This window comes from Pseudomonas sp. 9.1(2019), from assembly GCF_009910445.1.
Lineage (GTDB): Bacteria > Pseudomonadota > Gammaproteobacteria > Pseudomonadales > Pseudomonadaceae > Aquipseudomonas > Aquipseudomonas paraversuta.
In genome coordinates this window covers 173,015-230,685 of record NZ_VBWF01000010.1, presented here as the reverse complement: position 1 = coordinate 230,685, position 57,671 = coordinate 173,015, and the positions used below count along the sequence as shown (strand labels likewise).

Genomic DNA, 57,671 nt, shown 5'->3' with positions numbered 1-57,671 from the left:
GGTTTCGCCATTTATAGCGGCAGCATGCGCTTGAATCTGGGCCTGTTCTTCCGCTGGACCGGACTGTTCATTCTGCTGGTTGCCGCAGGCATTCTGGCCAACTCGGTACAGGCCCTGCACGAAGCCGGCTTGTGGAACCACCTGCAAGGCGTGGTGTTTGATATCAGTGCCGCACTGCCAATGGATGGACCGGCAGGTTCTGTGCTGGCCGGCATGTTCGGGTATCAGGATGCGCCCACAGTGAGCGTGCTAGGCGCCTATGTGATTTACCTGCTGCTGACGCTGGCGATGTTCTTTCGCCCTGCCGCCAGCCCCAAAAACGCCCCCGCTTCTTCAGTGACAAACCCATAAGGTCCTGCATGCCTACCCCTGCAAGCGGTACACCCCCTCGCGCCATGCGCTGGGCGGTGGCCGGCTCGGTGATCGTGATGATCGCGGCCGGCGCTTTGTTCTATTACGCCTCGCAGCTGGCTGCGGCCAAACGCAAGGCTCACAGCTCTGAAATCACCGTGACCATTCACCCCCACAGTTGCGAGCCCGACTCGCTGTCGGTACCCGCAGGCTTCAATAGCTTTCGCATCGTCAACGCCTCCGAGCGGGCTGTGGAGTGGGAAATTCTGGATGGCGTACTGGTGGTCGAGGAGCGTGAAAACATCGCTCCCGGCCTTAGTCAGGTGATCAATGCCACACTGGCACCCGGGGATTACGCCATCACCTGCGGCTTGCTCAGCAACCCGCGCGGCACCTTGCACGTCACGCCTACAGCCCAATCCCAAGCCAGCGCCAAAGCGCGACCGTCCCTGGTGGCATTTATCGGTCCGCTGTCTGAGTTCCGGGTCTATCTGAACAGCCAGGGCAACGCTTTGATCACGGCGGTGGATGCCTTGTCGCAAGCCATTGCCACGGGCGACCTCGCACAGGCCCGGGCGCTTTACCTGCCCGCCCGCGAGGCTTATCAGCGACTGGCCCCGGCAGCGCAACGCCTGGCCGAACTGGACAACGCCATCAACGCCCGCGCGGACTACTTCGAAAAACGTGAACAGGACCCCGGCTTCGGCGGCTTCCACCGCATCGAGTACGGGCTGTTTTCCCAGAGCAGCACCCAGGGCCTGGGTGTCTTTGCCCAGCAACTGCATGCCAATGCGGTGTTGCTCAAGCAGCAGTTGCTGGCCCAGTCACTGCCTCCCGGGCAATTAGTCAGCATTGTCGCCCGGACCCTGCATAACCTGGCCGATACCCGCGCCGGTAGCGGCGAAGAAGAGCGTTACAGTCATATCGACCTCAGTGGTTTTGCCGCCAACCTGCAGACCACACGCAAGGTCGTTGATCTGTTGCGTCCTTTACTGGCCAAGAACAATGCCGAGCTCCTGCAGCGTATCGATACTGCCAGTACCGCGCTCGAGGCTGAGATCAACAGCCTCAAAACACCCCAGGGTTACATCACTTACGACACCGTGAGCGACCTGCGGCGTCAAGCTATCAGTAACAAGGCCAAGGCTCTGGCCGATGCACTCGATGGAATCGATCCCGCCCTTGGCCTTTGAGGCCTGTAATTGCAGACGAGATGCACATGAGCGACTCAGAAAACAGTCTTGATCCATTCAATCTGCAGCGCCGTCGTGTGCTGCTGGGCATGGGAGTCGCCGGGGCGGCACTGGCAGGCGGCGCTTTGAGCTGCCCGGCCATGGCCGCCAGTGGCGGGCAAAACGTTCAGGTGACCCAGGCCCCGAGCAGCGATAAAACCCGGGACCGGCATGATTATTACGGCCAGCATCAAAACGGTATTCTCACCCCGCGCCCCGCAGCGGGCATGCTGGTGGCTTTTGATGTGCTGGCCAGCGACCGGCAAGACCTGGAACGCCTGTTTCGCACCCTCAATCAACGCATTGCGTTCCTGGTCAAGGGCGGCCCGGCCCCTCAGGCCGACCCAAGACTGCCGCCTCCTGACTCAGGGATTCTCGGCCCGCAGGTGACACCGGACAACCTGACGGTGACGGTCTCGGTGGGGGCGTCGCTGTTCGATGAGCGCTTTGGCCTGGCGACCGCCAAGCCCAAGCGCTTGAGCCGCATGCAAGGTTTCCCCAACGATGCGCTCGAGCCTGCACAGTGCCATGGCGATCTGAGCCTGCAGTTTTGCGCCAACACTGCGGACACCAATATTCACGCCCTGCGCGACATTGTGAAAAACCTGCCGGATTTGTTGCTGGTGCGCTGGAAGCAGGAAGGTACAGTGCCGCCACAAGCGCCGACCAAGCCCGGCGAGCCGGCGCAAAGCGCGCGCAACTTTCTGGGCTTTCGCGATGGCTCGGCCAACCCGGACTCCACCGACAACAGCCTGATGAACAGCATTGTCTGGGTCGGGCCCGAAACTGACGAACCGCACTGGGCGGTCAACGGCAGTTACCAGGCGGTACGCATCATCCGCAACTTCGTGGAGCGCTGGGACCGCACACCGCTGCAAGAGCAGCAAAGTATTTTCGGTCGCAACAAAGCCAGTGGCGCCCCCATGGATGGCGCCCATGAAACCGATGTCCCGGACTACAGCAACGATCCCGATGGCAAAGTGACCAGGCTTGATGCACACATCCGCCTGGCCAACCCGCGCACGGCAAAAACCCGCAACAACCTGATACTGCGTCGACCGTTCAACTACTCCAACGGGGTTAACAAAAACGGCCAGCTGGACATGGGACTGCTGTTCATCTGCTACCAGAGCGATCTGGAACAAGGCTTTATCGCGGTGCAAACCAGACTCAATGGCGAACCCCTGGAGGAATACCTCAAGCCGGTCGGCGGCGGTTACTTCTTCACGCTGCCCGGGGTGCGCGACGAACAGGATTTCGTTGGGCGTTCCTTGCTCAATGCCGCCGCACCTGTTGCCAACGCCTGACCCAATCATCTGAACCCAACCGGAAAAGCCCCATGAAGAAGACGCCATTCGCACTGCTCATCACACTTGGCTTGCTCCATACCCCGCTCTCGGCCCTGGCAGCGACTGCACCGCTGGATCTGGTGGGCCCGGTCTCGGACTACAAGATTTACGTCACCGAGCAGCTGGATCTACTGGCCGACAATACGCAGCAATTTACCGATGCGGTAAAAAAGGGTGATTTGGCCGCAGCCAAAAAGCTCTACGCTCCGACTCGCGTCCATTACGAGTCCATTGAGCCTATTGCCGAACTGTTCAGCGACCTGGACGCGTCGATCGACTCCCGGGTCGACGATCATGAACAAGGGGTAAAAGCCCCGGACTTCACCGGTTTTCACCGCATCGAATACAGCCTGTTTTCCGAGAACAGCACCCAGGGTCTGAATGAACTGGCAGACGGGCTGAACAAAGACGTCCAGGACCTGCAAAAGCGTGTCGCCGGGCTGACGTTCCCGCCTGAGAAAGTTGTCGGTGGCGCCGCTTCGCTGATGGAAGAAGTGGCTGCTACCAAGATTTCCGGCGAAGAAGACCGCTACAGCCACACCGATCTGTACGACTTCCAGGGGAACGTTGACGGCGCGAAAAAAATCTTCGACCTGTTTCGCAGCCAGATCCAGCAGAGCGACCAGGCGTTTGCAGCCAAGGTGGACAAGAACTTCGCCACTGTTGACAGGATTCTGGCCAAATACCGTACCCAGGACGGCGGCTTTGAAACCTATGACAAGGTCAAGGACAACGACCGCAAGGCGTTGATTGGCCCCGTCAACACCCTGGCCGAAGACTTGTCGACCTTGCGTGGCAAGCTCGGCCTGAACTAATAGCCTGTTTGAATGCGCCAACCGATGTGACTCGCATCACATGCCCGCAGGTTGGCGCATTAATTACTGAATATTTATATGTGCCCTATCCCGACCTGCATCACTGTTTTATTAGCGCAACAAGCGCTAAAAGATAATGCGTTACTGAAAAGCCTCTAAACGCTGGATGTTTGGACGCGAGAAATGCTTTCCTGAATAACAGCTGTCTAGCCCTTAAAAGCATGGGACCTTGATCGAACTTTCATAGGTTTTTCACAACTCTGCGTTTAACGTATGCTCATTCCTGCGACGGAAGTACGCAAAAGTCTGCAACAAAATCATGCAGATATCGTAGTCCGATGACTTTACCTTTAGACGTAATAGTCTTTACTCCACGTGCACGCGAGCCTTGGCCTGCGCGCAAGTAGATCGACTTTTACCGAGTCGTCTTGTGCCATTGAAACTGACTGGAACGAATAATTTGAAACCCTACCCTATCCAGTGCGTGTCGATCGTCATACCGGTCTACAACGAAGAGCAGAGTCTTCCTGAGCTATTGCGCCGTACTGAAGCAGCCTGTGCACAGTTGACGCAGGCCTATGAAATCGTTCTGGTCGATGACGGCAGCCGGGATCAATCGGCGCAAATCCTCGAGGACGCGGCTGCACGCGAAGGCAGCCCGGTAGTTGCGGTAATTCTCAATCGTAACTATGGGCAACATGCTGCGATCATGGCGGGCTTCGAGCATTCCAAAGGCGATGTTGTCATCACTCTGGACGCCGACCTGCAAAATCCGCCGGAAGAAATCCCGCGCCTGGTCGCCCAGGCAGCCCTGGGCTACGACGTGGTCGGCACAGTGCGCAACAATCGGCAGGACTCCGCCTGGCGCCGCTGGCCGTCACGGCTGATCAACCTGGCCGTGCAACGCTCGACAGGTGTTGCCATGAGCGATTACGGCTGCATGCTGCGCTGCTATCGCCGCTCCATCGTTGAGGCCATGCTCGCCTGTCGCGAACGCAGTACGTTTATCCCGATTCTCGCCAACAGTTTTGCCCGGCACACCACTGAAGTGCTGGTCGAACATGCCGAGCGCGAACACGGTGATTCCAAGTACAGCCCCATGCGCCTGATCAACCTGATGTTCGACCTGATCACCTGCATGACCACCACACCTTTGCGTCTGCTGAGCATCATCGGTTTCAGCATGGCGGTACTGGGCGTGCTCTTCGCCATTGCATTGATCATGCTGCGTCTGATCTTCGGCGCCTCGTGGGCCGGACACGGCACCTTCGTACTGTTTGCGGTGCTGTTCGTGTTTACCGGCGGCCAATTTATCGGCATGGGGCTACTGGGCGAATACCTGGGCCGCATGTACAGCGATGTGCGGGCCCGGCCACGGTTTTTCATTGAAAAAATCGTTCGCGCCGAACCTGCAACTTCTACCGTTTCAACTTGCACCCCGACTTCTTCAACTTCGACACAGGTTCAATCATGAGTTTGAAAGCCGTTGTTTTCGCCTATCACGATATTGGCTGCACAGGCATTGAAGCCTTGCTCAATGCAGGCTACGAAATTGCTGCTGTGTTTACCCATGCCGATGACCCGAAAGAAAATAACTTTTATGGTTCAGTCGCCCAGCTGTGTGCCCGCAAAGGCATTCCGGTACATGCACCGGAAGACGCCAACCATCCGCTGTGGATCGAACGTATCCGCAAGCTGAACGCCGACTACATTTTCTCGTTTTACTACCGCAACCTGTTGGGCGAAGAGTTGCTGGCCAGCGTCAGCCAGGGTGCTTTCAACCTGCACGGCTCGTTGCTGCCGCGCTACCGCGGCCGCGCTCCGGCGAACTGGGTACTGGTCAAGGGCGAAACCGAAACCGGCGTGACCCTGCACCGTATGGTCAAACGAGCCGACGCAGGCGACATTCTGGCGCAACAACGGATCAGCATCGAACGCACCGACACCGCACTGACCCTGCACGGCAAATTGCGCGAAACCGCTGCCCAGTTGCTGGCCGAAGCCCTGCCGCTGCTGCCCCAGGGCAAGCTCAAGGAAACCCCGCAAGACGAATCCAAAGCCACCTACTTTGGTCGTCGCACGCCAGCTGATGGCCTGCTGCAGTGGGCACGCCCTGCAGAAGAGCTGTTCAATCTGGTTCGGGCTGTTACTCAACCTTATCCGGGGGCCTTCTGTGCAGTGGGCGAGCACAAACTGATCGTCTGGGGCGCCGAAGTGGTTGCCGGTAACCAGGGCCACGCACCGGGCCAGGTCATCAGTTGCGATCCGCTACGCATCGCATGTGGTCAGGACTCGCTGGTAGTGACTGCCGGTCAGCGCAATGAAAACGGCCTGTACCTGAGCGGCCCGCAACTGGCCCGGGAACTGGGTCTGGTAGAAGGTTCGCGTCTGCGCGGTAGCGAGTCGGGTCGCAAGGCCCGCCGTACCCGCGTCCTGATCCTGGGGGTTAACGGCTTTATCGGTAACCACCTGTCCGAGCGCCTGCTGCAGGACGACCAGTACGAAGTTTACGGTCTGGATATCGGTTCTGACGCCATTGAGCGTCTGCGCAGCCACCCGAACTTCCACTTTGTGGAAGGTGATATCAGCATCCACACCGAGTGGATCGAGTACCACATCAAAAAATGCGACGTGGTTCTGCCGCTGGTGGCCATCGCCACGCCAATCGAATACACCCGCAACCCGTTGCGTGTATTCGAACTGGACTTCGAGGAAAACCTCAAGCTGGTGCGCTACTGCGTCAAATACAACAAGCGTGTGATCTTCCCGTCCACGTCCGAAGTGTATGGCATGTGCCAGGACAAGAACTTCGACGAAGACACGTCCAACCTGATTGTTGGCCCGATCAACAAACAGCGCTGGATCTACTCGGTCTCCAAGCAACTGCTGGACCGCGTGATCTGGGCCTACGGCCAGAAAGGCCTGAAGTTCACCCTGTTCCGTCCATTTAACTGGATGGGCCCGCGTCTCGACCGTCTGGACTCGGCACGGGTTGGCAGCTCGCGCGCCATCACTCAGCTGATCCTGCACCTCGTGGAAGGCACCCCGATTCGTCTGGTAGACGGTGGCGAACAAAAACGCTGCTTCACCGACGTGGCCGATGGTATCGAAGCTCTGGCGCGCATCATCGACAACAAAGGCGGCAAGTGCGACGGCCAGATCATCAACATTGGCAACCCGGAAAACGAAGCCAGTATCCGTGAACTGGGTGAAGAGTTGCTGCGTCAGTTCGAAGCGCATCCGCTGCGTGACAACTTCCCGCCATTTGCCGGTTTCCGCGATGTTGAAAGCCAGTCGTTCTACGGCACCGGCTATCAGGACGTGAGCCACCGCAAGCCAAGCGTCGAGAACGCCCGTCGCCTGATCGACTGGACCCCGACGACCGAACTCAGCGAAACCATTGGCAAGACCCTGGATTTCTTCCTGCGTGAAGCCATGGTTGAAATCGCGGAAAAACGCTAATGCAAGCTGGACTGCGCATAGATGTCGATACCTACCGTGGAACCCGAGAAGGGGTTCCGCGGTTGCTCGAACTGCTCGATGAAGCCCACATCAAGGCCACGTTTTTTTTCAGCGTGGGGCCTGACAACATGGGCCGCCATTTATGGCGGCTGATCAAGCCCCAGTTTTTCTGGAAGATGATGCGTTCCAAGGCCGCCAGCCTCTATGGCTGGGATATTTTGCTGGCCGGCACTGCCTGGCCAGGAAAGCCCATCGGCCAGGATCTGGGGCATTTAATGCGCCAGACCCTGGCTGCGGGCCATGAGGTCGGCTTGCATGCCTGGGATCACCATGGCTGGCAAGCCAACACCGGGCGCTGGAGCGAGGCGCAACTGATCGAGCAGATCCGGCGCGGCGTCGACACCTTGAGCGACATTACCGGCCAGGCGGTCGAATGTTCGGCCGCCGCCGGCTGGCGTGCAGACGAGCGCGTAGTCCAGGCCAAGGAAACCTTTGGCTTTCGTTACAACAGTGATTGCCGCGGGCACAGTCTGTTTCGGCCAAGGTTGGCCGACGGCAGCCTGGGCGCGCCGCAAATCCCTGTGGATCTACCCACTTTCGATGAAGTGGTCGGGCCAGAGCTGAGTGCCGCCGACTTCAATTCATACATTCTTGATCGCTTCAGCCCACAAAAGCTGAATGCGTACACTATCCACGCTGAAGTAGAAGGGATTCTGATGGCTAACGACTTCCGTCAATTACTGGCGCAGGCCCGTACCCGTGACATTCATTTCCAGCCCTTGCGGGATTTGCTGCCCGCCGATCCCGACAGTATTGCAGCCGGACAATTGAGCCGGGGCGTACTGGACGGGCGTGAAGGCTGGCTGGGAGTGCAGAAACCATGACTCAGCGCTGGACGATACCGCTTCTGGTTCTGGCTTTTATCGCGTTTTATCTGTTGCCGCTGGGCACCCACGGTTTGTGGATCCCGGACGAAACACGCTACGCGCAAATCGGCCAGCAAATTCTGGTCGACGGCAACTGGATCACCCCGCACTTCATGGACTTGCGTTACTTCGAGAAGCCGATTGCGGGCTACTGGATGATCGCCATAGGCCAGGCCATTTTTGGCGAAAACCTGTTCGGCGTGCGCATAGCCTCCGCCGTTGCCACCGGCCTCAGTGTGTTCCTGGCCTATGTCGTGGCCCGCCGTTTGTGGAATGACCCGCGCAAGAGCTTTGCCTGCGCCCTGGTCTACATGACATTCGGCCTGATCGCCGGCCAGGCGGGTTACTCGAACCTCGACCCGCAGTTCACTCTGTGGGTTAACTTGAGTCTGGTCGCGTTGTGGTTTGCGGTTGACAGCAGCACCCGGCGCGATCGCCTGATCAGTTGGGCTGTACTGGGTTTTGCCTGTGGCATGGGCTTTATGACCAAAGGCTTTCTGGCCCTGCTGTTGCCGGTGTTGATTGCCCTGCCCTACATGATCTGGCAAAAGCGCTTTGTCGAGCTGGTCAAATACGGTCTGGTGGCCATGCTGGTTGCCGCCCTTGTATCGCTGCCCTGGGTCCTCGCCGTTCACGCCCAGGAGCCTGACTACTGGCGCTTCTTCTTTTGGCACGAGCATATTCGCCGTTTTGCCGGTGACGATGCCCAGCACGGGCGCCCGTGGTGGTTCTATCTGCCGCTGCTGGTGGTTTCCAGCCTGCCCTGGGCAGCCCTGTTGCCCGTTACGTTCAAGGATGCGTGGCAGAACAAGCGCCATGCCAGCGTAGTTTTCGTGTCGCTATGGTTTCTGCTGCCGCTGGCCTTGTTCAGTCTGAGCAAAGGCAAGTTACCGACCTACATCATGCCCTGCATGTTGCCGCTGGCTCTGTTGCTGGGCCACGGGATGATCCAGCGGGTAGAACAGGCCAAAACCGGTGCCTTGCGCTTTAACGGCCTGGTCAACTTGCTGGTGGGCAGTGCGGGACTGGCGGCCCTGATCTACTTCCAGATCAAGAAACCGTTCTATGACAACGAGCCGCAACACATGGCGTTGCTGGTCGGCGTGCTGCTGACGTGGATCGTCACCGGCCTGCTGACACTTTCCCGGCCGCTGAAGATGTGGGCGGCGCCTGCCCTGGCTATGGGGGTTCTGGTGCTTGCGTTACCAGCGAGCATGCCCAGCAGCGTTGTGCACAACAAAATGCCCGATCAGTTCATTCTTGAGCATATCCAGGAGCTGTCCCAGGCCAAAACCTTGCTCAGCAACGATCTGGGTGCAGCCTCTGCCTTGTCCTGGCGCCTGCGCCGCCCCGATGTGACGCTGTACAACACCCAGGGTGAAGTCAAATACGGCCTGACCTATGACGATGCCAAAGGCAAAAGCATTGCGTTGGCCGACATTGGCCCGTGGATGACTGAAGCGCGACGCCAGGGTCCGGTGGGCGTGGTAATGCGGGTCAAGGACAGCGATGAAAGCCATGAAATGGACATGCTGCCTGAAGATGGCCAGCGTTATGACGACGGCAACATGGTGATTCTGATCTTCCCGCAGAGCGCCCAATGACATTTGCACTTCTGTTGCTGGCCTGCCTGCTGACCTGCGCAGGCCAGATTGCCCAAAAATACGCAGTCGAAAGCTGGCGCGGCCCCGAGTCCGGGGTTGCGCAAAAGCTGCAATCGCCCTGGCTGTGGCTGGCACTGCTGTGCCTGGGCTTCGGTTTGCTGGTATGGCTGCTGGTACTGCAACGGCTTGAAGTCGGGGTTGCCTACCCGATGCTCAGCTTGAATTTTGTGCTGATCACCCTGGTAGCCCGCTATCTGTTCAAAGAACACATCGATCGGCGTCACTGGATAGGTGTAGGGCTGGTAATTGCCGGTGTGGTCCTGTTAGGACAGCACACATGAGCCTGCGCCGTGGATTTGTCTTTGCCTCGGCCAGCGTGTTGCTGGTCAGCACGGCCCAACTGGGCATGCGCTGGAGCATGACCCGCCTGCCGGAACCTGCTCAATGGCTGAGCGCGATCAGTCAGGGGGAGGTATCAGTGCCGGCGCTGGGTGTGGTTTTTGCGGCCATCATGGCCTACGCGCTATCGATGCTCTGCTGGCTGCTGGCCTTGCGGGACTTGCCCCTGGGCCGCGCCTATTCGCTGTTAAGCATCAGTTACGCCCTGGTGTACCTGCTGGCCGCCAGCCTGCCGGTGTTCCATGAAAGCTTCACCCTTTCGAAAACCCTTGGTGTGACCTTGGTCATTCTGGGGGTACTAACGATCAACTCTCGACGTACCCCAAGTTCCAGGAACTGCGCATGAAAATCAGTGTATTTGGTAGTGGTTATGTAGGCCTGGTGCAGGCGACGGTATTGGCGGAAGTCGGCCACGATGTGATCTGCATGGACATCGACCAGAAGAAGGTCGAACTGCTGCAACAAGGTCATGTCAGTATTTTTGAACCGGGACTCTCCAGCCTCGTGCGGGATAACCTTGAAAGCAAGCGCCTGCGATTTACCAGCGATGAGAAACTCGCGGTTGAGCACGGCCAGGTGCTGTTTATCGCCGTGGGCACCCCGCCCAGCGAAGACGGTTCGGCAGACCTGGGCGCAGTATTCTCGGTCGGAGACGCAGTCGCCCGCCATCGCGTTGAACCGTTGATCCTGGTAGAAAAATCCACCGTTCCAGTAGGCACCGGCGACGCCCTGACGATCCATATCAATAAAGCGCTGAGCCAGACCGGGCGCTCGTTGCAATTCGACGTCGTGTCCAACCCCGAATTCCTCAAGGAAGGCTCGGCAGTGACGGACTGCCGCCGTCCGGATCGCATCATCATCGGCTGCGCCCGTGAAGAAGTGCGCGAAGTGATGCGCGACCTTTACGCCCCGTTCAACCGCAACCATGACCGTATTATTTTCATGGACCTGCGCAGCGCCGAGCTGACCAAATACGCCGCCAACTGCATGCTCGCCACCAAGATCAGCTTTATCAACCAGATTGCCGAACTGGCAGAGCACCTGGGGGCCGACATTGAAGCAGTACGCCTGGGCATCGGTGCCGATACCCGCATCGGCTACCACTTTATTTACCCTGGCTGCGGCTATGGCGGCTCGTGTTTCCCCAAAGACATGCGCGCGCTGATCCACAGTGCCCATCAAGTCAATTGCTCCAGCGACCTGCTGCAGGCGGTTGAAGCCATCAACGAACGCCAGAAGCACAAGCTGTTCGATCGCATCAACGGGTTCTTCAAAGGTGATCTGAAAGGTAAAACCTTCGCCCTGTGGGGCCTGGCGTTCAAACCCAATACCGACGACATGCGCGATGCACCGAGCCGCGTATTGATGCAGGCACTGTGGGATGCCGGCGCCGACGTTCGCGCATTCGACCCTGAAGCCATGCAGGAAACCCAGCGTTTGTACGGTGACGAACCGCGCCTGAGCCTGATGGGGACTCCGGAATCGACCCTCAACGGAGCCGACGCACTGATCGTGTGTACCGAGTGGCAACAATTCAAGGCGCCGGACTTTGATCTGATCAAGGCCCGCCTCAAAACCCCGGTGATCTTCGACGGACGCAACCTGTATGACGGCGAGCGTCTGGCGCGTGCAGGGTTGCAGTACTACCCGATGGGGCGTGGCGAGTCCTGCAACTTGCCAGTGTCCCAAGGTTCAACGACCGTTTGATGAAATGACAGCGCCGCCATTGGCAACAATGGCGGCGCTTTTTTTTTGTACTGTTTTGAGGCAGGGAAACTCGAGATGCAGGCCAATTATTCTTCCAGCAGTTTACGTGCACTGCACCGTCAGTCATTGATTTTAGGCGCACTGGTACTGGTGCTGTTCATCTTGGGTGAACCGCAACTGGCGGCGATCGGTTTTGATTCGCGCTTTGTAATGTTTGCCAAGGAAATGCTGCGTCACGGCCCGGGCTTTTTTCCGACCACCTACGGCCAGCCATATGCTGACTACAGCGCCACTTCGACTCTGTTCACCTGGTTATTGTCCTTGCCGTCTGGACAGGTGACCAGCCTCACCGCATGGCTGCCCACAGCCATTGCCGGTGCGCTGATTGTTACTTTGATGTATCGCCTGGTCGCGCCGCAGTCCAGGACCTGGGCGCTGGTCAGTGTGGCGCTGTTGCTGCTTAGCATGACCTTTGTCACCGAAACCCGTGCCGTCTCCCTGGATCAAATGCTTGCAGCCGTCAGCCTGGCAGCGTTTTATCTGGCCTATGCACACGACCATTTTTCTGCACCGCGCCGGCATCACTGGCTACTGCTTCTGCTGGTACTGGGGTTTGCCATACGCGGCCCGATTGGCCTGGTCATTCCCACCGGCATGCTCTGCAGTTACTACCTGCTCAGTGGTCAATGGCGCCGGCTGATCAGCGTTGGCCTGCAAGCGCTGGTTCTGCTGGCTGCGTGCATAGGTACCCTGTTGTTGCTGGCCTGGATCAGCGGCGGTGAGGCCTTCGTCCATGAAGTGATCCGCATGCAAGTGACTGGCCGCATGGACGGTACGGAAGGTGCGAGCAGCACCCTGTATTACTTCACCAGTTCCATGGGCAACTACGCACTGGCGTACCCGCTGGCGGTGCTGGTACTGGTGGCGACCCTGATCGTCGGGCGCAAGCAATCGGGCCCGGGGCTGCAGCTGGTCAAATACTGCGTGGGCGCCGGCTTGATCGTAATGATCGGGCTGTCGATCCCGCAAGCGAAAAAAGCCCGTTACTTGCTGCCCATGTTGCCGATGGCGGCGATCATTGCGGCGTATCCGTTTCAAGGTTTGCAGGGACGGGTCTATGCCGGGCTGCGCGGTTTGATTCAGGGGCTTTTCCTGCTATTGCCCGCGTTGTTGATGGTGGGCCTGAGCATTGTGCGCAAACGCTTTGACGACCAGCTGCCTTCATTGACTGCGATCTTTATGGTGCTGGGCGTGCTGCAAGTGGCGGCGCTGGCCCTGCTGTTCAAGGCGCAATGGCGAACGGGCGGTTTGGCGGCATGCGCCGTTCTGGCGTTGTGGGCCTGCTTCATCATGGTGTTCGAACCGGTGGAGCGCGAACTGTATGACACCCGTAACTTTACCGAAAACGCCATGCGCATGATCGACCGCGAGCCTGCCCCGCTAGTACTGCACGGCATGGGCAAAGACGCCAAGGCCATCAAGTTCATGGTCAATGTCAATCGCGACCTGCTGCCGCTGTTCACCCGGGCCGACGCCGAACTGGAGGCCCTGCCAGCCCCGGTATGGATCGTTATGGACCGCAAGGATTATCAGGGGCTGCAAGGCACAGCCTTGGGCAATGTAGTACCGGCGTTGAGTGGTCGCTTCGACAAGAATGACTACGTGTTGCTGCACATCCCTTGAACCTGTAGTCGCTGACGAGGCACCAAGGCTGCGATCGCTTTGCGCAGCCTTCGGTCCTCATCAGCGACGATGTGAATCCTGCTAGAGCTGCCACCTGCCTGCAGGTACAATCCCCGCCCTTCTTCACTCATCCCGGAAATGCCAATGTCAGGGCTCGAACTGTTTGCCGCCGCGCTTGGCGTCATCGCCGTCTGGTTAACAGTCAAACAAAACCCCTGGTGCTGGCCCATCGGCCTGGTGATGGTGCTGCTGTATAGCTGGATATTCTTCGGCATGAAGCTGTACTCGGGCATGCTCCTGCAAGTCTTCTTTGCCCTGCTGCAAGTTTATGGCTGGTGGCAGTGGACCCGCGCCGGGACACAGCACGAGGGCCGTGTGGTTACCTGGTTAAGCCCTTTGCAAGTCCTCGCGGGCCTCAGCGCCGGCGCTGTTGGCAGTCTGGTTCTGGGCGCGGCAATGGCCCGCTGGACTGACTCCGGCGTCCCTTGGCAAGATGCAGCGCTGACCGCATTCAGCCTGGTCGCGCAATTGTGGATGGCACAAAAGCGCCTGCAATGCTGGGCCCTGTGGTTTGTCATCGACGTGCTCTACATCCTGTTCTTTGCCTGGCAAGAGCTGTACCTGACAGCAGGCCTGTATGCACTGTTCACGGTTATTGCCATTCAGGGCTGGCGTGACTGGCGCCGCGATCCGGCGCTGCGCACATGAAGGTGGTCGTACTGGCGGGGCCGGAGTCGAGTGGCAAAAGCTGGCTGGCGGCGCTCTTGCAGCAGCGATTTGGCGGCGTACTGGTGGGCGAATACGTTCGTTATTTTATCGAGCAAAACCCCCGGGACACCTGCCTGGCCGATATTCCGGCGATTGCTGCAGGTCAACTGCAATGGGAGGATCAAGCCCGTGCCCAACAGCCAGAACTGCTGATTCTGGACACCCATTTGTTGAGCAACATACTGTGGAGCCAGACCCTGTTTGGCGACTGCCCGGCATGGCTTGAACCCGAACTTCTCAGCCGGCATTACGACCTGCACTTGCTGCTGTCACCCGACGATGTGGAATGGATACCCGACGGCCAGCGTTGCCAGCCATCTCTGGCTGAACGCCAAAGGTTTTTCGCTGCCAGCCTTCAGTGGCTGGAGCACCACCATCAACCCCTGCAAATCATCAGAGGTGACTGGCAGGCCCGTCAGCAACAAGCTTGTGCCGCGGTCGAACACTTGCTGGCGCAATAAGAATTTTTAGGAAAATTCTTAACAAATTCAGAGCATTCCTAGATCCAGCAGCAACTGGAAGTTTTACCTTGAGGCCCGTCGTCAAACATTTGACGACGGGCTACCTCAACCTCAAGGAAAATAATGAAATCAATATTCTTTGTCTCGGGTGTCTTTGGCGCCATGTCCCTGGCCTTTGCGGCCAACGCCCTGGCTCAAGCTGACAGCCGTCCTGCACCGTTGGCCAATAGCAGCCAATGCTCACCAAGCAACCCGACCGGCCCTGGCTGCCCTCCGTTTGGCGGCCCCGGCGACATTGGCGCCGAGTGCTGCCCGTTCAGCGATGAAAGCCTGAAAACCAAAGTCGTGCCGCTGACATCGGCTACCGAGAATCTGCTGAAGATTCAGGGCGTCACCTTCGAATGGAAAGATGGCGGGCGCAAGGACATCGGGGTTATCGCCCAGGAAGTGGCCAAGGTGTATCCAGAGCTGACACGCACCAAGGATGGTTTGATGCAGGTCGACTACGACAAACTGGTGGCTCCACTGATCGAATCGATCCGCGAACTTAACCAGCGCATTGAAACCCTGGAAAAAGCCCAAGCCAAGTAAATAGCCGGGTGCATGACCGCTGCCTCCCCCCTTCTGGTCGGTGGTCTGCACCCTGCATGGCTTATATGTGTAGGAAAGCTCATAAAAAGCCGCCTGTTTGTGAATCAAATTAAAGATACGCAGCAGACGATATTGGCTTGTTTGAACAACGACTGATCGCCAGCCTGGGTAGTGCTCAATTAATAAATCCTCCAAGCCAAGGCAACTTATTCAGCAATCTCCAGTCTGTTAATCAGGACACCGGGAGTTTGCAATGGGCACTGGAAAAGTTAGCGCTTCGAGCCGCCAATATGTCCATTCATGAAACACCGAGTTAGCCTGCAAGCCGATTATTGGCGGCGCCCTAAAATATCCTGAATAAATGTAACGTTTCTGAAACACCCCCTCTCGTATCAAGTGCAACGTAAATCCCTTGTTTCCCTCCGCAATAATAGCCTCGCGCTGTCTCATATTTGAAACATCGACGCCATGCACTGACTCATCACGCTCTGTGAGCGCTTGTTTTTAATCACTTAATTTAAAGTGGCACAACTACTGCTCTTCCCTTCGTAGCGCCGACCAGGGCCAGCTCCAATAAAGAAGGAACACAATCATGGGGAATATATATCGTGGCAAACACCGCCTGCTGACAGCGTGCAGCCTGACTGTTCTGTTCGGTATCTACAGCACTGCTCAAGCAGGTGGTAATGGCGTGATTGTACTTACCCGCGATGTTCAACCTTTTGCAGTCGGCAACCCGGCCATGCATCCGGACCCTAACCCCACGACTGTAAACGCGAACCCCGCAGTGCGTATCACCAGTGCTTCCAGTGAGCTCAGTGATGGTGATTTCGCCAGTGTCAGCAGCGGTGCCTCAATTACCCACTCGATGATGCCCAACGGCAACGCTCTGCCAGGTTTGAATACAGCCAATGGCCTGCCAGGTATGGCCAGCGGTCATGGTGGTGGCAGCGGCGGTTCGATCAGCAACACCATCAATCGAAGCATCGAGCAGGGCATGAGCCCGCTCACCGCTCTGAGTCAGGGGAAATAACATCATGAACATTGCCCTGCCCTTGCTGGTTGCTGTGCTGCTTGCCAGTGCTCAGGTTCACGCAGCCTCCGATAACAACGCCGAAATCAACAATTCCGGCCTCAGCTACCGCGGCAACATTACGGTAAACCAGGCTGCGGGCGATCAACAGCAGCAGGTAAATAGCCGGGCAATTGCCATCGGCACCCAGGGCCTTGCCTCAACCCGGATCAGTCAGAAACTCAACACTGCGGCCGACCCTTCGCTCAATGCCAAGGCCGCGATACAGGGCAAATCATTCAGTAATGGCAGCGGTGTGCTGGGGGTCAACCAATCCTCCGGTGCCAACAATCAAATGATCAATGCAGTGCGGATCGGCATTAGTGCCCAGCCACAAGGCATCGATGACAGCGCTTTGTCACAGCAAAACGTGGCGCTGTTACCAGGCTCCGGAACCGTACTCCCCGTAAGTGGCAGCCGCCAGGTCGTTACCAGCGACCAGGCCTTCACCGGCAGCCGCGGGGTCGTGCAGTTGAACCAGAGTGCAGGGGTGGGGAACCGCATGGCTAACACCCTGAACGTCCGGGTTGCCGACTGACCCGATTACAACGCAGTGCAATTAGAAAGTGCCAACACGTAACTCAACTAATAAAGCACGGAGAATCACCATGAAACCTGTAATGGCTCTTAAACCGCTGGTTTTCGCTATTGCTGCACTTATGGCTGTTGCTGCCCAGGCGGGCGGAGGCGGAAATGGCAATGGCGGTGGAAACAATAACAACAATGATCAGTTGCTGACCCAGCTGCAATTAAGCGCAGGTGCAGCGGCCATGGTCCAGGATGGTCAAACCAGTGCAAACAACAAGGCACTCAACCAGGGCACACACAACCTCGCCAATGTGAACGGCTCGATCAACAACTCCAGCGGCAACATGGGCGCCAACGTCGCGGCAGGTGATGGCAACCAGCAGGATAATGCGGCGGCGCTGGCAACTGCGGATCAAAGCTTCATTTTTGGCAGTGCAGTGGCCGCGACGACGGCTGATCAGGGCAACTATGGCAACACCGTTAGAAACTACTCCGCGGTGAATGTCTCAAGCCTTAACAATTCGGCCAACAATGGCTCCGGCAATGTCGGTGTCAACGTCACCACAGGCAGTTTCAACCAGCAGAAAAACAACCTGGCAATTGCCGTTTCAGGCGGTCGGGTTGCGGTTGCGGCAGCCTCGGCAGATCAAACCTCTACCAGCCTGAATGTGTCTAACAAGGCCGTTCAGACATACGACACCAAAAACCTGACGGCCAGTATCAATCTGCACGGCGCTTATCATGGCCAGGGTCAAGGTACTGTCGGGGGCAACAGTGGCGGTGGTGGCGGTAATCACAACAGTAGTGTTCAGGGCGGTAACGGCGGTGGTAACGGGGGCGGCAACAACGGTCCACAACCGCTCAAGTTTCATGAAGAAGGCACTTTCAGCCTCAGTGGCGTGGCGACTTATCAAGTGCTGACTCCAAGCGGCTGGACCAGCCCGACAATCAACCACGCATCGATGACCAATTCGATGAACAACTTCTCGGGTAACGGTGGCGCCAACGTGTCCTCGGGTGTGGGCAACCAACAAAGCAACTCGCTGTCAATCGCAGCAGGCTGCCGCGCCTGCATGTAACCGGGGCCTTCACAAGGGCCTCGATCCCGAGGCCCTTGTTTCAATTTTCAAGGCGTATCCATCATGCGCACGACCTCTCTCTTGCTGTTGCTCTGTATGGCCGGCATCACACAGGCCGCGCAGATGCCGGTTGCGGCCATGCCCGGCGGCAATCTGGTTTTCAAGCATGTACAGAGTATTCGCGAGCGTCGCTTTGCAGACATTGTTGAGCAAAAAACCGACTTCAGTTGTGGCGCAGCAGCTCTGGCAACTGTGCTGCGGCAGGCCTACTGGATGGACGTCAATGAAGACGAAATCATTAAAGGCATGTTGATCAATGCGGATCAAAAACTGGTACGTACCCAGGGGTTCTCAATGCTCGACATGAAGCGTTATCTCGAAAGTATCGGCATGCGGGCAAGGGGTTACCGGATCCCGGCGCAAAGCCTGGAAAGCGTCAATATTCCTGTCGTCGTCCTGCTGGAAATTCGAGGTTACAAGCATTTTGTAGTCATGCAGCGTGCACAAAAAGACTGGGTGTATATCGCCGACCCGGTGCTGGGACATAAACGCTTCTCACATGAAGACTTCGCCAAAGGCTGGAATGGCATTGTATTCGCCATTATTGGCCCCGGTTACGACAAGACCAACGCTTTGCTGAGTCCCCCTGCCCCACTGACCGTCAAGAACAAGCTCGATATGTTCAGCCCGGTCAAGGATGCAGAGCTAATGGATTTCGGGTTTATCCAGAGCGACTTTTTTTAAGTGCGCCAAAGATGACTATGGAGCCGCCCGCTCCTGGAGCAGCACATGAAAACGCCCTATTGGCTGATAGCCGCCTGTCTTGCCCTCAGCCTGCCAGCCCACGCAGCCTCGATATTCAAACCGGTGGAGCTCAAAGACAATGAAATGGCTGAATTGCGCGGGCGTTTTGTCATGCCCGGCCGGATCATCAGCTTCGGGATCGTCATGAGCAGTACCTGGGTCAGCAGCAAAGGGGATGTGGTCGGTGCAACCACGTCAATGCAACTGCAAAATACGGTCAAACCACAGTTTTATGTATCGACCTACAGCGCCGCAGGGAACGGTACGCCAGCGGCCAAGGGTACCGGGATCGTCACGGGGGGCGCGGGGCTGAGTACGGGACAGGGGGTCACACAAAGCGTAAGGGCCGCCGGCGACAATAACAGCGCCTACAACAATGTTGACATCACTATCTCCCATGCCGGTCAAGCACCGGCGGTTAATCAGCAAGGCACATTATTAACGGAAAATAATTCCGTCTCAGTCGCCAGCGGTGCAGGTAATTTGACGGTATCGGCCTCGGGGGGCGGTATTCAAATGGCAATTGAGGCCAATAATAATCAAGGCGCCTCATTGCAACAAATCGCTCAAGGTGGTGTGTTACAGAGCACAACTCTATTGGGCGCTGGTAATGCGATTACGAATATGACGCAACTTAATGTCGTCATGGGCGCTAATAGTCAGACCACCGCCGCTTCAAATTGCAATATTAATCAATTAATAGGCCTGCGCAACTTGGGATATTGAACTAGGCTCCCCCCTTACAATTAGAACCACTGGACGGCTTATTTCATGCACCGATTGTTTACCTTTCGCGCAGTTGTATGCATAAGCACTCTGTTTCCATCAGCCCTGCTTTATGCAGCCCCTGATGTTGATGTAGAGCAATTAAAACAAGAATTATTGGAGCTCCGTCAGCGTTACGATCTACAACAAAAGGCCTTGGCCGTACTCGAACAGCGTGTACGACAAGTAGAAGATCAACCGACAACACCGGTTCCTAAACGATTGGCCAAGTCGCCTGCAGACTTGACCGGCAACCAGAAAGTGGCCACGACCGGTAGCAGTGCAGCAGGCGGAAGTTCTTACGGAGAGTCACTGAAAGATGATTCCGCACCCGCCAAAAGTGTGGTCAACCTTTACGACGAAGCCAGTGGCTTTTTTGGCGGTGGCAAGTTCAGTTTTGAATCCGGACTCACTTACTCCCATTACGATACCCGGCAGTTGATTCTCAATGGTTTTTTGGCCCTGGACTCAATATTCCTGGGCAATCTCAACCTGGATCGCATCAAGGCTGACACCTGGACTCTGGACCTTACCGGTCGATACAACTTCGACAACCGCTGGCAGTTCGACATTAACGTCCCCGTGGTTTATCGCGAATCGGCTTATCAGTCAGGGGGGGCCAATGGCGGTGATGCTCAAGCGACCTCCGAGCAGACCGTCACCCGCGACCCGACCATTGGCGACGTCAACTTTGGTGTGGCCTACAAGTTCCTCGACGAGTCGGCCAACACCCCGGATGCCGTCTTTACCGTGCGGGTGAAAGCGCCCACCGGCAAAGATCCGTTCGGCATCAAACTGATCCAGTCCGGAGCCAACACCAACATTTTCACTCCGGAAGACTTGCCCACCGGCAATGGCGTGTGGTCGATCAGCCCCGGCATCTCTCTGGTCAAAACCTTCGATCCCGCCGTGCTGTTCGGAACGCTGTCTTACACCCATAACCTTGAAGGCTCATTCGACGACATCAGTTCGACAGTCGGCCTGTCTCAGCCTGGCAAGGTCAAACTGGGCGACAGCTTCCAGCTGGGTGCCGGTGTGGCATTTGCCCTGAACGAAAAAATGAGCATGTCGTTCTCCGTGTCAGACCTGATTCAGAAAAAGAGCAAGCTCAAACAGGATGGTGGTGATTGGCAAACCGTCGCCACCAGCGATGCCAACGCAGGCTACTTCAACGTCGGTATGACCATTGCTGCAACCGACAAGCTGACCATCGTGCCCAATCTGTCCATAGGCCTGACAGAGGATGCTCCTGACTTCACCTTCAGTCTGAAATTCCCCTACTACTTCTAGGCTGCCCCCGGGCCCGCACGAAAAAAGACCCGCAGCAGATACAGGCTGCGGGTCTTTTCTTTTGATACTGCCCTAGCGGATTTGATGCTTGTGCAGTAACCGGTAAAACGTAGGGCGCGACACACCCAGCACTTTGGCCGCAACACTCAAGTTATTACTGTGTCGATGCAACACATCGTGCAGCGCCTGACGTTCGGCACGGCTTTTGTAATCCTCCAGCGTGCCCGATACCTCTATCACTGGTAGATACGATTCCAGGCCCAGATCAGTGGCCTCGATCTGACGACCTTCAGCCAATACCAGACCACGTCGCACACGGTTGGCCAACTCGCGAATATTGCCGGGCCAGAAATGAATGCCCATGGCAAACAATGCATCATCACTGAAGGTACGCGGGCGACGCCCGGTCTCCAGGCTGTAGAGATGCGCAAAATGATTGGCCAGCAACGCCAGATCACCCGTACGGTCCCGTAAAGGGGCGGTGACAACCTGTAATACGTTAAGCCTGTAGTACAGATCTTCACGAAACCGGCCGTCGACAATGGCAGTCTCAAGATCGACGTGGGTTGCCGCCAGTACCCGCACATCAACAGGAATCGCTTGGCTGCCCCCTACCCGCTCAATGTGCTTCTCCTGCAGAAAACGCAACAAGTTGGCTTGCAACTCCAGCGGCAGGTCACCGATTTCATCCAGAAACAGGGTGCCTCCATTGGCCGTTTCAATGCGCCCGATCTTGCGCTGATGCGCACCGGTAAAGGCACCCTTCTCGTGGCCGAACAGCTCTGACTGAATCAAGTGCTCAGGGATGGCGCCACAATTTATCGCCACAAAGGGCTTGCCGTTGCGCTGGGACTCTCGATGCAGAGTACGGGCGACCAGTTCCTTTCCCGTGCCGCTTTCGCCACGGATCAATATGGGCGATTCGGTAGGTGCCAATTTGCCCAGCAGTTTTCGCAAGTCATGAATGACCCGGCTTTGGCCCAGTAACTCGTGCCCTGGATTATTGGCGTGAGTGGTGGCGTGACCACGTAAACGGGCCATACCGAATGCACGGCCAAGGGTGACCTGGACCCGCGAAACATCGAAGGGAAGCGTATGGAAGTCAAAAAACCATTCGCAAACAAAATCGCCTGCGTTTTTCAGCTTCAATACGTCAGCACTGAGTACGGCGATCCACTCGGTACCACTGCGACTGATCATGTCTTTGACGGCTTCGGGGTGCTCTAGATGAAATGGCTGGAGCCGGAACAATCCGACATCACATGAATGGCTGCTGACCGACTCAAGGCTACAGCTGTCCACTGCCCAACCAATGGTACGCAACCCCGGCAGCAGTGCGTGGCAATCGTCACAGGGATCTACAACTAAAAGGCGTCGCGGGGAGGACATCACAAGCATGACTGTTCCTTGACGCCAAAAAGCATAAATGGGATGAGAACAGGCAGGGTTTTAAGGTAGGTGTAACGTATGACAAAACTGTGCCCGCCACTTGGATCAATTCCCTATAACCCTCATCGCCAAATACGCACTTGAGCACAAAGGCGTGCGGGGCCATCAAAAAGCGGCGGCAGAGGTTTTCAGGGGGTTAAAAATTGATCTGCATCAGGCTTTTAAAAATACTTTTAAAAAAGTCATGAAAGTGTGTGACCTGAGGCGGGTCTGAGGTCATCAGTACAAGTAACCAACCGAACGGTAAGCCCAGCCGACGGTTAATCACTTGATGGGCACACCAGAGAGACAACCCTATGAACGCCCCGCTCCGTTTCAACGAAGCACTTTTGATTGCCGGCCACGCCTTTGAACCTTTTCAATGTGTTGCCTGGGCTGCACAAGACGGTCATGGCGAATTGAGCCTGACGGTCATTGACCGCACCAACACCCGTATCGGTCGCAAACAAATCCCGCGCAGCGCCTGTGCCGACGCCGCCCAACTTGCAAGCCTGCTGGCACAAGCCCGTGCCGAACTGAGCAGCGAAGGCTACACCTTGCAACCCTGGGTAATGCCGGCCTGATCCCGAACCTGTAGGAGCGAGCTTGCTCGCGAGCGCTTGAAAGCTCGCGAGCAAGCTCGCTCCTACAGTTGTTTCAACTCATCGATATGTGTGTATTCAAGAGCCAGGTCAGCCGCCATCCGCCGTGACTTGCCAAGTCGAATCGGCCCCCGTTCCATATCGATCAACAACCCCGGACATTCAATGGCGGGCAGAGCCGGACCGTCTTTGAGACGACCGTCGGTGAGCAATAAAAAACGTTGTTGTTCTTCTGCAAACTGCTTGCGACGGGTTTTCAGCCACTGTGCAACATCCGCCAGGGCTTCCAGCAACGGCGTTCCCCCCCCCGCCCCCAGCGTCAGCAACCACTGGTTCAAGGCCGCAGATGCTTTGGCGCCGCAGACCTGCCATTGCGGCGCACTGCCACTGGCAGTCATCACCGCCACCCGCACCCGCTGCCGATAAGCATCCTCAAACACCTGGGCCAGTAACCCCTTGGCATCCCCCAGCGCCTGATGCCGACGGGTGGAAGACGAAGCATCCACCACCACCAGCCACAGCTCCTGGGCTGCACTCTGACGGGTCTTGTAGGCCAGATCTGTACGCTGTTGCGGGCGGCCGCGCAGCAGGGTTTGCACCCAGTCCACGGTACCGCCGGCTGCACTGCGACTGGCACCCAGTTTGCCCTCACCCAGTTGGCCTGCCCGGGGTCTGGCATCCGCCCCCGCACTGGATCGGGGGCGAATGCCTAAGGCTTTTTTGGCCAGCTCGGCACTTCGCGCCGGCCACCCATGGCCTGAGGCTGCGCAGGCAATTCGCCCCATTGGCCCTGGCCGGTACTGGACGAGGCACTGCCGGATTGCGCTTGCGGTTGCGACTGTTGTGGCGTCGGCGCCTCAGCAGGCTGCTGGCGACGTCGATGGCGCAAGGCAAACTCGGCCACCGCATCAATATCCTCCAGACTGATCACCCCGGCCCCACGCCAAGCGGCATGGGCCCGCGCCGCGCGCAGCCAGACAAGATCCGCGCGCATGCCATCAACCGCCGCCGCATAACAGCGCGCGGTGATCACTGCCAGCGACTGGTCATCCAGCTCAATGCCCTGCAGCCGTTCACGAGCCTGCTGGCAACGCTCACGCAACGCATCCTGTGCAGCCGCCCACTGCTCACAAAACCCTTGGGGATCCAGGTCAAAACTCAAGCGCCGCCTAATGATTTCGCCGCGCTCGGCAGGCTGCGGCTGACTGTTCATGGCCACATTAAGGCCAAAGCGGTCAAGCAATTGCGGGCGCAACTCACCCTCTTCCGGATTCATGGTGCCAATCAAGACAAAGCGCGCAGCGTGCCGATGGGAAATACCGTCGCGTTCGACCACATTGGTGCCACTGGCAGCCACATCCAGCAGTACGTCCACCAGATGATCGGCCAGCAGGTTCACTTCATCGACATACAGCACTCCGCCATCGGCCCTGGCCAGCACTCCTGGGGAGAATTGCGCCTTGCCCTGCCCCAGCGCGGCGTCCAGATCGAGCGTGCCCACCAGCCGTTCCTCGGTGGCGCCCAATGGCAAGGTGACAAACTGACCGCTTGCCAGTAAGTCGGCAAGGCCCCGGGCCAGGGTGGATTTGGCCATGCCGCGGGGGCCCTCGATCAGCACCCCGCCAATTTTCGGGTCGATAGCCGTCAAGCACAGCGCAAGCTTGAGTGAGTCCGCGCCGACCACCGCCGACAACGGGAAATGCGGGGTGTCAGTCATGTATCCAAATCCTTGCGTAAAGTCTGTAGGAGCAAGCTTGCTCGCGATGCCGGCAACGGGGGCCGTGCCAAGAGCACTGCAGTAGAGCCAAGCTCAATCTTCTTCGATATCCAGCAACAGGTTTTCCAGCGCCTCGCGGTAGTCCCCGGGCGCCTCCCACAACCCGCGCTGCTGGGCTTCGAGCAGACGCTCGGTCATATCGCGCAAGGCATGGGGGTTGTGCTGCTGAACAAATTCACGGGTATCCGGGTCGAGCAAATAGGCATCTGCCAGCAACGCGTACTGATGGTCATCGATAAGATGCGTGGTCGCGTCAAAGGCAAACAGGTTATCCAGGGTCGCGGCCATTTCGAACGCGCCTTTGTAGCCATGACGCTTGACCCCGTCGATCCACTTCGGATTGGCGGCACGGGACCGGATCACCCTGTTCAGCTCTTCCTTGAGGGTGCGGATTTTCGGCAGGTCCGGCTGACTGTGGTCGCCGTGATAACTGGCGGCTTTTTCACCGCTCAAGGTCTCCACCGCCGCGAGCATGCCGCCCTGGAACTGGTAGTAGTCGTTGGAGTCGAGCACATCGTGCTCACGGTTGTCCTGGTTTTGTACCACTGCCTGCACCTGACTCAAGCGCCGGGCGAACTGGTCACGGGCACCGGTGCCTTCATCACCGGCACCATAGGCGTAACCGCCCCAGTTCAGATACACCTGCGCCAAATCATCGCGGCTCTGCCACAAACGACCGTCAATGGCGTTTTGCACACCGGCGCCATAGGCCCCGGGCCTGGCGCCGAATATGCGCCAGCCTGCTTGCCGCGCCGCCAGCTCGGGTGCCAGCCCTTGCTGCACCAGTTGCTCACGTTCACTGCGGACTTTGGCAGCCAGCGGGTTCAGATCATCCGGCTCGTCCAGTGCGGCCACGGCTTGCACCGCCGCATCGAACAGGCGGATCAGATTGGCAAAGGCATCGCGGAAGAAGCCCGACACACGCAAGGTCACGTCGACCCGCGGCCGGTCCAGCAAGCTGACCGGCAGGATTTCGAAATCATCCACCCGCTGACTGCCGGTGGCCCACACCGGGCGCACGCCCATCAGGGCCATGGCCTGGGCGATATCATCACCGCCGGTACGCATGGTTGCGGTGCCCCACACGGACAGGCCCAACTGGCGCAAGTGATCGCCGTGGTCCTGCAAGTGACGCTCCAGAATCAGATTGGCCGACTGAAAACCTATGCGCCAGGCGGTGGTGGTTGGCAGGTTGCGCACATCCACTGAAAAGAAATTACGCCCGGTGGGCAATACATCCAGCCGTCCGCGACTCGGCGCACCACTGGGCCCCGCCGGCACAAAGCGGCCATGCAGGGCATCCAGCAAGCCTTGCATCTCGGCCGGGCCGCAAGCATCCAGACGCGGCGCCACGATCTCCAGCAAGGCCTGGAAAATCCCCCGCACTTCCAGCCATTGCGGGGTTTCGGGCAATTGCAGAGTGCCGGCCAATGCCTGTTCAATCAGCTGCCCGGCATACAGTTCCAGACGCTCGCGGGTATCCCCGGCAGTGCGCCACAGCGCATCACTGACCGCCACCAGCGCCGCCGGCTGGCGTGCTGTCCAGGGTTCGGCCAGCGCACAGTCCAGCGGATCAAACGCCAGTTCAAAGGCTTTGGCCAACGCCCGCAGCACACTGGATTGCGCCCCGCGGCCATCGCCACGGGGGATGCGCAACAGCGCCAGCAGCGTGTCGATACGTAAACGCCCGGCCGGCGATTCGCCGAATATATGCAAGCCGTCGCGGATCTGTGACTCCTTCAGGTCGCACAGATAGGTATCCAGCCGTGGCAACCAGATCGCGGCATCGGCATCACTGTCGAGTTTCTCGTCCAGCTGCAACTCGCGGTCGATCCGGGTTTCGCGCACCAGCTTGAGGATGTCACGCTGCAATTCACGGGCCCGGCGCGGATCAAGCAGCTGCGCTTCGTAGTATTCGTCGGCCAGCAGTTCCAGGTCGCGCAACGGACCATAGGTTTCAGCCCGGGTCAGCGGTGGCATCAAGTGGTCGATAATCACCGCCTGGGTCCGACGCTTGGCCTGGGCGCCTTCCCCGGGATCATTGACGATAAACGGATAGACGTTGGGCATGGGGCCGAGAATTGCGTCCGGCCAGCACTGTTCCGACAGCCCGACGCCTTTGCCCGGTAGCCACTCCAGGTTGCCATGCTTGCCCACATGGACCACGGCATGGGCGCCGTAGGTGTTACGCAACCAGAAGTAGAACGCCAGATAGCCATGGGGCGGAACCAGATCGGGGTCGTGATACACCGCGCTGGCATCCACCTGATAGCCCCGGGCCGGTTGAATCCCGACAAACGTCAGGCCAAAACGCAGCCCCGCGACCATCAGCCGTCCACTACGGAACATTGGATCGGTCTGCGGCATGCCCCAGCGCTCAATCACTGCCTGGCGATTGGCCTCGGGCAAGCGATTGAACATGGTCCAGTACTCATCCAGGTCCAGGCTTTGCATGCAGGGCCGCAGGTCCAGGCTGTCGGGGTCATTACTGACCCCGCCGAGCAGCTCCTGAATCAGCGCAGTGCCAGTCTCGGGCAACCGGCAATCCAGCGGATACCCCTCGAGCTGCAAAGCCCGCAGGATATTCAGCGCGGCGGCCGGTGTGTCCAGCCCCACGCCATTGCCGATGCGACCGTCGCGGGTCGGGTAGTTGGCCAGAATCAGCGCAATGCGCTTTTGCGGGTTTGGCACCCTTGCCAATTCGACCCAGCGCCGCGCCAGCTCCGCGACAAAGTCCATGCGTTCCGGTTGCGCGCGATAACACACCACATCCGACTGGCTGCGCTCACTGCGCCAGGCCAGGTCTTTAAAACTGATCGGGCGACTGATGATTCGCCCGTCCAGTTCCGGCAAGGCAATGTGCATCGCCAGGTCTCGCGGGCCAAGGCCTTGTTCGCTGTCGCGCCAGCCGGGCTCGTTGTCCTGGGCGCAGATGGCCTGAATTACCGGGATATTGCGCCGAAACGGCCGCAGGTGCGGGGCTTCGGGGCTCGACTGAGCGAAACCGGTGGTATTGAGAATGACTGCGGCCTGAACCTCATCCAGCCAGTCCTCCACCATTGCCAGGCAACCCGGCTCCTTGAGACTGGCCACGGCAACCGGCAAGGGATTGAGACCTGCGGCCTGCATGCGCTGGCAGAACACATCGACAAACGCGGTATTGGCCGCCTGCAAATGCGAGCGATAGAACAGCAGCGCCGCCACCGGATACCCGGGTTGCCAGTCAGCCTGCCAGTGACTGAGTTGCGGGCTGGAATGCGCCGGATGATAAATCGCGGTACGGGGCAAGGTTTGCGGCTCGTCCCACCCATAGTCGCGGCCCAGCCACTGGGTGGCCAGGCAACGATAGAGTTGCAAGGCATTGTGCAACCCGCCCTGGCGCAGGAAATGCCACAGACGCTCACCCTCGCCAGCCGCCACCGTGCTCAGTGCGCTGAGCTCCGGGTCGGGACGGTCATCGCCCGGCACCAGAATCAGGGTGACGCCACGTTCGGCCAGCTGCATCAAGCGCTCGATGCCGTAGCGCCAGTAACCTATGCCGCCGTGCAATGACAGCAGGATCACTTTGGCGTGTTGCAGCACCTGATCGAAATACAGGTCGACCGAGCCGTGATTCTGTACCTGCATCGGGTTTGCCAGACGCAGGCCAGGATAATTTTCAGGCAACTGCTGCGCGGCTTGCGCCAGCAGTGCCAGGCTTGAATCACCGCTGCACAGGATCACCAGCTCGGCGGGGGTCTGTCCGAGGTCGGCAATGTTGTCGTCCGATACAAAGCCACCAGGCTGGGTCCTGAGCAAATGCATGGTTTAAGCACTCAACGCTGTGCGCAGGGTGGACTCGAGCAGTGCCGCGTCCAGATCCTGACCGATCAGCACCAGCCGGGTGCTGCGTGCTTCATCGCGGCCCCAGGCACGGTCGAAGTGCTTGTCAAAGCGGGTACCCACACCCTGGATCAACAAGCGCATCGGCTTGCCCGGGATGGCGGCAAAGCCTTTGACCCGCAGAATGCCGTGCTGGACCACCAGTTGCGTCAGGGCTTGCATCAATACGCTTTCTTCGCCTTCAGGCAGCTCGATGGAAATGGAATCGAAGGCATCGTGGTCATGATCGTCGTGGTCATCATCACCGTCGTGGTGGTGATCGTGGTGGCTGTGGCGGTCATCGATATGATCCTCGGAGCCGGCACCCAGCCCCAACAGCACATCCAGAGGCAAGCGGCCGCTGCTGGCCTCGATCACCTTCACCGCAGGTGGCAGCTCTTCAGCGACTTCGGCGCGCACCCGGGCCAGATCTTCAGGGCTGATCAGGTCGGCTTTATTGAGGATCACCAGATCGGCGCTGGCCAGCTGATCAGCAAACAGCTCGTGCAGAGGCGACTCGTGGTCCAGATTCGGGTCGAGTTTGCGCTGGGCGTCGACCTGATCCGGGAACGCGGCAAAAGTGCCGGCAGCCACAGCCGGGCTGTCGACGACGGTAATAACCGCGTCAACCGTGCAGGCGCTGCGGATTTCCGGCCACTGGAAGGCTTGCACCAGAGGTTTGGGCAGGGCCAGGCCCGAGGTTTCGATCAGGATATGGTCGATATCGCCGCGACGGGCCACCAGTTCGCGCATCACCGGGAAGAACTCTTCCTGCACGGTGCAGCACAGGCAACCATTGGCCAGTTCATAAACGCGGCCGTTGGCTTCTTCTTCGGTGCAGCCGATGGTGCACTGCTTGAGAATTTCACCGTCGATACCCAGCTCACCGAACTCATTGACGATCACCGCAATACGGCGGCCCTGGGCGTTATCCAGCATGTGCCGCAGCAGTGTGGTTTTGCCCGAACCGAGAAAGCCGGTAACGATAGTGACAGGGATTTTGGCCAGTGTTTTCATCGGATGCCCTTTGGCAAGCGGCGGGCATACGGGACGACGACCGCAGGCTGTGCGCGGTCAGTCTTCGCCACCGGATCACCCCGCCCGGTTGAAGTAAGAATCTGTGACGAGGCAGGTCTCCTGGCTTACGGCGGGGTCTCAGCCGGGGCTGACACCGACCTTGCGCCTTCCCGCTTGTTCAGCAGTGGCATTGCAAGGTCATCGACCGTTTACAGTTGCGGGGGCAGCCGCGGCATACCGCGTTCCCTTCTTAGCTTCGCGTGGCGAAGAACCTCGAACGTGCAAGGCTACGCAGTGCTTTGTAACAGGTCAATGTCATCCTGTGGCGGCTGGCTTGCCAGCGATGGATTCAACCCGGCTTGCAGGACCGATCATGGCGACCTCATCGCTGGCAAGCCAGCTCCCACACATGATCAATGCAGTGTTGTGTTCTAATTGCCGCCTTTTTTCAGCCTCAGGCTTCAAGGAACCGCCCATGTCGTCCCCTCGCCCAACCCACGTCCTGATCATTGGCTACGTGTGGCCCGAGCCTCGCTCTTCTGCGGCGGGCGGGCACATGATGCAAATCATCGACAGTTTCTTGCAGCACGGCTGGCAGATCACCTTCAGTAGCCCGGCCGGGGTTGGCGAGCACAAGGCCGACCTGGCAGCGCTGGGCATCGATGAAGTGGGGATCGAGCTCAATAACAGCAGCTTCGACACCTTTATCAGTGAGCTGGCCCCGGATATCGTCCTGTTCGACCGTTTCATGATGGAGGAGCAGTTCGGCTGGCGCGTTGAGAAGCACTGCCCGAATGCCTTGCGTGTCCTGGAAACCTCCGACTTGCAAAGCCTGCGCGACGCCCGTCACCTGCAACTCAAGGCGCGGCTCAAGCACAACCCGGAGCAGGATGATTTCAGCAGCCTGTTCGCCCCGGGGCAACGTACCACCTTTGAACACATGGCCGATGCCGACCTTGCGCAACGGGAAATCGCCGCGATCTACCGCAGCGATCTGAACCTGATGATTTCCGAATACGAAATCGATCTTCTGGTTGAGCAGTTTCAGGTTCCCGAGGCACTGTTGCACTGGTGTCCGCTGATGGTTGACAGCGTCCCTGAGCAATTTGTGCCTTACGAGCAGCGCCAGCATTTCTTGAGCATCGGCAACTTCCGCCATGGGCCGAACTGGGACGCCGTGTTATGGATGAAAACCCATATCTGGCCGCTGATCCGCCAGCAACTGCCCGACGCCCAACTGCATGTCTACGGTGCCTACACGCCGCCCAAAGCCACGGCCCTGCATAACCCGGCCCAGGGTTTTCATGTACTCAACTGGGCCGAGGATGCCCTGGCCGTGATGAGCAACGCACGGATCTGCCTGGCCCCGTTACGCTTTGGCGCCGGCATCAAAGGCAAAATCGCCGACGCCATGCTTTGCGGCACCCCGAACGTCACAACCCCGGTGGGTGCGGAAGGCATGCACGGTGACATGCCGTGGGCCGGAGCCGTAGAACAGAGTGCCAGCGCCATTGCGCAGGCGGCCGTCGAGCTGTACCGCAACCCCCATGCGTGGCAGCAGGCGCAACACAACGGCCAGGCGTTACTGCAGGCGCGGTACCTCAAAGCCAGCCATGGCCCGGCGCTGGTGCAACGCATCGAAGCCTGCCGCGCGGAGCTTGAACAGCACCGGCGCAACAACTTCACCGGGGCCATGTTGCGTCATCACCAGCACAAGAGTACCCAATACATGTCGCAGTGGATCGAAGCCAAGAACCGTAGCCACTCCCTGTAGGAGCGAGCTTGCCTCGCGATGGCAGCACCCCGTCCACCACCCGGTTGCCTCCATCGCTGGCAAGCCAGCTCCCACAGAACACCAGCCTCCATCCCGGTCGCCTTCATCGCTGGCAAGCCAGCTCCCACAGGTCACTCCCACAGGTCACCCCGGTCGCCTGTAGGAGCGAGCTTGCCTCGCGATGGGGTCAGTCCGATTTCGCTGACCGGCGCAGCAAATACGTGTCCATGATCCAGCCCTTGCGCAACCTGGCCGCCTCGCGGGCATGCCTGATCTGCTGGCTGACATCCGCCAGCTTGCCGGCAATCAGGATCTCGTCCGCTGTGCCGATATAGGCGCCCCAGTAAATATCCAGGTCTTCATGGACAAAAGCCTGGAACGCGCAGTGGGCATCGAGCATCACCACCACATTGTCCAGGTCTTCGGCCACCAGTCGCCGCCCCGTGGTGATACGGATCGGCTGACCGATGTCATTGAGTGCCACCCGATGCCGGGCCGCCAGGGCCTGCACGCTGCTGATACCGGGGATCACCTCATAGTCGAACCCGCTGCAGCCATTGGCCCGCACCCGCTGCAGAATGCGCAAGGTGCTGTCATACAAAGCCGGCTCGCCCCAGAGCAGAAATGCCCCGCACTCACCCTCCCCCAGCTCGTCCTCGATCAGCCGAGCAAACACCTCGGCCCGCAGCTCATGCCAGTCCTCAACCCCCTGTATATAGGACGGGGTAGCACTGTCACGCTGCGGATCACTGACCTGAACCACCCGATAACCCGGCTCACGGATGTAACGCTCGCAGATTTCCAGCCGCAGCCGCACCAGGTCGTCAGTGGTTTTGCCCTTGTCCAGTACAAAGAACACCGAGGTGCGGTTCAGTGCCTCAATTGCCTGCACGGTGATCTGCTGCGGATTGCCCGAGCCCATGCCAATCAATAACAGTGTTTTCATAGTGTCTATCCTTGAACAGGCAGGAAATTGAGCCGTGGCTGGCAGGAATTTTCAAAAGACAGCATGATCAGCCCCATAACAAGACCACCAACGGCCAAGCCCATGACTCGTCTCGCCCGAGCTACAGACCCTTCATACGAATTGATGGATGACCATAATGGCCTGTCGATCATTTATCGCCAGCATGGCTTCCCTTGCCCGCTGGTACGCTGGCATTTCCACAAGGAATACGAGCTGCACCTGATTGTGGCCAGCAGCGGCAAAGTGTTCGTAGGCGACTATATCGGTAACTTCTACCCCGAGACGCTGTTCCTCACCGGCCCCAACCTGCCCCACAACTGGATCAGCCAGGTGGCCGCAGATGAAGTGGTGCCCAAGCGCGACATGCTGGTCAATTTTACCGATGAGCTGCTGGGCAGCGCCGCCTCGGTGTTTACCGAGCTCAAAGGTCTCACGCCGATGCTGGAGCGGGCCCAGTACGGCATCGAGTTTCACTGCAAGCCCACCATCCGCAAAGCCATGGCCTTGATGCAGACCATTGCCAATGCCACCGGAGTGACTCGCCTCGGGCACTTTCTGATCCTGATGGAGCTGCTGGCCGACTGCGACAACTATCAACTGCTGTCCGGCGTCACCTCAGGCAACCTGGCCGACGAGCACACCATAGAGCGGACCAACCGCGCCGTGGATTACATCTTCAGTCACTATGCCCGGGAGCTGACCCTCGAAGAAGTCGCCGACTACATGGGCATGAAACCTACCTACTTTTCCCGGGTATTCAAGCAAGCCACGGGGCGCTGCTTTATCGAATTCGTCAATCGCCTGCGCATCAGCAAGTCCTGCGAATTACTCGCCGATGGCCGCAAAGCGGTAACGGACGTGTGCTTCGAGTCGGGTTTCAGCAATATCTCCAACTTCAACCGGCGCTTTCAGCAACTTAAAGGCATGACCCCGTCACACTACCGCCGTCTGGCCGTACAGCGTTTGACCGAGCAAAACCTGCCGGTGCTGAGCGAACGTCTGCGCAGTGCAAAATAGTATCGGTTGCAGTGCTACCAGTGATTTGTCACGCCGGTGATTGAGGGCTGTAATCGGCCCTATGCGCTCGTGTCAGCGGGCAGCCATAAAAACAATAACCGTCCTTCAAGGCCGCCTTGGCCGAAGAAGTGGAGTGCTCAATGAATATTCCTGTCAAAGCGTTATGTGTAGCCATGTGCATGACCCTCAGCGGTATCAGCCTGGGCGCACAAACGCTGACCATTGCGACGGTCAACAACAGCGACATGATCCGCATGCAGAAGCTCGCCAAAACCTTCGAGAGCGAACACCCGGATATCAAGCTGAACTGGGTGGTGCTGGAAGAAAACGTACTGCGCCAACGCCTCACCACAGACATTGCCACCCAGGGCGGCCAATTCGATGTACTGACCATCGGCATGTACGAAGCTGCACTCTGGGGAGCCAAGGGCTGGCTGGAACCGATGAACGACCTGCCTGCGTCCTACGCCATTGAAGATGTATTTCCCTCGGTACGCGATGGCCTGTCAGTCAAGGGCACGCTTTACGCCCTGCCGTTTTATGCCGAAAGCTCGATGACCTACTACCGCACCGACCTGTTCAAGGAAGCCGGGCTGACCATGCCCGAGCACCCGACCTGGGAGCAGATTGCAGAATTCGCCAAAACCCTGAACAAACCCGAAAAAGAGCAATACGGGATTTGCCTGCGGGGCAAAGCGGGCTGGGGTGAAAACATGGCGCTGATCAGCACGGTCGCCAATGCCTACGGTGCGCGCTGGTTCGATGAGAAGTGGCAGCCTGAATTTACCGGCCCCGAGTGGAAGAACGCCCTCAATTTTTACGTCAACACCATGAAAACCTCGGGTCCTCCGGGTGCCACCAGCAACGGTTTCAACGAAAACCTGGCGCTGTTCAACAGCGGCAAATGCGCGATCTGGGTCGATGCCAGCGTCGCCGGTTCATTCGTTACCGACCCGACCCAGAGCAAAGTGGCCGACAAGGTCGGTTTCACCTTCGCCCCCCATGCAGTGACCGACAAAGGCAGCGCCTGGTTGTATTCCTGGGCGCTGGCCATCCCCACCACCTCCAAGGCCAAGGACGCCGCCAAAACCTTCAGCACCTGGGCCACGTCCAGGGAGTACGGGGCACTGGTGGCCGAGAAAGACGGCATTGCCAATGTGCCGCCGGGGACCCGCGCCTCGACCTACAGTGACGCCTACCTCAAGGCTGCACCCTTTGCCAAGGTGACCCTGGAATCGCTCAAGGCCGCCAAGCCCAATGACCCTACCCTCAAACCTGTGCCTTACGTCGGCATACAGCTGGTCACCATCCCGGAGTTCCAGGCCGTGGGTACCCAGGTCGGCAAGTTGTTCTCCGCCGCGCTGATTGGCCAGATGACGGTTGACCAGGCCCTGGCCGCAGCACAACAGACCACCGAGCGCGAAATGAAACGCGCGGGTTACCCAAAATAAAAGCGGGATAGCCTCCCGAATTTGTGGGAGCTGGCTTGCCAGCGATGCTAACAACCCGATCTGACTTTCAGATTGAGTAGATGCCATCGCAGGCAAGCCAGCGCCCACAAAAGCACAGGTGCCATTCACCATGACCACTTCGACTGTTACCCCGGCGATTGACGCCCCGTTGCCGGTGCGTAAATCACGGCTGTTCAACCCCGGATGGTTCCTGGTCACGCCTTCGGTGGCGCTATTGCTGCTGTGGATGATCGTACCGCTGGGCATGACCCTGTACTTTTCGCTGATTCGCTACAACCTGCTGTACCCGGGCGAAAACCAGTTTGTAGGGCTGGAAAACTTCACCTACTTCCTGACCGACTCGGGGTTCTTGCCCGGCGCCACCAATACCTTGCTGCTGGTGGGCAGTGTATTGCTGATCAGTGTGGTCCTCGGGGTGTTGATCAGCGCCCTGCTGGAGGCCAGTGAGTTCATGGGCCGCGGCATTGTGCGGGTGTTGCTGATTTCGCCGTTTTTCATCATGCCCACCGTGGGCGCGCTGATCTGGAAAAACCTGATCTTTCACCCTGTGTCCGGCGTGCTCGCCGCGGTCTGGAAATTGTTTGGCGCCCAGCCGGTTGACTGGCTGGCGCACTACCCGCTGCTGTCGATCATCATCATTGTGTCGTGGCAATGGCTGCCCTTCGCCATTCTGATCCTGATGACCGCCATGCAGTCCCTCGACCAGGATCAAAAAGAAGCCGCTCGCCTGGATGGCGCCGGCCCCATCGCGATTTTCTGGCACCTGACCCTGCCACACCTGGCGCGCCCCATCGCCGTGGTGGTGATGATCGAAACCATCTTTTTACTTTCGGTGTTTGCCGAAATCTTCACCACCACCAATGGCGGCCCCGGCTACGCGTCGACCAACCTGGCCTACCTGATCTACAACCAGGCGCTGGTGCAGTTCGATGTGGGCATGGCCTCGGCCGGTGGTCTTATCGCGGTCGTGATTGCCAACATCGCAGCCATCATCCTGGTGCGCATGCTGGGCAAAAACCTGACTGACAAGCCGTGAGGGCCAAGTGATGACACTGCAACAATCGCGTCGCCTGCAAAGCCTGCTGCTGGGCACCCTGGCCTGGGCCATCGCCATCCTGATTTTCTTCCCGATCTTCTGGATGGTGCTTACCAGCTTCAAAACCGAGATCGACGCATTCGCCACGCCGCCGCAGTTCATTTTCACTCCGACCCTGGAGAACTACCTGCACATCGAAGAACGCAGCGGGTATTTCCACTTCGCCTGGAACTCGGTGGTGATCTCGTTCACCGCTACTGCCCTGAGCATGTTGATTGCCATCCCGGCCGCGTACTCCATGGCCTTTTACGAGACCAAACGGACCAAAGGCACGTTGCTGTGGATGCTCTCCACCAAAATGCTGCCGCCGGTGGGGGTGCTGATGCCGATTTACCTGCTGGCCAAATCCTTCGGCCTGCTGGACACCCGGACCGCGCTGATCATCATCTACACCCTGATCAATCTGCCGATCGTGGTCTGGATGATTTACACCTACTTCAAGGACATCCCCAAGGACATCCTGGAAGCGGCCCGCCTTGATGGCGCCACTCTGTGGCAGGAAATGCTTCGCGTACTGCTGCCCATCAGCAAGGGCGGGCTGGCCTCGACCCTGCTGCTGTCGCTGATCCTGTGCTGGAACGAGGCCTTCTGGTCACTCAACCTGACGTCATCCAGCGCCGCGCCACTGACCGCGCTGATCGCTTCCTACTCCAGCCCCGAAGGCTTGTTCTGGGCCAAATTGTCTGCCGTTTCGACCCTGGCCTGTGCCCCTATCCTGATTTTTGGCTGGATCAGCCAGAAACAGCTGGTTCGCGGCTTGTCCTTTGGCGCAGTCAAATAAAAATCACCTTTGGAGGCCCATCATGGCCAACCTGAAAATCAAGAATTTGCAAAAAGGCTTTGAAGGTTTCTCGATCATCAAGGGCATCGACCTTGAAGTGAACGACCGTGAGTTCGTGGTCTTCGTCGGCCCGTCGGGGTGCGGCAAGTCCACTCTGTTGCGCCTGATTGCCGGGCTCGAAGAAGTGACTGACGGTACCATCGAGCTGGACGGACGCGACATCACCGAAGTCAGCCCGGCCAAGCGTGATCTGGCGATGGTGTTCCAGACTTACGCCCTGTACCCGCACATGACCGTGCGTAAAAACATGTCGTTCGCCCTCGACCTGGCCGGTGTGGCCAAAGCCGAAGTCGAAAAAAAGGTCAACGAAGCGGCGCGTATTCTCGAGCTTGCGCCTTTGCTCGAGCGCAAGCCCAAGCACCTGTCCGGCGGGCAACGCCAGCGGGTGGCAATCGGCCGGGCAATCGTGCGCAACCCGAAGATTTTCCTGTTTGACGAACCGCTGTCCAACCTCGATGCCGCCCTGCGGGTACAGATGCGCCTGGAACTGGCGCGTCTGCATCAGGAACTGCAGGCGACCATGATTTACGTGACCCACGATCAGGTCGAGGCCATGACCCTCGCCGACAAGGTGGTGGTACTCAACGCCGGAAAGGTCGAGCAGGTCGGTTCGCCGCTGGATCTGTACCACCAGCCGGTCAACCTGTTTGTCGCCGGTTTTCTCGGCACCCCGAAAATGGGCTTCCTCAAAGGCAAGGTCAGCCGGGTCGATGGCCAAGGCTGCGAAGTTGAACTGGACGCCGGTACCCGTATCCAGTTGCCCCTGAGCGGCGCGTCACTGAGCATTGGCGGCGAGGTTACCCTGGGGATCCGCCCGGAACACCTGAACCTGGCCAGACCCGGTGATTGCACCCTGACCGTCACCGCCGATGTCGGCGAGCGCCTGGGCAGCGACACCTATTGCCATGTGATTACTGCCTGCGGCGAACCGCTGACCATGCGCATTCGCGGGGACATGGCGAGCCAGTACGGCGAGCAGTTGCACTTGCACCTGGACAGTGAACATTGCCACCTATTCGACGCACAGGGGCTGGCGATCACCCGCCCGCTGCGCGCTGCTGCCTAACGTTTTTTGAGATCGCACCCATGAAACTCAATCGCCGCAACCTCGATAACCTGACCAGTAAAGTTGAAAAGCCAGCCTACCTCGCGAGCGACAGACGGCACGGCATAGCCCATATCGGGGTCGGTGGATTTCACCGCGCGCACCAGGCCTTTTATACCGATGCGCTGATGAATCAGGGCCGCGACCTGGACTGGAGCATCTGCGGCATCGGCCTGCGGGCCGAAGACCGCAAAATGCGCGATGACCTGGCCGGGCAGGACTATCTCTACACCCTGTTCGAACTGGGCGACAGCGACGACACCCAAAGCCGCATCATCGGCTCCATCAGTGACATGCTGCTGGCCGAAGACAGTATCGAGGCGGTGCTCGACAAGCTCGCGAGCCCGGACATCCGGATTGTCTCGCTGACCATTACCGAAGGCGGTTATTGCATCGACGACAGCAGCGGCGAATTCATGGCCACCCTGCCCCGGATTCAGCGGGATCTGGCCCACCCGAAACAACCGCGAACCGTATTTGGCGTGCTGTTTGCCGCCCTGGCCCGACGCCGGGCAGCGGGTACGGACGCCTTTACCCTGATGTCTTGCGATAACCTGCCCCACAACGGCGGCGTGGCGCGCAAAGCCCTGCTGGCCTATGCAGCCCTGAGCGATGCCGACCTGCATGACTGGATCGCGACCCATGTCAGCTTTCCCAACGCCATGGTTGACCGCATCACCCCCATGACCAGCAACGCCCATCGCCTGCAACTGCACGATCAACTGGGCATCGACGACGCCTGGCCGGTGGTCTGCGAGCCGTTTATCCAGTGGGTACTTGAAGACAAGTTCAGCACTGGCCGCCCGGCCTGGGAAACCGTTGGCGTGCAAATGACCGATGACGTCACGCCCTACGAAGAGATGAAAATCAAACTGCTCAATGGCAGTCACCTGGCGCTGACCTACCTGGGGTTTCTCAAGGGCTATCGTTTCGTCCACGAGACCATGAATGACCCGCTGTTCGTGGCCTATATGCGCGCCTACATGGACCTGGACGTGACCCCGCAACTGGCGCCGGTGCCCGGGATTGACCTCACGGCGTACAAAGACACCCTGGTGCAACGGTTCTCCAACCAGGCCATCGCCGACCAGCTGGAGCGCGTGTGCTCCGATGGTTCGTCAAAATTCCCCAAATTCATCGTACCGACCATTAACCGCTTGATTGCCGATGGTCGCGAGCTCAAGCGTGCGGCGCTGGTGGTGGCGGCCTGGGCCCTGTATCTCAAGGGGGTTGACGAGAATGGCCAGACCTATGCCATACCCGACCCCAGGGCTGACTATTGTCAGGCGCTGGTCAAGGATGACCCGCTGATCGTGCAGCGCTTGCTGGGCGCAGAGGAGATATTTGGCGGAGCCATTGCCCAGTCTGCCGAGTTTGTAGCGGCGTTTGAGTGGTGCCTCAACAGTTTGCGAGAGGTGGGGGTAACCGCCACCCTGGAACAGCTGGTACAGCTCTGAACTGTTCAGCCGCAATGCCGTGCTGCCCTCCTGCAGGAGCGAGCTTGTCTCGCGATGATTGTTATCGATAACGCGTTTTTACAAGTTGAACACGACGCTCTCGAGGCCATCGCGAGACAAGCTCGCTCCTACAATTGAGATAGCAGTGGTTTTAGGGTTTGCGGTATTTCTCCGGATTCTGATTAGGTCAACGCCCCATGAATCACTTATTTCTCGGTATCGATTGCGGCACCCAGGGTACCAAGGCGCTGATCCTGGACAGCCAGAGCGGTCAGGTTCTGGGTCAGGGCTCGGCGCCGCACACGCTGATTCAGGGTGAGCACGGTCGCCGCGAGCAGGACACCGGCCAATGGTTGCAGGCCCTGACGACAGCCACGCAACAGGCGCTGGCGGCCGCCGGAGTCAGCGGTCAGCAAATCCGTGGTATCGGGGTCAGCGGTCAGCAACACGGGCTGGTGCTGCTGGATGAACATGGCACTGTGCTGCGCCCGGCCAAACTCTGGTGCGACACCGAGTCCACCCCTGAAAACCGCCAACTGCTCGAGTGGCTGGGCGGTGAGGCCGGCTCACTGCAACGCCTGGGGCTGGTAATAGCTCCCGGCTATACGGTGTCCAAGCTGCTCTGGACCCGCCACCACCATCGGCAAGTGTTTGAGCGCATCGCCCATATCCTGTTGCCCCATGACTATCTGAATTTCTGGCTGACCGGCCGTTACTGCAGTGAATACGGCGATGCCTCCGGCACCGGTTATTTCAACGTGCGCACCCGGCAGTGGGACCTCGACATCCTGCGTTATATCGACCCCGAGGGGCGCCTGGAACGAGCATTGCCCGAGCTGATCGAATCCCGTGCCGCTGCAGGCACGCTGCGGCCTGAAATTGCCCGCTTGCTGGACCTCAACCCCGAGGCAGTGGTCTGCAGCGGCGGCGGCGACAATATGCTGGGGGCCATAGGCACCGGCAATATCCAACCCGGGATCATCACCATGAGCCTCGGCTCATCCGGCACCGTCTACGCCTTTGACCCGCAGCCCCAGGCCAGCCCGGAGCCAGCGGTTGCCAATTTTTGCTCGTCCAGCGGTGGCTGGCTGCCGCTGATTTGCACCCTCAACCTGACCAATGTCACCAGCGCCATACGCGAACTGTTTGGCCTGTCCCTGGATGCCTTCAATCAATTGGCCGGCCAGGCACCGATAGGCGCCGAAGGCGTCAGCCTGCTGCCGTTTCTCAACGGTGAACGGGTGCCCGCCCTGCCCGACGCCACCGGCAGTTTCCACGGCCTGACCCTGACCAACCTGAACCAGGCCAATTTTTGCCGGGCAGCAATCGAGGGCACCACCTTCGGTTTGCGTTATGGTCTTGACCTGCTGCGCCGCAACGGCTTGCAAAGCCACACCATCCTGCTGGTCGGCGGTGGCTCGAAAAGCCCGCTGTGGCGCCAGATCGTGGCCGATATCATGGACACCCGGGTCATCTGTGCCGAACAAAGTGAAGCCGCGGCACTGGGCGCAGCCATTCAGGCGGCATGGTGTACAGGTGCCGACAGCCTTGAGCAGCTGTGCCAACGCTGCGTGCGCCTTGACCACGCCAGCGAAACCAGGCCCGACGCCAAAAACGTCGCGGCCTATGAACAATCCTATGTGCGCTACCGTCTACAGGTCGCGGCCTTATCCGAGTGAATGCTATGTATCTGGTGTGTGGTGAAGCGCTGTTTGATTTTTTTGCCCAGGCAGACAGCAGCCAACAGGCGGGCAAAGTGGACTTCAAGGCGCTTGCCGGAGGTTCGCCGTTCAACGTCGCCGTGGGCCTGCGGCGCTTGGGCGTCGAAGCCGGCATGTTTGCCGGGTTGTCCACCGATTACCTTGGCCGTCGGTTAAAGCAGGTACTGAGCGAGGAAGGCGTCAGCCAGGCGTTTTTACTGGATATGGACGCTCCCACCACCCTGGCCATGGTCGCGCTGGACGCCAAGGGTGCGCCCGCCTACAGCTTTCGCGGCGAAGGCTGCGCCGACCGGCAACTGCAACTCCATCATCTGCCGCAGCTAAGCACGCAGATACGGGGCATCCATGTCGGGTCGTTCTCTCTGGTGGTGCAACCCGTTGCCGACACCCTGCTGGCACTGGTCAGACGCGAAAGCGGACGGCGCCTGATCAGCCTCGACCCGAACGTGCGACTCAACCCGGAGCCGGATATAGAGATCTGGCGTCAGCGGATCAAGCAACTGATCCCCTATGCCGACCTGATCAAAGTCAGTGATGAAGATCTCGAACTGCTGTACCCGGGGCAAGACCCGCAACAGATAGCCCGGTCATGGCTGGGCCAGCGCTGCCAACTGGTGTTTTTGACCCGTGGAGGCCAGGGCGCCAGCGTATTCAGCGAGCATGGCCATCAGAGGGTTGCGGCCAGTGCAGTAAAGGTTGCCGACACCGTGGGTGCGGGCGATACCTTTCAGGCGGCAGTGATTGCCTGGCTGACCGAGCATGGACTGGACTCGATTGAAGGTTTGCAACAGTTGAGCAAAAACCAGATCGGCGCCCTGCTGGACTTCGCCAGCCGCGCGGCGGCGCTGACCTGCAGCAAAACCGGGCCGGACCTGCCCTACCGCCATCAACTGGACTGATCACACCCCGACCTCTGTAGGAGCGAGCTTGTCTCGCGAGCTCTTCGCGGTTTGGTTGAAAAGCTCGCGAGCAAGCTCGCTCCTACAGGGTTGAGGGGCGTGGTATCACCAGATCGACAGGTTATAGCTGACGATCAGGCGGGTCTCATCAACATCGCGGGCGAACTGCGCGTAGTTGGTGCGATAGGTGGCATTGCGCAAACGCAGGCTGACGTCCTTGAACCTGCCGCTTTGCACTATGTATTTGAGCTCGCTGTCGCGTTCCCACTCTTTGCCTTCTTCGCTACGGCCAACCACTTTGATGTGGTCACCATTGACGTAACGGGTCAGGAACGACAATCCGTTAATGCCCACCGCCTTGAAGTCATAGTCATAACGCAGCTGCCACGAACGCTCCTGGGCATTGGCGAAGTCGTTGACCTGAAGGTAGTTGACCAGATATGGGTTGCTGCCATCCAGGTACGGCATCGAGGTGTCACCATTCATGCGCTGCCAGCCGGCACTGAATTTATGACCGGCCAATGCGTAGCTGAACAGGGCTCCAAGCGCCCGGTTATCAATGGTCGAGGCCTTGGCCGAACCGGCGTCATCACTCTTGAGCAAACGTACATCGGCCGACACGACGCCCGAACCCACAGGCTGACTGGCCACTATCCCGATAAATTGCTGGCGGTAGATGTCCTCCAGTTCGGCATAGTGGTATTGCGCTGTCAGCCGCTCGTTCACCTTGTAGTCCAGGCCGTACATATTGAAATGGTCGGCAGTGATATTGCAGGCATAACGCTTGTTCTTGCAGTTCAGGCGCAGGTCCTGAGCGTCGGTGGAGTCCCGTGCGGTATAGCGATCAAGGCGCATGGCCGTGAACTTCAGGTCGCTCAATTCCCGGGACTCCAGCATCGCGCCATTGAACATGGTTGGCAGCAGACGGCCGTCGTTGTACTTGAGCAATGGCAGGTCCGGCAGCAACGCCCCGTACTTCAGAACGCTGTGCGATACCCGCATTTTTCCGGTCAGGCCGAATTTGGCGTACTGATCCTTGGAACGACGGGGATCACTGCCGGTCGAAGGTAGCAAGCCACTGTTGCTGTCAGCGGGGCTGGAGTCGATTTTCAGCCCCAACATGCCCAAGGCATCGAGCCCGAAGCCCACCGTGCCTTCTGTGTAGCCCGATTGCAGATTGAGAATAAAGCCTTGAGCCGTCTCGTCACGCTTGGAGGCGCCCTGGGGGTTTGAAGTGCTGCCATCACGGAAATCACGGTTGAAATACACCGTTCGCGCTTCCAGCCTGGCGCTGCTGTCTTCAATGAACCCGCCAGCCTGGGTCTGTGTTGCAATACCGGTACACACCGCCAGTGCGCCGACACGTGCAACCCGGCAATGCGTCAACAATGAAAAAGGGACAACCATGGACAAGCTCCAGCAGCGAATGACGCGCAAAACAGAAACAATCGAAGACGCGCCTGGGGTTAACGACCCAAACGGGATTCTTCGATCAAAAATGAGAGCGCAATTGTACGAAAGGCCAAGCCTGAGCCTCACTCGACCTTAGTCGTACTGTCTAAGCCGGACTTGTTAGTACCAATGATAGCCTTTAGCCTTCACTCAGCCTTTAATAGGTACATTTTCAGATTCAATCTCGGGACTTATCCATGAGCGCCGTATTTTCTGTCAGCCAACGTGGGGCATTAGCCCGCAGCCCCTTGGGTGAAGTCGCAAAATGGCCTCAGAGCTTGCGCACCAGCGCACAGCTTGTACTCAACTCCCCGCTGCCGATGTTGCTGTTTTGGGGCGAGCAATTGACCCAGATCTACAACGACAGTTTTGCAGCGCTGGCGGGTAACAAGCACCCGGGCGCCTTTGGTCAGCCCATGCAGCGCTGCTGGCCGGAGTTCCGTGAATACAGCCAGCCGATTATCGAGGCCGTACTGGCCGGTGAAAGCCGCTCCTATCTTGACCAGTACTACGTGCTTCCGGACCAGTATCTGGCAACCGAGCTGTGGCTTGACCTGACCTTCAGTCCCGTTTTCGATGAGACGCACAAGGTGGCCGGGATTTTGATGGTTGCGGTTCAGACCTCCAGGCGCCGCACGTCCATCAAGCGTACGGCGCAGGCCTTGCGCGAGCTCAATGACACCCTTGAAGAGCGTGTCACGGAACGCACCCAGGCCCTGGCCGAGGCCAACGATCAACTGCAGCGCGAGATGATCGAGCGCGAAAGGATTGAAGACACCCTGCGGCATGCGCAAAAAATGGAAGCCGTTGGCCAGCTGACCGGCGGTATAGCCCATGATTTCAACAACATGCTGACCGGTATCATCGCCAGCCTGGACCTGGCCAAGCGCTATATCGCGGCCGGGCGCAGTGACGAAATAGTCCGCTTCACCGATGCCGCCGTCGCTTCAGCGCAACGGGCAGCCGCCCTGACCCATCGTCTGCTGGCGTTTTCCCGCCGCCAGTCGCTGGATCGCAAACCTCTGGACCCTAATGCCCTGGTGAGCTCACTGCAGGAGCTGTTCAGTCGTACCAAGGGTGCCCACATCGACCTGCAGGTCGATCTGGGCCAGGACATCTGGGCCGTCAATACCGATACCGGCCAGCTTGAAAGCGCCCTGCTCAACCTGATTATCAACGCCTGCGATGCCATGCCCGACGGCGGCAAACTGGTGGTCAAGACCGCCAACAGCCACCTGGATACCAGTGACCTGCAAAGTCTGGAACCGGTCAAATCCGGCGAGTATGTACTGCTGGAGGTTTGTGATAACGGCACCGGCATGTCCCCGCAGATTCTGGCCAGGGCTTTCGACCCCTTTTTCACCACCAAGCCTGTAGGCCAGGGCACCGGCCTGGGGTTATCGATGATTTACGGCTTTGCCCAGCAGTCCGGCGGTCATGTGACCATCAGCAGCGAAATCGACAGTGGTACCTGCGTACGCCTGTACCTGCCGCGCTACAACAGCAAAACTCAGGCATAATCCGCGGCCGCGCAATCTGCCCCACAGTTTCAAGGTATACGCCCCATGAAAGCTCAAGCCCGCCATATCCTGGTGAAAACCGCCGAAGAAGCCGAATCGCTCAAGCAACGCATCGCCAAGGGCGAAGCCTTCGATGTGCTGGCGAAAAAATTCTCCACCTGCCCGTCAGGCAAGCGTGGGGGGGATTTGGGTGAGGTTCGTCCGGGGCAGATGGTTGGCGTTATCGACCAGATCATCTTCAAAAAGCCGTTGCGGGTGGTGCACGGACCGATCAAAAGCAAGTTCGGCTATCACCTGGTACAGGTGTTCTACCGCGACTGAAACACCACCAAACCTGTAGGAGCGAGCTTGCCTCGCGAGCTGTTAGCGGCACAAAAGCTCGCGAGACAAGCTCGCTCCTACACAAGCCTGGTGCGCTGGTTTCAGAACACTATTTCAAGGCTCTCGACCACATTCAGTTGCTCGTCCACCAGGCAGCCCGTGCGCCATTTGTCGAACGTCAGGCAAGGGTGCGAGGTACCGAAGCTGATGATGTCGCCCACCTTCAGTTCAGTGCCCGCAGCGATCGTCATGAACGCGTGCTGATCCATGACCGCCGTGACCGTACAGGCACTGACGTCATCACCCACGGCCGGCAATACCCCTTCGCGGTAACGCTTTAACGGCATCGGCAGCCCCGCATCGTAGGCCACATCGCGCTTGCCCAGGGCAATCACCGCAAAGCCCGGTTCCGGCAACGATTGCACATGGGCCCAGACTTCCAGCGCCGGGCGCAAGCCCTCGTGCAAGTCGCTGCGACGGTCCAGCACGCAGCACTGGGCGTCTTTGTAGATCCCGTGATCGTGCACCACATAACTGCCGGGGCGCAGAATGCTCAGAAAACGCCCGCTGGCCGCCTCGGCGGCGAAACCTTCGGCAATCAGGTCATACCAGGCAGAGCCCGAGGCCGTGACGATCGGCTTGTCCAGCGCAAAGGCGCCGTCACGTTGCAGTTCAAGGGCCAGGCGTACCAGGGAAGCGGCAAACGCGCGAATCCCGCTGACCGCCTGCTCGCCGTGTATCACCCCTTCGTAGCCTTCGATGCCGGTCAGCGCCAGGGCCGGTTGTGCCTTGATCGCAGCAGCCAGGGCCCGCACTTCTTGCTCGGTACGACAGCCACAACGGCCGCCCACCACACCGTATTCGATCATCACGTTCAGACGCTGACCACGCTCGGCAAAAAAAGCCCCCAGCGCCTGGACGTTATCCGGGTGATCAACCATGCAATGAAATTCGAAGGCCGGGTCTTGTTGCAAACCGGCGATCAACGCCATATTGGCGCGGCCGACCAATTGATTGGCCATCAGTACCCGGCGCACACCCCCGGCATAGGCCGTGCAGGTCTGCACTGCACTGGCCAGGGTTATACCCCAGGCGCCTTGCGCCAGCTGGCGGCGAAACAATGCCGGGGTCATGCTGGTCTTGCCGTGGGGCGCCAGCTCTGCGCCGCTGCGGCTGACGAAGTCCTGCATCCAGCGAATATTGTGTTCCAGTGCAGCCCGGTGAATCACCAGCGCCGGCAAACTGACATCACGCACCAGATGGTCGGCGGGGTTGGCAGCACCTTTGAGTACTTGGGCATTGTTCAACGTCATCGACACACTCGACTCCTCACATTTTATATTGATCGCGAGCCTGGGTTTAGCGCTTGGCCTTGTAGGCGATGCAGTCGATTTCGACCCGGCAATCCACCATCATCATCGCCTGGACACAGGCGCGGGCCGGGGCGTGTTCGCTTTTGAAATACGAGGCAAACACCTTGTTGAAACTCCAGAAGTCCCGCGGGTCCTGCAGCCACACGCCAGCGCGGACCACGTCTTCAAGGCCATAGCCGGCTTCTTCAAGAATCGCGATCAGGTTTTGCATGGTCTTGTGGGTCTGTTCAACGATGCCGCCGTTGATGATTTCGCCGTTTTCCATGGCCACCTGACCCGACACATGCAGCCAGCCATCGGCTTCAACAGCGCGGGCGAAAGGTAAAGGCTGACCACCTGCGCCTACTGCGCCGGTACCGAAACGTTTGATGCTCATCGATAAAACTCCACTGCTTGGACAAGGCGCGTCATGCACCACAGGCTCAGCAGTGTGCCACAAGGTTGCGCTCTCAACCCAACTGCCACCAGCGCGGGAACAGCTGTTGCACCTTGGGCTCGGCAAACCGGTCATCAATCAGAAACAACGTGCCCTGATCATCCTGGGTGCGAATCACCCGCCCTGCCGCCTGCACCACTTTTTGCACCCCCGGATACAGGTAGGTGTAGTCATACCCGGCACCGAACAGGGCACCCATGCGCTGCTTGATCTGCTCGTTGACCGGGTTCAACTGCGCCAGCCCCAGGGTCGCGACAAAGGCACCGATCAACCGTGCACCGGGTAAATCGATGCCTTCGCCAAACGCCCCGCCCAGCACCGCAAAGCCAATGCCCTGCCCCGAGAGCGTGAATTGATCGAGAAACCCCTGGCGCGCTGCTTCATCCATGCCCCGTGCCTGGGACCACTGGGCAATGTGCGGATAGCGCTCGGCGAGCAACCCGGCCACCTGTTGCAGGTAATCAAAGCTGCTGAAAAAGGCCAGATAGTTGCCGGGGCGCCGGGTGAATTGCCCGCAGATCAGCTCCACGATGGGCTCCAGCGAGGCCTGGCGATGCACAAAGCGGGTGGATATCCGGCTGACTACCTGTACCGCCAGTTGCCGGGCCTGAAACGGCGATTCCACATCGATCCACACCGCATCAGTGGGCAGCCCCAACAAGTGGGTGTAATAGCTCCGCGGGCTGAGGGTGGCGGAAAACAGCACATTGCTCTGCGCACTGGCCAGTCGCGGGCCGATAAAGAGCGCCGGCACAATATTGCGCAGGTTGAGTTGTGACAGGCGTTTTTTGCCGCCTTCAACCAGGCTCACGTCGAACAGGAAATGCGCATCAAACAACTCCGCCACCCGGTTGAATTGCAGGGCTTCAAAGTAGAAGCCTTGCAGTTTTCCACTCAGCCCCTGGGGGTGATCGTTAAGGTAGTCGCCAATGGCGGTGATGCAGCCGGACAAGGCATTGAGCCATTTAGCCGGCAATTGCCCGTGCACCTGATAAGGCCCTGGCTGGTCTTTGTGCAGGGCATTCCATTCCCGATTGAGGCGCTTGAATACCTTGTCCAGCGCTGGCGGGGCATCCTGGCGCACGCTATTGAGGGTTTGCTGGTGCAGACTGGCGCTGTACATCTGGCGCCCGCGCTCCACCAGGTTGTGCGCCTCGTCCACCAGGGTCGCGACCCGCCACTGGTTGGCCTGGGCCAGGCCATAAAGCAAGGCCGTGAAATCGAAGTAGTAGTTGTAATCGGCAATGATCAGGTCGGCCCAGCGTGCCATTTCCTGGCTCAGGTAATACGGGCAGACCTGATGGGCCAGGGCCACCTCGCGCAGGGTCTGCTGGTCCAGCGGCGACTGTGCGACAGCCGCCAGCCGCGCTGCCGGCAAGCGGTCATAAAAACCCTTGGCCAACGGGCAGGATTCACCATTGCAGGCGTTCTGCGGGTATTCACAGGCCTTGTCCCGGGCCACCAGTTCCAAAACCCGTAGCGCCGGGTTGGCAGCTCGCGGATAAAGCACCTGAGCGGCATCCAGGGCCAGCTTGCGCCCGGGGGTCTTGGCCGTCAGAAACAGCAATATGTCCAGTTCCCGGGCCGGCATGGCCTTGACCAAGGGGAATAGCGTACCGATGGTTTTACCAATGCCGGTGGGCGCCTGGGCCATCAGGCAGCGCCCGCCGCTGGCGGTCTTGTACACCGCTTCGGCCAGAGCCCTTTGCCCGGTACGAAACTGTGGATGAGGAAACGCCAGGCTGCGGGCCGCCGCATCCCGCGCTTCACGATGGGCCATTTCCTGATCGGCCCAGGTCAAAAACAACCTGCATTGCTGATTGAAAAAATCCTGCAGCCGCTCGGCGCTCCAGGTTTCCTGGAGCCGGGTTTCCTGCTCGCTGACGATATCGAAATACACCAGTGCCAGATTGACCTCGGGCAACTGCAGGCTCTGACAGAGCAACCAGCCGTAAACCCGGCACTGGGCCCAGTGCAATTGACGGTGATTGGCCGGTATCGCCGTGAAATCGCCGCGATAGGTTTTGACTTCCTCCAGCACATTGCCCGACGGGTCATAGCCGTCCGCCCTGCCGCGTACGGTCAATGCGCCGAACTGCCCCTCCAGGCTCAACTCGGCCTGGTACCCGGCACTGCGTCGGGAAGCGACGGTGCGATGCCCGGCAATTCCCTGCTGGGCCGTAGGTGACGGGGTGAAGCGCAAGTCCAGATCGCCGACCTTGGCCGTGAACTCGCACAGGGCACGGACTGCCACCCGATAGTTCAAGGGCCCGGGTCCTGCCATTGCACGTAACAGACGGTCACGGGCATTTGATGTTGCTCGCACAGGTCCAGCCAGCGCAGCTGGTTGTCCTGCAAACGGTCACCCGGGCCTTTGACCTCGATCATGCGGTAGGTTTTTTGCGCCGGGCAAAACTGGATCAAGTCCGGCATGCCCGAGCGGTTGGCCTTGATGTCCTGCAGCAGGCGCAGGAACCAGACCTTCAAGTGCGCGGGCGGCAGGCAGGTCAGTGCGTCTTCCAGCAGCGCCTCGCTCAGATAGTTCCAGGCCACAAAGGGTGATTGCACACCGAACTTGGCGCTATACGCATCGCGGACAGTCTTCAGGTACTGGCCACTGTCCAGCTGCGCCAGACAGGCTTCGAACAGCTCGGCCCGACGCAGGTAGAAGTCTTGCTCCAGCAAATCAGCCGGGCCGCTTTGATACGGGTGAAAAAATGCCCCGGGCAGCGGTGCAAAAATGGCCGGCCAGCACAACAGGCCAAACAGCCCGTTGATCAAGGTGTTTTCAACGTAATGCACGGGCTCGTCCGGCGTGTGCAGATGTGCCACCACCATGAACTCGACCGAGGTTGCCTCAAGGCGCTCCAGGCTCAGGTCCAACCGTTCAGGGGGGCTGGGTTTGGTTCGCACCAGCGCCGGCAGTCCGAGCTTGCGTCGCAGCCGCGGGAGCATGCGCTGCAATTGCTGATGCTCGGCGTCGTTGAACGGCGCACCTTGCGCAGCGTCTGCCAGGGTCATGGCCTGCGGGTATTGCTCCAGCAATTCAAGTACCCGGATCATGCGCAGGCGCGCCTCGGGGTGCCCGCAGTGCTGGTAAACCTCCAGTGCCCGGGCCAGCTCCCCTGCCCGTTCGTGGTGCTGGCCGAACTGGAACAGCAAGCGCGCCCTGCGTCGTTGCAGCCAGGGGTTATCTGCCACGTAGTCCAGCACCGCTGGCAGCACGGCACTCACATCTCCAGCACTTTCAAACTGTTCGCGACAGGCATAAAGATGCAGATAACCGTCAATATCGGCCCGGCAGCGCAAGGCCCGTGACTCGGGGCTGATATCAACCTTTTCGTAGGTGAACAGCCCCAGGTCGGCCAACACCAGATCTGACCAGCCCTGACTGAGATTGCCAAAGAACATCAGCCGCAGGCGATCCCCCAGCGCCCGGTTGCCGAGGCTGTAAAGGGGTTCTTGCAGCGTGGGGTGCCATGCACACAGGCTCTGTATTTGCGGAAAGTCGCCGGCCAGGTCCTGCAGCCAATCGGTTTTTTTACCCTTGGGCCGGGTGAGATGAGCGCTGAACCGTGCCTGGATTTCCGGCTTGGTCAGCACTTCAAACACCTCGGCCAGGGCCAGGGGCGCCTGGTCATCCAGCCAGCCCAGAGCCAGCAGAGGCGCAGCCGCCTGCGCGCAATCACCGATTTCCGGGTAGTCGAGCTTGCTTGCGCGAAAGTGCTGCCCCTTACGCATGATCATGCGCACCCAGAGCGCCTGGGAGGCATTGGGCAACAGGGCAAAACCGGCGATGAATTGCTGCTCTTCGGTACTGAGGACATCGCTGTAGCGGGTCGCGATCCAGCCGAGCACGTGCTGGAAATTCTTCAGGTAATAAAGCGGATCTTCAAGAGGATCGGAAATCACGGGCAGGACAAACCACTGGTGTCGAATACTGGATATGCGTACAGATATCAGTTTGCCCGGTGCTCTGGCAAACCCTATTGGATGAGTGGTGCGGGTTGTTAATCAAAAATCAGTGGGCGCTGACGCAGATGTTGCGTCCGACCCCGCATCGCGGGCAAGCCCGCTCCTACAGATTCAACCCGGTCAATTCTCCCTGTGGGAGTCTGGCTTGCCAGCGATGCAGACCACCTTGTGCTGCGTCTGACCCCGCATCGCGGGCAAGCCTGCTCCTGCAGACTCAACCCGGTCAACTATCCCTATGCTGACCACGGGGTGCTGCGTCTGACCCCGCATCGCGGGCAAGCCCGCTCCTACAGATTCAACCCGGTCAATTCTCCCTGTGGGAGCCTGGCTTGCCAGCGATGCCGATCACCGGGTGCTGCGTCCGATCCCGCATCGCGGGCAAGCCCGCTCCTACAGACTCAACCCGGTCAATTCTCCCTGTGGGAGTCTGGCTTGCCAGCGATGCAGACTACGGGGTGCTGCGTCCGACCCCGCACCGCGGGCAAGCCCGCTCCTGCAGACTCAACCCGGTCGACTCTCCCTGTGGGAGTCTGGCTTGCCAGCGATGCAGACTACGGGGTGAAATCAACGTCCCTTAGCCTTGCACTGGGGGGCGCTGGCAGTTTCAGGCGTCGGTCAGTTGCAAGGCGACCCGCCCACGGCATGGGCAATCGTCCATGTAGCGATGGGCCTCTACGAACTCTTCAAAAGGGAACACCCGCACTTCCAGTGGCAACAGCACCCGGTCGGCGGTCAACTGGTTGATCTCGCGCAGCGCCCGTTGCATGGCTTCTTCATCCTGGGCAATGCCCAGCTCCGGCTTGCCGGTGAAGTTACCGATACAGTGAACAAAGAACTGGATGTTCTTCTGGAACGCCGCACAGGCCGGGAACGGGGTGTTGTTGCCGCCCTGCAGGCCATACAGCACCAGACTGCCCCGGGGGGCCAGCACATCACCCAGCACCGACATCTGCGGACCGCCAAGGCCGTCAAGTACAACGTCGACCCCTTTGTTGTCAGTGATCTTGTTGATTTGCATCAGCAAGTCCTGCTCCTCGGTGACTATGACCTTGTCTGCACCCAGGGCCAGCAAACCTTCACGCTCTGCAGCATCCCGGGTCGCCGCAATGACCTTGACCCCCAACGCCTTGCCCAGCTGCACGAACGAAGGCCCTGCGCAGTGGCTGGCATCGGTGATCAGCACGGTCTGGCCGGGCTTGACCCGCGCCAGATCGACATAGGCAAAGTAGGCGATCAGCAAAGGCGTGTAATGCACACTGGCCTCAACCGGGGTAAGGACATCCGGGTAGCGAGTGAGGGCCGAACGCGGCATCACGATCAGCTCGCCATAGGTGGGATAGTCGTTGGCACTCTGTCCGGGAAAGCTGGCGACCTTGTCACCCACCGCCAGATCCTCCACACCGGCACCTAGGGCAGTGACAATACCGGCCATCTCATGGCCGATACCTGCAGGCAAGCGGGCCTGGCTCGGGGCCAGGTTCTGCCGCCAGAGCACGTCATACCAGCTGATACCAATAGCCTGGACACGCACCTGCACTTCCCCGGCCGCAGGCGCAGCGACCTCGTGCTCTTCGCACGTGAGTACCTCGGCCGGGCCAAACTTGTGAAAACGGATCGTGCGCGACATTACAAACCTCGCCTAATTAATCGCTAATGCCACGGACTTTATCCGGGCTTTGTGCGCAAGACTAACAGACAGCATTAATAGTCGACATGCCTGACATTGATCCGCAGGCATTTTGTCCGCTGGCAAACAGCACTGCGGCCAGTAAAAACGCAGAAAGCCAATCTACCGTGTGTCGATTTACGAGTTTTGCCAGTAAGATCCGTTACCTACCTCACCGTTGAACCGCCTGTGAAGCCTGCCAGATGAACCGTAACGACTTGCGTCGCGTCGATCTGAATTTGCTGATCGTCTTCGAAACCCTGATGCATGAGCGCAGTGTGACCCGCGCCGCCGAGAAACTGTTTCTGGGGCAACCGGCAATCAGTGCGGCACTTTCACGCCTGCGCAACCTGTTCGACGACCCTTTGTTTGTGCGCACCGGGCGCAGCATGGAGCCTACGGCCCGAGCGATCGAGATTTTTGCCCTGCTGTCTCCGGCCCTGGATTCAATTTCCACGGCCGTGAGCCGCGCCTCGGAATTCAACCCGGCCACCAGCACCTCGGTATTCCGGATTGGCCTGTCGGATGATGTGGAATTTGCGCTGCTGCCCATGCTGCTCAAGCGCTTGCGGGCAGAAGCGCCGGGGATCGTGCTGGTGGTGCGCCGGGTCAACTACATCCTGATGCCGCCGCTGCTGGCCTCCGGTGAAATTTCCGTGGGTGTCAGCTATACCAGCGACCTGCCGGCCAATGCCAAGCGCAAGGTATTGCGCCGCAGCAAGCCCAAACTGTTGCGCGCCGACACAGTGCCCGGCCCGTTAAGCCTGGATGACTTCTGTGCCCGGCCCCATGCCCTGGTTTCATTTGCCGGCGACCTCAGCGGCTTTATGGACACCGAGCTGGAAAAAATGGGCCGCAAGCGCCACGTCGTGCTGGCCGTACCGCAGTTCAACGGCCTGAGTACCCTGCTCGCCGGCACCGACATCATCGCCACCGTGCCGGATTACACCGCCGAAGCCCTGACCGCCGCCGGCGGCGTTCGCGCCGAAGACCCGCCGCTGGACACCCCGGCCTTTGAACTGCACATGGCATGGCGCGGCGCCCAGGACAACGACCCCGGGGAGCGCTGGTTGCGCTCGCGAATTCAGATGTTCTTTGGCGACCCTGAGAGTCTGTAGGTGTCGTCGGACAGGCTGTTATCTGATCATTTCTGCCTTTCCACCAACCATGGAGCTCCATTCACTTCCAGTTGTTGGGTCGGCCTCTTCAATTGCTTGATAACCGACCCGACCGGCGTTGTTAATCAAGATATCGGTTTGCTCTTGGGTGCTGCCTCAGCCTGACAATGTATATGCACATTGTTTAATACTAACGGCGACGCAAGTTGATACATGCGGCCTATCAAGCTGATGTTCAATCCAAATGATCCCCTGACGATTATTTATCCCAAGGCCCATACGCAAACGTGCCCACGGCATTCAGGCCTGCTCGACAGCGCTTGCACGTTTTTGGATCAAACCTACAACTTGGCGATGTTTATGCCTTAGTCGAGCGCCTGTTTACCGCTACCATTGCCGCACCCAGCCCACAGATCAGTTCAATGAAGGAACAGAAGAAATGATCGAAACCCGCCTGCTACGCCAATTCATCGCCGTGGCTGAAGAGCTGAATTTCAACAAGGCGGCCATTCGCCTGCATATGGCCCAGCCCCCGTTGAGCCAGGCCATCAACCGGCTGGAAGACAAACTGGGGTTCAGTCTGTTCACGCGCAATAAACGCGGGGTCAAGCTGACCCCGGCTGGCGATGCATTCCTGAACACTGCCTACAGCACGTTGAAGGAGCTGGAACTGGGCATCGAACACGCCCGCCAGGTGTCCCAGGGCATTGCCGGCAAACTCACGGTGACTGCGTTGTCGATCGCCTACTACGAGTCACTGCTCAGTACCTTGCGCCAGTTCCGCGAGTCCTACCCCAAAGTCCAGTTGATCATCAAGGAGATGCCTTCTTCCAGCCAGGCCAGGGCCATTGTGTCGGGAGAAGCGGATATTGCCTTCATGCGCAAGTTGCCGATCTCGGCGCAAAACGTCGAGTCGCGCCTGCTGCTGGACGAAGAGATCGTGATGGCGATGCCCGCCGATCACCCGAAGGCGAAGGAAGGTCGGATCGACTTGAGGGATTTCGCCGGGGAAGACTTCGTATTCACCCCCCAAGCCCTGGGCATCGGCTACCACAGTCAGTTGATCGCCTTGTGTGAAGCCGCCGGTTTTTACCCCAGGGTGGTGCAGGAGGCTGCGCAGATCCAGACCTTGATCGGCTTGGTGGCCTGCGGTTTCGGCGTTGCCCTGGTGCCTGAGTCGATTGCCGGCTCAATCATGCGCGACAAGGTCCTGTTCCGCCGGATCAACTCCGTGACCGCCTCCCCCAACCCGGCCATCGGCCTGTATATGAGCTGGAACACCGACAACCAATCACCGTTGATGGACAGCTTCATTTCCATGCTCGACTTCAACGCCGGTCCCCGGGTCGAGGGGATGCTGGCCGCCCGGGTCAGTTAGAGTGCCAGCAGGCTGTTCAAGCTCGCGACGCCAGTGCGCGGGATCAATAACCTGGCGGCCCGGCCGTCATCAACGGTGCAGATAATGGTTATGAACCGAGATTCACTTGCCCCCCGTTAAAAAGCTCCAGCAAACATTGGCGAGCCGACCGATAAAGCAAATTACTTTCACGTCTATTGGCAAGCGCCTGCAGCTGTCAGCGAGAAAAACCGATACTTGAGTAATCGACCTGTTATTCAGGATCGTGCCGCCCCGTGATACGCCAACCCGCCGAACATCACAACTAAACCAGCCATTCACCGCGGATCAATACTCGCGCCATCAAAAAGCAACCAAGCCCCGCCAATAGTATTAAACAGAGACTTTTAAAGTATTTCTCATCTCACTCTTGGCGCCGCACTATCCCCTCCACCTTTGCATTAACGGGTTGCGCCCCTCCCCCACAACCGAGTCTTTATGCCAGCCGTCATCTACATTTTTTCGCTCTGTACTTTTACCTTCGGCCTGTCCGAATTCGTTGTTGCCGGCCTGGTGTCGGCGATCTCGATGGACTTGCATGAGTCCATCTCCCAAGTTGGCTCAGCCATCGCCGCCTATGCCTTGGGCGCAGCCATCGGCGCCCCGATCATCACGGCCCTGTTGGCCAACTGGCGCGACAAAACCGTCTTGTTGCTGACCCTCGGCGTGCTTGCCGCCGGCAGCGTGGCCATCAGTCTGGCGCCCGATGTACTGACCTTGCATGGCGTGCGTTTCATCATCGGCCTCGCGCATGGGGTATTCATGGCCGTGGCCTCCAACGCGGCGGTCAAACTGGTCGACCCGGTGCGCGCAGGGCGAGCGCTATCGCTGGTATGGATGGGCCTGACCCTTTCAATCGCCTTTGGCGTGCCTCTGGGCACCTTCTTCGGCAGCTACTGGTCATGGCGCATGGTGTTCCTGGCCATCGGCGGCCTGGGCCTGATCAGCACCCTGGGCCTGGTGCTGCTGATGCGCCAGCAACCCCGTTGCGCAAGTCCCCGCACCACAGACCTGAAACAAAGCCTCGCGGCCCTGTTGCACCCTGAACTGTTGGGGGCTGCCACGATCGCGATGCTGGTGAGCGTGGCGACTTTTTCATTCTTTACCTTCGTATCGCCGTTCCTGCTGGACATCACCCGTGTCCCGCCGCAGGTTCTGAGCCTGGCGATGCTGGTGTTCGGTATCTGCTCCATTCTCGGCAATTTGCTGGGGGGCTATCTCGTGGATGCCTTCGACGCCGATCGATGTTTGCTCGGCGGGTTGACGGCATTGATGCTTAATCTGTCGGGGTTGTACCTCTGGGGCGATTCAATGATCGCCACGTTAACGCTGGTGGGGCTATTGGGAGTGGTGTTCTTTGCCATAGTGACCATGTCGACCCTGCGCATGCTGCGCCTGGCACACCACTACACTCCGCAGTCCAGTGCAGTGGCTTCAGGGCTTAATATTGCGTCGTTCAACCTCGGAACGGCGTTGGGAGGCATAGGTGCAGGCTGGGTGATTACCCATTTCGGGCTCGCCTATATCCCCATTGCGGGCGCCGCTGCAGCAGGTGTGGCCATTGGCACACTTGCCCTGCAAATGAAAAGCAGGCCTCCCACTGCCGATGGACACACGGATCGATGCCCCTAGGGTCTGTACGAAATGTTTTCGAGCGAAGGTCAGGCAAGGCGAAAACAGGCGGCAAGCGGAGTTCACGGGTTGTGAATGAGCATCCCGAGCCTGTTTTCAATGCCGCATAACCGAGCGTAGATACGACAGCATTTGACACCCCCTGCGCCCCTCCTTAAAGCCGCGTGCACTCAACCGGGTGCTGGCGCAGGGACTTTAGACCGGGCATGCCGAATCAAAAATGGTACCGGCAGTACCACCAGGCTCAACACGCCCATTAACCAGTACACATCCAGGTAACTCATCATCCGTGCCTGGGCGTAAACCACTTTCTCGACGCTGGCCAATGTGTGACCCAGCAAGTCGGTGCTGACCGTCACATGTTCCGAAAGGCGTCCAAAATGTTGCCAGCGTGGTCGCAGTGACAAGCCTGTCGAAAAACAAGGTGGACTACACCGGCTCGTTTTTCCCCAACGGCTATTTCAACGAACTCAATGCCGACTACGAGGCTGCAGGCCTGGCGGGTTACCAGAACCGCGTCAACAACCCCTACAGCAGCACGTTCAAACAGGCCTCCCAGGAAATTCGCTACGTGTCGGTTCCGGATGCGCCGATCAAATGGCTGGCCGGGGCCTATGGCGAATACAGCGACAGCCAGCGCGCGTACACCGCAACCAGCACCTTTGACCCCGCGATGGGCATTGGCGACGGTGTGACCCAGACCTCCCGCGGGCAGACCAAAACCACCTCGTTTGCAGTGTTCAGCGATGCCTCGTTTGCGGCCACCGACAAACTGGAAATCTTTGGTGGACTGCGTATTGGCCATGACAAAAAGAAATTCAACTACGACTTCAGCGTCGACAACCCGGCCTGGACAGCACTG

At 59.0% G+C, this 57,671-nt stretch carries 49 protein-coding genes, 1 pseudogene and 1 riboswitch (2 of these 51 running past the window's edge); of the genes and pseudogenes, 37 read left to right on the top strand and 13 right to left on the bottom strand.

Annotation, left to right across the window (positions count from 1 at the left end; genetic code table 11):
• The 21 genes from efeU to FEZ21_RS14430 all read left to right on the top strand — a co-directional run.
• Nucleotides 1–351: the final stretch of an iron uptake transporter permease EfeU gene (gene efeU / locus FEZ21_RS14530; RefSeq protein ID WP_160627595.1), read on the top strand. It extends 492 nt beyond the left edge of the window; only the last 351 of its 843 coding nucleotides appear in the window; the start codon falls outside the window, past its left edge; it ends in the stop codon at nt 349–351.
• Nucleotides 352–359: 8 nt separating this feature from the next.
• The gene (gene efeO, locus FEZ21_RS14525) at nt 360–1,544 is read left to right on the top strand and encodes an iron uptake system protein EfeO (RefSeq protein WP_160627593.1); all 1,185 of its coding nucleotides are present in this window, start codon (nt 360–362) and stop codon (nt 1,542–1,544) included.
• Between the two features lie 26 nt (nt 1,545–1,570).
• Nucleotides 1,571–2,890 (top strand): iron uptake transporter deferrochelatase/peroxidase subunit, encoded by a 1,320-nt coding sequence (gene efeB, locus FEZ21_RS14520; RefSeq protein ID WP_160627591.1) that lies wholly within the window; start codon nt 1,571–1,573, stop codon nt 2,888–2,890.
• Between the two features lie 32 nt (nt 2,891–2,922).
• Nucleotides 2,923–3,747, top strand: a complete 825-nt coding sequence (efeO, locus tag FEZ21_RS14515; protein WP_160627589.1) for an iron uptake system protein EfeO — start codon at nt 2,923–2,925, stop codon at nt 3,745–3,747.
• Between the two features lie 460 nt (nt 3,748–4,207).
• Nucleotides 4,208–5,221: an undecaprenyl-phosphate 4-deoxy-4-formamido-L-arabinose transferase gene (gene arnC / locus FEZ21_RS14510; RefSeq protein WP_003445413.1), complete on the top strand. Its 1,014-nt coding sequence runs from the start codon at nt 4,208–4,210 to the stop codon at nt 5,219–5,221.
• Nucleotides 5,218–7,209 (top strand): bifunctional UDP-4-amino-4-deoxy-L-arabinose formyltransferase/UDP-glucuronic acid oxidase ArnA, encoded by a 1,992-nt coding sequence (gene arnA, locus FEZ21_RS14505; protein WP_029612633.1) that lies wholly within the window; start codon nt 5,218–5,220, stop codon nt 7,207–7,209. The genes arnC and arnA overlap by 4 nt, the downstream gene beginning before the upstream one ends.
• Entirely contained in the window at nt 7,209–8,093 is an 885-nt protein-coding gene (gene arnD / locus FEZ21_RS14500; protein WP_160627587.1) for a 4-deoxy-4-formamido-L-arabinose-phosphoundecaprenol deformylase, read from the top strand. The genes arnA and arnD overlap by 1 nt, the downstream gene beginning before the upstream one ends.
• Nucleotides 8,090–9,739 carry a lipid IV(A) 4-amino-4-deoxy-L-arabinosyltransferase gene (arnT, locus tag FEZ21_RS14495; protein WP_160627586.1) on the top strand — a complete coding sequence of 550 codons (1,650 nt, stop codon included), beginning with the start codon at nt 8,090–8,092 and terminating at the stop codon, nt 9,737–9,739. The genes arnD and arnT overlap by 4 nt, the downstream gene beginning before the upstream one ends.
• Entirely contained in the window at nt 9,736–10,080 is a 345-nt protein-coding gene (arnE, locus tag FEZ21_RS14490; protein WP_003445404.1) for a 4-amino-4-deoxy-L-arabinose-phosphoundecaprenol flippase subunit ArnE, read from the top strand. Before arnT ends, arnE begins: the two co-directional genes overlap by 4 nt.
• The gene (gene arnF / locus FEZ21_RS14485) at nt 10,077–10,484 is read left to right on the top strand and encodes a 4-amino-4-deoxy-L-arabinose-phosphoundecaprenol flippase subunit ArnF (protein WP_003445402.1); all 408 of its coding nucleotides are present in this window, start codon (nt 10,077–10,079) and stop codon (nt 10,482–10,484) included. The genes arnE and arnF overlap by 4 nt, the downstream gene beginning before the upstream one ends.
• Complete coding sequence (locus tag FEZ21_RS14480; RefSeq protein ID WP_160627584.1) at nt 10,481–11,845, top strand: UDP-glucose/GDP-mannose dehydrogenase family protein; 1,365 nt, start codon at nt 10,481–10,483, stop codon at nt 11,843–11,845. The genes arnF and FEZ21_RS14480 overlap by 4 nt, the downstream gene beginning before the upstream one ends.
• A 75-nt stretch (nt 11,846–11,920) precedes the next feature.
• A complete protein-coding gene (locus FEZ21_RS14475; protein ID WP_003445398.1) occupies nt 11,921–13,528 on the top strand; it encodes a glycosyltransferase family 39 protein in 1,608 nt (535 codons plus the stop codon).
• Nucleotides 13,529–13,672: 144 nt separating this feature from the next.
• Nucleotides 13,673–14,236: a nicotinamide riboside transporter PnuC gene (gene pnuC, locus FEZ21_RS14470; protein ID WP_160627582.1), complete on the top strand. Its 564-nt coding sequence runs from the start codon at nt 13,673–13,675 to the stop codon at nt 14,234–14,236.
• Nucleotides 14,233–14,757 carry an AAA family ATPase gene (locus tag FEZ21_RS14465; RefSeq protein WP_003445394.1) on the top strand — a complete coding sequence of 175 codons (525 nt, stop codon included), beginning with the start codon at nt 14,233–14,235 and terminating at the stop codon, nt 14,755–14,757. The genes pnuC and FEZ21_RS14465 overlap by 4 nt, the downstream gene beginning before the upstream one ends.
• Before the next feature lie 123 nt (nt 14,758–14,880).
• Entirely contained in the window at nt 14,881–15,348 is a 468-nt protein-coding gene (locus tag FEZ21_RS14460; protein ID WP_160627580.1) for a tail fiber domain-containing protein, read from the top strand.
• A 592-nt stretch (nt 15,349–15,940) separates the two neighbouring features.
• Nucleotides 15,941–16,381 carry a hypothetical protein gene (locus tag FEZ21_RS14455; protein ID WP_003445389.1) on the top strand — a complete coding sequence of 147 codons (441 nt, stop codon included), beginning with the start codon at nt 15,941–15,943 and terminating at the stop codon, nt 16,379–16,381.
• A gap of 4 nt (nt 16,382–16,385) precedes the next feature.
• Nucleotides 16,386–16,958: an adhesin gene (locus FEZ21_RS14450; RefSeq protein ID WP_160627578.1), complete on the top strand. Its 573-nt coding sequence runs from the start codon at nt 16,386–16,388 to the stop codon at nt 16,956–16,958.
• Between the two features lie 70 nt (nt 16,959–17,028).
• Nucleotides 17,029–18,027, top strand: a complete 999-nt coding sequence (locus FEZ21_RS14445) for a heme utilization protein (RefSeq protein WP_160627576.1) — start codon at nt 17,029–17,031, stop codon at nt 18,025–18,027.
• 63 nt (nt 18,028–18,090) lie between these two features.
• Nucleotides 18,091–18,771 carry a C39 family peptidase gene (locus tag FEZ21_RS14440; protein ID WP_003445386.1) on the top strand — a complete coding sequence of 227 codons (681 nt, stop codon included), beginning with the start codon at nt 18,091–18,093 and terminating at the stop codon, nt 18,769–18,771.
• Between the two features lie 45 nt (nt 18,772–18,816).
• Nucleotides 18,817–19,557: a hypothetical protein gene (locus FEZ21_RS14435; RefSeq protein ID WP_160627574.1), complete on the top strand. Its 741-nt coding sequence runs from the start codon at nt 18,817–18,819 to the stop codon at nt 19,555–19,557.
• 45 nt (nt 19,558–19,602) lie between these two features.
• A complete protein-coding gene (locus FEZ21_RS14430) occupies nt 19,603–20,886 on the top strand; it encodes a transporter (RefSeq protein WP_160627572.1) in 1,284 nt (427 codons plus the stop codon).
• 72 nt (nt 20,887–20,958) lie between these two features.
• Here the strand turns inward: FEZ21_RS14430 and FEZ21_RS14425 are convergent, their stop codons facing one another.
• A complete protein-coding gene (locus FEZ21_RS14425) occupies nt 20,959–22,284 on the bottom strand; it encodes a sigma-54-dependent Fis family transcriptional regulator (RefSeq protein WP_003445382.1) in 1,326 nt (441 codons plus the stop codon).
• Nucleotides 22,285–22,631: 347 nt separating this feature from the next.
• Here FEZ21_RS14425 and FEZ21_RS14420 point away from each other — a divergent pair, with 347 nt between their 5' ends.
• Nucleotides 22,632–22,898, top strand: a complete 267-nt coding sequence (locus FEZ21_RS14420) for a hypothetical protein (protein ID WP_003445381.1) — start codon at nt 22,632–22,634, stop codon at nt 22,896–22,898.
• 62 nt (nt 22,899–22,960) lie between these two features.
• Here the strand turns inward: FEZ21_RS14420 and FEZ21_RS14415 are convergent, their stop codons facing one another.
• The 4 genes from FEZ21_RS14415 to cobW form a co-directional block, all read right to left on the bottom strand.
• Nucleotides 22,961–23,524, bottom strand: a complete 564-nt coding sequence (locus FEZ21_RS14415; protein ID WP_083912795.1) for a VWA domain-containing protein — start codon at nt 23,522–23,524, stop codon at nt 22,961–22,963.
• Between the two features lie 101 nt (nt 23,525–23,625).
• Nucleotides 23,626–24,633: an ATP-binding protein gene (locus tag FEZ21_RS14410; RefSeq protein ID WP_003445379.1), complete on the bottom strand. Its 1,008-nt coding sequence runs from the start codon at nt 24,631–24,633 to the stop codon at nt 23,626–23,628.
• A 93-nt stretch (nt 24,634–24,726) separates the two neighbouring features.
• Entirely contained in the window at nt 24,727–28,497 is a 3,771-nt protein-coding gene (gene cobN, locus FEZ21_RS14405; RefSeq protein ID WP_160627570.1) for a cobaltochelatase subunit CobN, read from the bottom strand.
• A gap of 3 nt (nt 28,498–28,500) precedes the next feature.
• A complete protein-coding gene (gene cobW / locus FEZ21_RS14400; protein ID WP_003445375.1) occupies nt 28,501–29,571 on the bottom strand; it encodes a cobalamin biosynthesis protein CobW in 1,071 nt (356 codons plus the stop codon).
• A gap of 92 nt (nt 29,572–29,663) precedes the next feature.
• A riboswitch (cobalamin riboswitch) is annotated at nt 29,664–29,862 on the bottom strand.
• A gap of 184 nt (nt 29,863–30,046) precedes the next feature.
• Between cobW and FEZ21_RS14395 the strand changes: the two genes are divergently transcribed.
• Entirely contained in the window at nt 30,047–31,345 is a 1,299-nt protein-coding gene (locus FEZ21_RS14395; RefSeq protein ID WP_160627568.1) for a glycosyltransferase, read from the top strand.
• Nucleotides 31,346–31,532: 187 nt separating this feature from the next.
• On the opposite strand, the gene cobF is transcribed toward FEZ21_RS14395, so the two are convergent.
• Nucleotides 31,533–32,291 carry a precorrin-6A synthase (deacetylating) gene (cobF, locus tag FEZ21_RS14390; RefSeq protein ID WP_003445373.1) on the bottom strand — a complete coding sequence of 253 codons (759 nt, stop codon included), beginning with the start codon at nt 32,289–32,291 and terminating at the stop codon, nt 31,533–31,535.
• Between the two features lie 102 nt (nt 32,292–32,393).
• Between cobF and FEZ21_RS14385 the strand changes: the two genes are divergently transcribed.
• The 8 genes from FEZ21_RS14385 to FEZ21_RS14350 all read left to right on the top strand — a co-directional run bounded on the left by FEZ21_RS14385 (nt 32,394) and on the right by FEZ21_RS14350 (nt 41,920).
• A complete protein-coding gene (locus FEZ21_RS14385; RefSeq protein WP_050949476.1) occupies nt 32,394–33,329 on the top strand; it encodes an AraC family transcriptional regulator in 936 nt (311 codons plus the stop codon).
• A gap of 140 nt (nt 33,330–33,469) precedes the next feature.
• Entirely contained in the window at nt 33,470–34,780 is a 1,311-nt protein-coding gene (locus FEZ21_RS14380; RefSeq protein WP_160627566.1) for a sugar ABC transporter substrate-binding protein, read from the top strand.
• 130 nt (nt 34,781–34,910) lie between these two features.
• Entirely contained in the window at nt 34,911–35,837 is a 927-nt protein-coding gene (locus FEZ21_RS14375) for a carbohydrate ABC transporter permease (protein ID WP_003445367.1), read from the top strand.
• Nucleotides 35,838–35,844: 7 nt separating this feature from the next.
• The gene (locus FEZ21_RS14370) at nt 35,845–36,678 is read left to right on the top strand and encodes a carbohydrate ABC transporter permease (protein ID WP_010656544.1); all 834 of its coding nucleotides are present in this window, start codon (nt 35,845–35,847) and stop codon (nt 36,676–36,678) included.
• A gap of 22 nt (nt 36,679–36,700) precedes the next feature.
• On the top strand, nt 36,701–37,804 hold the full coding sequence (locus tag FEZ21_RS14365; protein ID WP_010656545.1) for an ABC transporter ATP-binding protein: 1,104 nt from the start codon (nt 36,701–36,703) through the stop codon (nt 37,802–37,804).
• A gap of 20 nt (nt 37,805–37,824) precedes the next feature.
• The gene (locus tag FEZ21_RS14360) at nt 37,825–39,300 is read left to right on the top strand and encodes a mannitol dehydrogenase family protein (protein WP_160627564.1); all 1,476 of its coding nucleotides are present in this window, start codon (nt 37,825–37,827) and stop codon (nt 39,298–39,300) included.
• A gap of 197 nt (nt 39,301–39,497) precedes the next feature.
• Complete coding sequence (gene xylB, locus FEZ21_RS14355; protein WP_003445361.1) at nt 39,498–40,979, top strand: xylulokinase; 1,482 nt, start codon at nt 39,498–39,500, stop codon at nt 40,977–40,979.
• A gap of 5 nt (nt 40,980–40,984) precedes the next feature.
• Nucleotides 40,985–41,920, top strand: coding sequence for a carbohydrate kinase (locus tag FEZ21_RS14350; protein ID WP_010656547.1), 936 nt, complete (start codon nt 40,985–40,987; stop codon nt 41,918–41,920).
• 105 nt (nt 41,921–42,025) lie between these two features.
• Here the strand turns inward: FEZ21_RS14350 and FEZ21_RS14345 are convergent, their stop codons facing one another.
• Nucleotides 42,026–43,327, bottom strand: coding sequence for an OprD family porin (locus FEZ21_RS14345; protein ID WP_003445331.1), 1,302 nt, complete (start codon nt 43,325–43,327; stop codon nt 42,026–42,028).
• A 242-nt stretch (nt 43,328–43,569) separates the two neighbouring features.
• On the opposite strand from FEZ21_RS14345, the pseudogene FEZ21_RS14340 reads away from it, so the two are divergent.
• Together FEZ21_RS14340 and FEZ21_RS14335 are read left to right on the top strand one after the other, a co-directional pair.
• Nucleotides 43,570–44,868: pseudogene (locus FEZ21_RS14340) on the top strand (ATP-binding protein); the annotation flags it as partial.
• A 69-nt stretch (nt 44,869–44,937) separates the two neighbouring features.
• Nucleotides 44,938–45,213 carry a peptidylprolyl isomerase gene (locus FEZ21_RS14335; protein WP_003445327.1) on the top strand — a complete coding sequence of 92 codons (276 nt, stop codon included), beginning with the start codon at nt 44,938–44,940 and terminating at the stop codon, nt 45,211–45,213.
• A gap of 101 nt (nt 45,214–45,314) precedes the next feature.
• Here the strand turns inward: FEZ21_RS14335 and FEZ21_RS14330 are convergent, their stop codons facing one another.
• The 5 genes from FEZ21_RS14330 to FEZ21_RS14310 form a co-directional block, all read right to left on the bottom strand.
• Nucleotides 45,315–46,526 carry an amino acid deaminase gene (locus tag FEZ21_RS14330; RefSeq protein ID WP_003445325.1) on the bottom strand — a complete coding sequence of 404 codons (1,212 nt, stop codon included), beginning with the start codon at nt 46,524–46,526 and terminating at the stop codon, nt 45,315–45,317.
• Nucleotides 46,527–46,572: 46 nt separating this feature from the next.
• Nucleotides 46,573–46,962 carry a RidA family protein gene (locus tag FEZ21_RS14325; RefSeq protein ID WP_003445324.1) on the bottom strand — a complete coding sequence of 130 codons (390 nt, stop codon included), beginning with the start codon at nt 46,960–46,962 and terminating at the stop codon, nt 46,573–46,575.
• 73 nt (nt 46,963–47,035) lie between these two features.
• A complete protein-coding gene (locus FEZ21_RS14320) occupies nt 47,036–49,288 on the bottom strand; it encodes an ATP-dependent DNA helicase (RefSeq protein WP_160627562.1) in 2,253 nt (750 codons plus the stop codon).
• A complete protein-coding gene (locus tag FEZ21_RS14315; RefSeq protein WP_160627560.1) occupies nt 49,285–50,934 on the bottom strand; it encodes a VRR-NUC domain-containing protein in 1,650 nt (549 codons plus the stop codon). The genes FEZ21_RS14320 and FEZ21_RS14315 overlap by 4 nt, the downstream gene beginning before the upstream one ends.
• 667 nt (nt 50,935–51,601) lie before the next feature.
• Nucleotides 51,602–52,624, bottom strand: coding sequence for a zinc-dependent alcohol dehydrogenase family protein (locus FEZ21_RS14310; RefSeq protein WP_160627558.1), 1,023 nt, complete (start codon nt 52,622–52,624; stop codon nt 51,602–51,604).
• Between the two features lie 242 nt (nt 52,625–52,866).
• On the opposite strand from FEZ21_RS14310, the gene FEZ21_RS14305 reads away from it, so the two are divergent.
• The 3 genes from FEZ21_RS14305 (at nt 52,867) to FEZ21_RS14295 (ending at nt 56,809) form a co-directional block, all read left to right on the top strand.
• Nucleotides 52,867–53,781: a LysR family transcriptional regulator gene (locus tag FEZ21_RS14305; RefSeq protein ID WP_003445313.1), complete on the top strand. Its 915-nt coding sequence runs from the start codon at nt 52,867–52,869 to the stop codon at nt 53,779–53,781.
• A gap of 439 nt (nt 53,782–54,220) precedes the next feature.
• Nucleotides 54,221–55,159 (top strand): LysR family transcriptional regulator, encoded by a 939-nt coding sequence (locus tag FEZ21_RS14300; protein WP_160627555.1) that lies wholly within the window; start codon nt 54,221–54,223, stop codon nt 55,157–55,159.
• A gap of 456 nt (nt 55,160–55,615) precedes the next feature.
• On the top strand, nt 55,616–56,809 hold the full coding sequence (locus FEZ21_RS14295; protein WP_160627553.1) for an MFS transporter: 1,194 nt from the start codon (nt 55,616–55,618) through the stop codon (nt 56,807–56,809).
• A 170-nt stretch (nt 56,810–56,979) separates the two neighbouring features.
• Here FEZ21_RS14295 and FEZ21_RS14290 read toward each other — a convergent pair whose 3' ends face one another.
• Entirely contained in the window at nt 56,980–57,168 is a 189-nt protein-coding gene (locus FEZ21_RS14290) for a hypothetical protein (RefSeq protein WP_003445304.1), read from the bottom strand.
• A gap of 32 nt (nt 57,169–57,200) precedes the next feature.
• On the opposite strand from FEZ21_RS14290, the gene FEZ21_RS14285 reads away from it, so the two are divergent.
• Nucleotides 57,201–57,671, top strand: partial view of a TonB-dependent receptor gene (locus tag FEZ21_RS14285; RefSeq protein WP_160627551.1) — the 5' portion only. Its footprint extends 828 nt past the window's final position; the window shows 471 of its 1,299 coding nt (coding positions 1–471); it begins with the start codon at nt 57,201–57,203; its stop codon lies off the right edge, out of view.

Excerpts from the sequence above, each read along its gene's own strand:
- arnT (WP_160627586.1), top strand. The coding sequence starts at position 8,090 with ATGACTCAGCGCTGGACGATACCGCTTCTGGTTCTGGCTTTTATCGCG.
- FEZ21_RS14380 (WP_160627566.1), top strand. The coding sequence starts at position 33,470 with ATGAATATTCCTGTCAAAGCGTTATGTGTAGCCATGTGCATGACCCTC.
- FEZ21_RS14420 (WP_003445381.1), top strand. The coding sequence starts at position 22,632 with ATGAACGCCCCGCTCCGTTTCAACGAAGCACTTTTGATTGCCGGCCAC.
- FEZ21_RS14310 (WP_160627558.1), bottom strand. The coding sequence starts at position 52,624 with ATGTCGCGCACGATCCGTTTTCACAAGTTTGGCCCGGCCGAGGTACTC.
- arnA (WP_029612633.1), top strand. The coding sequence starts at position 5,218 with ATGAGTTTGAAAGCCGTTGTTTTCGCCTATCACGATATTGGCTGCACA.
- FEZ21_RS14375 (WP_003445367.1), top strand. The coding sequence starts at position 34,911 with ATGACCACTTCGACTGTTACCCCGGCGATTGACGCCCCGTTGCCGGTG.
- FEZ21_RS14295 (WP_160627553.1), top strand. The coding sequence starts at position 55,616 with ATGCCAGCCGTCATCTACATTTTTTCGCTCTGTACTTTTACCTTCGGC.
- FEZ21_RS14450 (WP_160627578.1), top strand. The coding sequence starts at position 16,386 with ATGAACATTGCCCTGCCCTTGCTGGTTGCTGTGCTGCTTGCCAGTGCT.
- FEZ21_RS14385 (WP_050949476.1), top strand. The coding sequence starts at position 32,394 with ATGACTCGTCTCGCCCGAGCTACAGACCCTTCATACGAATTGATGGAT.
- cobF (WP_003445373.1), bottom strand. The coding sequence starts at position 32,291 with ATGAAAACACTGTTATTGATTGGCATGGGCTCGGGCAATCCGCAGCAG.
- FEZ21_RS14430 (WP_160627572.1), top strand. The coding sequence starts at position 19,603 with ATGCACCGATTGTTTACCTTTCGCGCAGTTGTATGCATAAGCACTCTG.
- FEZ21_RS14410 (WP_003445379.1), bottom strand. The coding sequence starts at position 24,633 with ATGACTGACACCCCGCATTTCCCGTTGTCGGCGGTGGTCGGCGCGGAC.
- arnE (WP_003445404.1), top strand. The coding sequence starts at position 9,736 with ATGACATTTGCACTTCTGTTGCTGGCCTGCCTGCTGACCTGCGCAGGC.
- FEZ21_RS14360 (WP_160627564.1), top strand. The coding sequence starts at position 37,825 with ATGAAACTCAATCGCCGCAACCTCGATAACCTGACCAGTAAAGTTGAA.
- pnuC (WP_160627582.1), top strand. The coding sequence starts at position 13,673 with ATGTCAGGGCTCGAACTGTTTGCCGCCGCGCTTGGCGTCATCGCCGTC.
- cobW (WP_003445375.1), bottom strand. The coding sequence starts at position 29,571 with ATGAAAACACTGGCCAAAATCCCTGTCACTATCGTTACCGGCTTTCTC.
- arnD (WP_160627587.1), top strand. The coding sequence starts at position 7,209 with ATGCAAGCTGGACTGCGCATAGATGTCGATACCTACCGTGGAACCCGA.
- FEZ21_RS14330 (WP_003445325.1), bottom strand. The coding sequence starts at position 46,526 with ATGACGTTGAACAATGCCCAAGTACTCAAAGGTGCTGCCAACCCCGCC.
- FEZ21_RS14435 (WP_160627574.1), top strand. The coding sequence starts at position 18,817 with ATGAAAACGCCCTATTGGCTGATAGCCGCCTGTCTTGCCCTCAGCCTG.
- FEZ21_RS14305 (WP_003445313.1), top strand. The coding sequence starts at position 52,867 with ATGAACCGTAACGACTTGCGTCGCGTCGATCTGAATTTGCTGATCGTC.
- FEZ21_RS14365 (WP_010656545.1), top strand. The coding sequence starts at position 36,701 with ATGGCCAACCTGAAAATCAAGAATTTGCAAAAAGGCTTTGAAGGTTTC.
- arnF (WP_003445402.1), top strand. The coding sequence starts at position 10,077 with ATGAGCCTGCGCCGTGGATTTGTCTTTGCCTCGGCCAGCGTGTTGCTG.
- xylB (WP_003445361.1), top strand. The coding sequence starts at position 39,498 with ATGAATCACTTATTTCTCGGTATCGATTGCGGCACCCAGGGTACCAAG.
- FEZ21_RS14335 (WP_003445327.1), top strand. The coding sequence starts at position 44,938 with ATGAAAGCTCAAGCCCGCCATATCCTGGTGAAAACCGCCGAAGAAGCC.
- FEZ21_RS14395 (WP_160627568.1), top strand. The coding sequence starts at position 30,047 with ATGTCGTCCCCTCGCCCAACCCACGTCCTGATCATTGGCTACGTGTGG.
- FEZ21_RS14460 (WP_160627580.1), top strand. The coding sequence starts at position 14,881 with ATGAAATCAATATTCTTTGTCTCGGGTGTCTTTGGCGCCATGTCCCTG.
- cobN (WP_160627570.1), bottom strand. The coding sequence starts at position 28,497 with ATGCATTTGCTCAGGACCCAGCCTGGTGGCTTTGTATCGGACGACAAC.
- FEZ21_RS14425 (WP_003445382.1), bottom strand. The coding sequence starts at position 22,284 with ATGCTTGTGATGTCCTCCCCGCGACGCCTTTTAGTTGTAGATCCCTGT.
- efeO (WP_160627589.1), top strand. The coding sequence starts at position 2,923 with ATGAAGAAGACGCCATTCGCACTGCTCATCACACTTGGCTTGCTCCAT.
- FEZ21_RS14345 (WP_003445331.1), bottom strand. The coding sequence starts at position 43,327 with ATGGTTGTCCCTTTTTCATTGTTGACGCATTGCCGGGTTGCACGTGTC.
- FEZ21_RS14350 (WP_010656547.1), top strand. The coding sequence starts at position 40,985 with ATGTATCTGGTGTGTGGTGAAGCGCTGTTTGATTTTTTTGCCCAGGCA.
- FEZ21_RS14455 (WP_003445389.1), top strand. The coding sequence starts at position 15,941 with ATGGGGAATATATATCGTGGCAAACACCGCCTGCTGACAGCGTGCAGC.
- efeO (WP_160627593.1), top strand. The coding sequence starts at position 360 with ATGCCTACCCCTGCAAGCGGTACACCCCCTCGCGCCATGCGCTGGGCG.
- FEZ21_RS14465 (WP_003445394.1), top strand. The coding sequence starts at position 14,233 with ATGAAGGTGGTCGTACTGGCGGGGCCGGAGTCGAGTGGCAAAAGCTGG.
- FEZ21_RS14445 (WP_160627576.1), top strand. The coding sequence starts at position 17,029 with ATGAAACCTGTAATGGCTCTTAAACCGCTGGTTTTCGCTATTGCTGCA.
- efeB (WP_160627591.1), top strand. The coding sequence starts at position 1,571 with ATGAGCGACTCAGAAAACAGTCTTGATCCATTCAATCTGCAGCGCCGT.
- FEZ21_RS14300 (WP_160627555.1), top strand. The coding sequence starts at position 54,221 with ATGATCGAAACCCGCCTGCTACGCCAATTCATCGCCGTGGCTGAAGAG.
- FEZ21_RS14440 (WP_003445386.1), top strand. The coding sequence starts at position 18,091 with ATGCGCACGACCTCTCTCTTGCTGTTGCTCTGTATGGCCGGCATCACA.
- FEZ21_RS14475 (WP_003445398.1), top strand. The coding sequence starts at position 11,921 with ATGCAGGCCAATTATTCTTCCAGCAGTTTACGTGCACTGCACCGTCAG.
- FEZ21_RS14325 (WP_003445324.1), bottom strand. The coding sequence starts at position 46,962 with ATGAGCATCAAACGTTTCGGTACCGGCGCAGTAGGCGCAGGTGGTCAG.
- FEZ21_RS14480 (WP_160627584.1), top strand. The coding sequence starts at position 10,481 with ATGAAAATCAGTGTATTTGGTAGTGGTTATGTAGGCCTGGTGCAGGCG.